The following is a 43,102-nucleotide window of genomic DNA, read 5'->3' on the forward strand; positions in this document are numbered from 1 at the left end:
GCCGGATGTGCCGGACGAGTTCGACCCGAATGCTTGTGGCGCGCCCGGACGCATCCCGACGGCGCCGGTGAACGTCCGGGCGGAGCCGGTGGTGTCGGGCGGGCCGGTGGTTCGTAGTCGCCCAATGGCGCGACGGCCGGGCGATGAGGCAGGCAGGGGTCGGCAGGCACGGCAACTCTCCAAGTTCGGTCCGGGCGGCGGGCCTGCTGGAGAGTGGCAGGGCGTGTGCGCCCGATCATCGCACAACGGCGGCACGCGCGTATTCGCGTGCGCCGCCTCAGGCGGGCGGGCTACCGTGAGCGGCAGTGTATTTCTCCGATCAGGGGGCTGGTCCAGTGCCCGGCCGGATCGATTCAGCAGGGAGGGCGGGCCGCGATGGTGAACCGGCTGTCGGCGTCGGAGGCCTCTTTCTACCGGCTGGAGAACACCACCACGCCGATGTACGTGCAGTCGCTGTTCATTCTGCGCAACCCGCGTGGCGGGCTGGGCTATGACAAGCTGCTGGAGACCATCGAGCAGCGGTTGCCGCAGATCCCGCGTTACCGGCAGACCATCCACGAAGTCACCCTGGGCTTGGCCCGCCCGGTGTGGGTTGACGACCACGAGTTCGACATCACCTATCACGTAAGGCATCTGGCGGTGCCTTCTCCCGGCAGCGATCGGCAGCTGCATGAGCTGATCGCGCGGCTGGGTCAACAACCGCTGGATCGGGCCCGGCCGCTGTGGGCTGTCTATCTGATCGAAGGGCTGGCCGACAACCGGATCGCTGTCTACCTCAAGTCGCACCAGGCGTTGGTCAACGGCATGGCGGCTCCGGCGATGGGGCACGTGCTGGTGGACCGCACCCAACGTCCGGCGCCGTTCGACGAAGACATCTGGGTGCCGCGCGCCGAGCCCGGCGCCGTAGAGCTGGTGCTCGGTGCGCTCGGGGACTGGGTGGCCGCTCCGCGCACCCAGCTGCAGGCGGTGGGGGCCACGGTGGGCGGACCGCTGGCCTGGGCGGGCCGCAAGACCGTCGATGCGCTGCGGGCCATCGTCCGCGGTGCCGCTCCGCAGAGCCCGCTCAACACGCAGGTTTCGCAGAACCGCCTGTTCACCGTGGCACGCGGGTCGCTGGAGGACTACCGAAAGGTCCGGGCCCGCTATGAATGCGCCATCAACGACGTCGTGCTCGCCGTGATCACCGGCGCGCTGCGTAACTGGTTGCTGGCCCGCGGGGAGCCGGTCGGGCCCACGCGCACGGTTCGGGCCCTGGCGCCGCTGTCGGTGTACCCCGACCACGAAATCGACTCCGCCGGGCAGCCCATCGGTGCGGTGACGCCTTTCCTGGTGGATCTCCCTGTGGGAGAACCGAATCCGGTGGTGCGGCTCTCCCAGATCGCTTATGCCACCGAATCGCATCCCACCTCGACCGGGTTGGTGGATGCCCGCACCATCTTGACGGTGGCGGGTTTCGCCCCACCGACCCTGCACGCGATGGGTGTGCGCGTCGCGACCGCCTATGCCGGGTTCTCCGGGCGGGTGTTCAACCTGCTGATCACCAACGCGCCGGGTTCTCAGCGACAGCTCTACGTCTGCGGCGCCAAGTTGCTCGAGACGTACAGCGTGCCGCCGCTGCTGCCCAACAAGGCCCTGGCGATCGGGGTGACGTCCTACAACGGCACGTTGTACTTCGGTGTCAATGCCGACCGCAAGGCGATGAGCGACGTCGGCATGGTCTCGGCACTGCTGGATGAGTCTTTGGCCGAACTGTTGGAGGCAGCGCAGTGAGCGACGACGAATTCGCATCCGCCTCAAGGCGGCTCGCCGACGATGTGTACCAGAAGGAGCTGCTGCGTCTGCAGAGCGAGTTCGTCAAGCTCCAGGAGTGGGTTCGCGCGACCGGCACCCGGGTGGTGGTGATCTTCGAGGGCCGTGATGCCGCCGGAAAGGGCGGTGTCATCAAGCGCATCACCGAATACCTGAGCCCACGCACGGTTCGCATCGCTGCCCTTCCGGTCCCCACCGAGCGGGAACGGGGGGAGTGGTACTTCCAGCGCTACGTCGCACACTTGCCGGCCAGCGGTGAGATCACCCTCTTCGACCGGTCCTGGTACAACCGGGCCGGGGTGGAGAAGGTGATGGGCTTTTGTACCGCCGATGAGCATGCACGTTTCCTCAAGCAGGTGCCGGTGTTCGAGCAGCTTCTGATCGACGACGGAATCCTGTTGCGCAAGTATTGGTTTTCGGTCTCCCAGGCCGAGCAGCTGCGCCGCTTCCGGAAGCGCCGCAATGACCCGCTGCGGCAGTGGAAGCTCTCGCCGATGGACCTGGAGGCATTGCGCCGCTGGGAGGACTATTCGCGGGCCCGGGACGAGATGATGTCCCACACCGATACGGCGTCAAGCCCCTGGTACGTGGTCGAGTCCGAGGTGAAAGCCCATGCACGGCTGAACATGATGGCGCACCTGTTGCGGTCGATTCCCTATCGGGAGGTGGAGCGCGAGCGCGTGGACTTGCCGAAAAAGCCGGTCGTCACCGGCTTTTACCAGCGCCCCGACCGCAGCCACTATCGGTACGTCGAGGACTACGCCGCCACCCTGCTCGGCGACAGTTGACAAGACGCCCAGCGCACCGCCTTTCCATCGCGGCGATTCGCCGGCTCGATCAGAGACGGACGAGGGTGAATGGATAGGTGGCGCTACCCGCCGGCGCCCCGTCGCAGCCGCCGGCAAACGACGACGTCAGTGTTCCCTGCAACGTGTTCGCATCCCAGGAATACACATCGTGGGTCGGGATGAGCTGACCGTAGTAAATGTTTCCGCACCGCAGCCCGTCCGGAACGTCGACGGCTAAGGTATAGCGGCCGTCGGAGATGTGGGCGTTGCCGGTGTACTCGAATGCCCTGGCCACCGGCATCGGAATTGCGCTGATGTGGACGCAGTTGGCCGGACCGTCGATACATCGCGACACCGCCCACGTCCACGTGTGGAAGTCGTTGCGTTCCGGAATGATCAGTTGGTAATTGGCAAAGAACGGCTCGGCATGGCTCAGCGGCGACACGACCAGCACTGTCGTCACCAGCGCTGAAAGCGCACTGAGCAGTCGCGCTGTCTTCATGCGAATCCTCCATCGAGGTCGAACGCAGCGGGAGAACTCAGGCGGGGGCTCGGGGGCAATGGCACCGGGGAACCCCTATCTCTGTGGTCGACGCCTGGACAGCCGATACGTTCCCGTCCGACCCGCCTCGACGCCGCGACGCTTCCCGGTAGGTGGGACATCGTGTGCCGGCGGACACCGTGGGCTGCCAACGTGTCCTGTGGCCGCCGCCGAGCCGGGCGGGACGGTGACAGGTCGAACAGCGAAGGGTTTGCGGTACATGGTGAACAGTGCCCAGGACCGCTGGTCGTCCGGCTTGCGGGTGCTCGGTACCGGCGGAGCCGGAACCATGCAGGCAGTGGGCGGCCTGCTGGCCATGTCGGCCGACGCGGTCAAGTTCCTGTTCCGCCGTCCCTTCCAAGGCCGAGAACTGCTGGAACAGTCTTGGTTTGTGGCCCGGGTGTCACTGATGCCCACCGTTCTGGTCGCCATCCCGTTCACCGTCCTGGTCAGCTTCACCCTGAACATCCTGCTGCGCGAGTTGGGGGCCGCGGACCTGTCCGGAGCCGGGGCGGCGTTCGGCGCGGTCACGCAGGTCGGACCGATGGTCACCGTGTTGATCGTGGCCGGTGCCGGGGCAACGGCGATGTGCGCTGACCTGGGATCGCGCACCATCCGCGAAGAGATCGATGCCATGGAGGTGCTCGGGATCAACCCGGTTCAGCGCCTCGTGGCGCCCAGGATGCTGGCCGCGGGCATCGTCGCACTGCTGCTCAACAGCCTGGTGGTGATCATCGGGATCCTCGGCGGCTACACCTTCTCGGTCTTCATTCAGGGCGTCAACCCCGGGGCGTTCGCGGCCGGGATCACCCTGCTCACCGGGGTTCCCGAAGTGATCATCTCGTGTGTGAAGGCGGCACTGTTCGGCCTGATCGCCGGAGTGGTGGCCTGCTATCGGGGGCTGACCATCAGCGGAGGAGGGGCCAAGGCGGTGGGCAACGCCGTCAACGAGACAGTGGTGTATGCCTTCATGGCACTGTTCGTGGTGAACGTGGTGGTGACCGCCATCGGCATCCAGATGACGTCGGACTAGCCGGGTTATCGCGATGGCCGCCATACGCGTACTTCACCCGCAGCTGGCGCGGGAGCTGAACAGACCGATCGAGGTCATTGGCCGGATCGGCGATCACACCGCGTTCTACGGGCGCGCTCTGGCCGGTGTGCCACGCGCGGCATCGACCTACCGTCATGAAGTTATCCGCCTCATTGCCGAGATCAGCATGGGGGCGGGTACTTTGGCGATGATCGGCGGGACCGTCGTCATCGTCGGGTTTCTCACGCTGGCCGCGGGCGGAACGTTGGCGGTACAGGGCTACAGCTCGCTGGGCGACATCGGCATCGAAGCCCTGACCGGATTTCTGGCCGCATTCATCAACGTTCGGATATCGGCCCCGGTGGTTGCCGGAATCGGCCTGGCGGCGACGTTCGGTGCCGGCGTAACGGCGCAGTTGGGTGCCATGCGGATCAACGAGGAGATCGACGCACTGGAGACCATGGGCATCCGGGCCGTCGAATATCTGGTGAGCACCCGCATTGCGGCCGGAATGGTCGCGATCGCACCGCTGTACTCGATCGCCGTGATTCTGTCGTTCACCGCCAGCAAGCTGACCACCGTGGTGATGTTCGGACAGTCGGCAGGCCTGTACAACCACTACTTCGCCACGTTCCTCAATCCGCAGGACCTGTTGTGGTCGTTTCTGCAGGCGATCCTGATGGCGATTGCGGTACTGCTGGTCCACACCTATTTCGGCTACTTCGCCGCGGGGGGCCCCTCGGGAGTGGGGGTGGCCGTGGGCGCAGCGGTGCGGACCTCACTGGTCGTCGTGATCTCGGTGACACTGCTGGTGTCGCTGGCGGTCTACGGATCCAACGGCAACTTCAACCTGTCGGGTTAAGGGCGGCACAGCACTGATGGCGACGACTTCGAAGGCACGGCGAATTCTGTTGGGATTGACCACCGTGGCGGTGGCTGTGGCCACCGTCGCGGTAGCCCTGGGATTCTTCCGCGGCAGCTTCACCAGGACCGTTCCCGTCACGGTGCTGTCGCAGCGCGCCGGGCTGGTGATGGACACCGGCGCAAAGGTGAAACTGCACGGCGCTCAAGTCGGCTCGGTGAAGTCAATAGAATCGCTACCCGATGGGCGCGCCGCGTTGCACCTCGCGATGAACCCCTCCTACCTCGACGTCATCCCCGCAAACGTGCGCGTCGGTATCGCCTCGTCCACCGTGTTCGGTGCGAAGTTCGTCGATTTGGTTCCGCCGGAAGAACCCTCGGCTGACTCTCTGCGGACGGGGCAGGTGCTGGATGCCGAACATGTCACGGTCGAGATCAACTCGGTCTTCGAACGCCTGTCCTCGGTGCTGCAGAAGATCGAACCCACCAAACTCAACGAGACCCTGGGTGCGCTGGCCACCGCATTGGACGGCCGTGGCGATCGGATCGGTCAGATGATGAGCGACCTCGATGAGTTTTTGGCGCGAACCGATTCGAGCTTGCCGGCAATGGAGCGCGAGCTCACTGTCGCACCTGCCGTGGCCGATGCCTATGCCGACGCGGCACCTGACCTGACCGCCGCCGCCGCGGCAGCGACCCGGATGAGCCAGACGATTGTCAGCGAACAGCACAACCTGGACACGTTGCTGCTCAGCGCGATCGGTCTGGCCGACACGGGCAATGACGTCGTGGGAACCAACCGTCAGGCGATCACCGATGTCATGCACCTGTTCGGCCCGACCACAGACCTGACCAATCAGTACCACGAGGCGCTGAACTGCGGGTTGGGCGGTGCGGTGGAGCTCGCCAAAGCGCCGGGTACGCCGGTACCCGGCGGCCTGCTCCTGCAGACCGTGGTTTTCGGTCAAGAGCGTTACCGGTATCCGCAGAACCTGCCGAAGGTCGCCGCCACGGGCGGCCCACAGTGCACCGACCTCCCCAAGGTCGGCTTCCAGAAGAGCCCACCGTTCGTGATCGCCGACGTCAACGCCAACCCCGCGCAATACGGCAACGAGGGGATTCTGCTGAACTCCGACGGACTCAAGCAGCTGCTGTACGGGCCTATCGACGGACCACCACGAAACAGCGCACAGATCGGTCAGCCAGGATGAGCGGCCTCGGCAAGACGGCGCTCAAGTTCGGTGCGTTCGGTCTGACGATGGTGATGTTGACCGCTGTCATTCTCGCGATCTTCAGCCAATACCGGTCCGGCGCCACCAACGCCTACTCGGCGGTCTTCCAGGATGCCTCCAGCCTCAAGGCGGGAAATTCGGTGCGCGTCGCCGGCATTCGTGTCGGCACCGTCCGCAAGATCGCATTGCAGCGCGACAACACCGTCCTGGTGTCCTTCGACGCCGACGACAATGTGCGGCTGACCGAGAGCACCAAAGTCGCTGTTCGCTACCTGAATCTGGTCGGCGATCGCTACCTGGAGCTCATCGACGAGCCGGGGTCGACCAGGATCCGGCCGCCGGGATCTCGCTTCGGTGTCGAACAGACTGAGCCGGCCCTGAACCTCGACCTGCTGCTCGGCGGTCTCAAGCCCGTCATTCAGGGTCTGAATCCCGACGACGTCAACTCGCTGACCAGTTCGTTGATTCAGATCCTGCAGGGACAGGGCGGTGACCTGGAGTCGTTGTTCACCAGAACGTCGTCGTTCACCAATGCATTGGCCGACAACGGACAAGTCGTGGAACAGCTCATCGCGAATCTGAACGACACGTTGGCGGTGCTCTCGGAGGACGGGAAGAAGTTCTCCGGAGCGGTCGATGGCCTCGAGCGCCTGGTGAGCGGTCTGGCCGCCGAACGCGATCCGATCGGCAAAGCGATCACCGCTCTCGACAACGGGACGGCCTCGTTGGCCGGCCTGTTGACTCAGGGCCGCGCGCCGCTGTCGGGAACGGTGGATCAGTTGACCCGGCTGGCCCCGCTGGTGGCCAACGAAACCGACCTGGCCAGGCTCGACCTGCTGATGCAGAAGACTCCCCAGAACTATCGCAAGCTGGTTCGACTCGGCTCATACGGCAGTTGGCTGAACCTCTACATCTGCGGCGTCTCGGTTCGGGTCACCGATCTGCAGGGTCGTACGGCTCACTTCCCGTGGGTGATCCAGAACACCGGAAGATGCGGGGAGCCCTGATGCTGAAATACCGGGAATCATCGCTTGTTCGTCTGGGACTCGTTGGTCTGGTGCTGATAGTGCTGATCATCATGGTCGGGCTGCAACCCAAGCAGCTCCTGGCGATGGCGACGTCGATCCGATACCAGGCGTTGTTCGCCGAGGCCGGCGGCCTGGCGGCCGGCAACAATGTGAAGGTGTCGGGCGTCAACGTCGGCACGGTGTCCAAGGTTTCCCTCGATCACGGCAAAGCGCGGGTGAGCTTCGCCGTCGACAGTCGGGTGCGACTGGGCGTCGACACCACCGCGCACATCGGAATCGCAACGCTGCTCGGCGAGCGGGTCCTGGTCATCGAGCCGCGCGGTCCCGGCAGTATCGGCGCCCTCGGCGTCATCCCGCTGACCCGTACCGCCTCGCCGTATTCGCTGACCGACGCGCTCGGGGAGTTCACCTCGAACACCGCGGCGACCGACACCGCGACCATCAACCAGTCTCTGGACACGTTGTCGGCGACCATCGAGCGACTGGCGCCTGCGCTGGCCCCCACGTTCGAAGGGGTGAGTCGGTTGTCCAAGTCGCTGAACAACCGCAATCAATCGTTGAGCGCCCTGCTTTCCTCGGCCGCCGATGTCACCGGGGTCCTGGCCGAACGCAGTGAGCAGGTGAATCGGCTGATCCTCAATGCCGACGACCTCCTGGCGGTGCTGCAGGATCGTCGCCACGCGATTGTCGACCTGCTGGCCAACACCTCCGCCGTGGCACAGCAATTGTCCGGGCTCGTCGATGACAACGAGCAGGAACTGGCTCCTACGCTCACGCAGCTCAACAAGGTCGCAGAGATGCTGGAACGCAACCGCGACAATCTGGAGAAGTCCCTCAAGGGCCTGGCCAAATACCAGCTGACGCAAGGTGAGGCCGTCAACAACGGGTTCTACTACTACGGGTTTGCGTCCAACCTGCTTCCCGGGCCGGCGATCCAGCCGTTCCTCGACTACGCACTCGGATTCCGTCGCGGAGTCAACGCCGGCCAGCCGCCCGACAACGCCGGTCCGCGGGCGGAATTCCCGTTCCCCAACAACGGGATTCCCGGGGGTTCGCGATGAGTGTCAGGACAGTGCTCGGCAGCCGGGGAAAGAAGCTGGCCGCCCTCGGTATCGCGTTGGCGATGGCCGCTGCCGTCGTGTTCGTCGGCTATCAGAAGCTGATGGGGCCCAAGACGATCGTCGCGTACTTCACTTCGGCAACGGCTGTCTATCCCGGTGACGAGGTCCGCGTGGTGGGCGTGCGGGTGGGCACGATCAAATCGATCGAGCCGTTGGGAACTCGCACCCGGATCGTGCTCGCGGTGGACCGTGCGGTGCCCGTTCCCGCAGACGCGAAGGCGATCATCGTGGCGCCCAACCTGGTGTCGGCTCGCTATGTGCAGCTGACCCCGGCCTATGAATCGAGTCCTGCGGCCAGTGGTGCCACCATGCCCGACGGTGCCGAGATCGGCGAGGACCGGACCGCCGTACCGGTCGAGGGGGACGAGATCAAAGAGCAGTTCACCAGGCTCGCCGCCGACCTGGGCCCGTCCAGCGGCGTGTCGAGCACTGCGTTGGGACATTTCATCGATACCACCGCCGACGCCATGGCAGGAAATGGTGACAGGCTGCGCCAGACTATAACTCAGCTGGCCGATGTCGGCAGGGTTCTGGGAAAGGGGAGCGGCGACATCGTCGGGGTGATCACCAATCTCCAGACCTTCGTCGCCGCGCTCCGTGACAGCAATACGCAGATCGTGGAGTTCCAGGGTCGACTCGCCGATGTGACGAGCGTTATCGACGGCAGCCGCTCGGACCTGGACTCGGCCATCACCGAGCTGTCGGCCGTCGTCGGCAAGATTCAGCGGTTCATCGCGGGTTCGCGTGATCAGACCGTCGAACAGGTCGAGCGACTGGCGAATGTGACGCAGGTGCTCGCCGACAACAGCATGGTGGTCAAGAACGTGCTGCACGCGGCGCCCAATGCATTGGTCAACGGCTACAACATCTACAACCCCGACACCGGTGGCCCCCGAGGATCGTTCGCGATGAACAATTTCGCGAATCCCGTCGCGACGATCTGCTCGGCGATCGCCGCCGTCGAGAATGTCACGGCCGAGGCGTCGGGCAAGGCGTGCGCGCAGTATCTGGGACCGGCGCTGCGCCTGATGAACTTCAACTATCTGCCGCTGCCCTTCAACGCCTACCTGGGTCCCTCTCCGAAGAACGTGATCTATACCGATCCCGCGCTGGCGCCCGGGGGCGGGGGAACCGACCGCGGGCCGCAGGAGATCCCGCCGGCGGTCTCGGCCTATACCGGTGTCGGCGACGTGCCCCCGCCGCCGGGGTGGACCGATCCGGCGCATCCGCCGGGGGCGTACGCGCCCGACGGCATGCCCGCGCATCGGCACCCGGCCCTGTATCCGGGTGCGCCCATTCCGCCCGGGGTGGCGCCGGCACCGGCGCCGGCCGCATCTGATGTGACCGAGCTGCTGTTACCGCCAGGAGCCGGCCTGTCGGCCCCGGGGGGTGCGCCGTGATGAGGAAGATGTCGATCCGGAGGCTGGCCACCGTCGCCTGCTGCGCGGCCCTGATCACGTCGGGCTGTTCCTTCGACGGGCTCAACTCGCTGCCGCTTCCGGGCACGGTCGGAACCGGCTCCGACGCGGTGACCTACCACGTGCAGATTGCGAACATCGGCACGCTGGAATCGAATTCACCGGTGATGGTCAGCGACGTGGTTGTCGGAGCCATTCGCCGGATGAAGGTCGAGGACTGGCGGGCCGACGTCGAGATCTCGGTCCGTCCTGATGTGGTGATTCCGGAAAACGCGGTGGCAGCGGTGGGGCAGACCAGTTTGTTGGGGTCGATGCACCTGGCCTTGGACCCGCCTCTGGGCGAGGCCCCCACGGGTCGGTTGGCCCCGGGGGCGACCATCGCCTTGTCCAAGTCCTCGACATACCCCTCGACCGAGCAGACTCTGTCGTCGCTGTCTGTGGTGGTCAACGGAGGTGGCCTCACTCGCATCGGCGACATCGTCCATAACTTCAACGCGGCGCTCGACGGCCGGCAGGTTCAGATCCGGGATCTGCTGACTCGGATGAACACGGTGGTGACGCTGCTGGACAGTCAGCACGACAACATCATCGCCACGATCTCGTCGCTGAACCGGATGGCGGCGACGTTCGCCGGACAACGCGACGTACTGACCGGCGCACTGAACCGGATTCCTCCGGCCCTCGAGGTGCTGAACAAACAGCGCCCGCGACTGGTCACTGCGTTGGACAAGCTGGGCGACTTCAGTGCTACCGCGAACCGACTCATCAACGACTCACAGGACGACATCGTTCGCAACCTGAAGAATCTCGAGCCGACGGTGCGCGCACTCGCCGATATCGGGCCGGACCTGACCACCGCGATTTCTTACCTGCCCACCTACCCCTACACGCAGGAATTCATCGACCGCGGCATCCGCGGCGACTATATGAATCAATTCATCGTGTTCGACTTCACCATTCCCCGTATGAAGAGGGGCATATTGCTCGGAACCCGGTGGGGTGACGCGAGCACCTCACTGGTACCGGCGCCCGGCGACCCGTGGTACTCGACCTACACGCGGGACCCGCTGCACGCACCGCTGGGTCCGCCGCCGACCGAGGTGGCAAGCCTGCCGCCGCTGACGGCCGCCGACACCGACGGTTACGCGGCAACCGACGGGCCCGTCAGCTCACCCCAACAAGACGGCGACGTGTCGTCCCCACCGGCCCAGGGCGGAAGCTGATGCTGACCCGATTCGTTCGTAGCCAACTGATCATCTTTTCCATCGCCTCGGTGATCGGCCTCAGCTCGATGGTCTTGGTCTACATGCAGGCGCCGGTCCTGCTGGGTATCGGGCGCATCTCGGTGACGCTGCAACTGCCGACCACCGGCGGCTTGTACAAGTTCTCCAACGTGACCTACCGAGGTGTCGAGGTGGGCAAGGTCACCGACATCCGGCCAACCCGCCTCGGCGTCCACGTGTCGATGTCGTTGAAGTCCTCGCCGAGGATTCCCGCCGACCTGCAGGCCAACGTGCGCAGCGTATCGGCGGTGGGCGAGCAATACGTGGATCTGGTACCGCGCACCGATGCCGGTCCCTACCTCGAAAACGGTTCCACCATAACCGCTGACAACGTGTCGCTGCCGAAGCCGGTGGGCCCGATGCTGGATCAGATGAGCGAGTTGGTGACCAGCATCCCCACCGGCAAGCTGGGGGCCCTACTCGACGAATCGTTCAAGGCGCTCAATGGAACGGGTAACGATCTCGGCTCGCTGTTCGAGTCGTCGAGCGAGCTGGCCGCCCGGCTCAACGGAGCCGCCGACAGCACGCGCGGGCTGATCGACGACAGTCGGCCGCTGTTGGAGGGTCAAGCAGAAAGCGGTGACGCGATCCGAACCTGGGCGCGCAGCCTGGCCGGGATCACCCAACAGGTGGATGCGCGTGATGCGGAAGTCCGGACCATCCTGCGCGCCGGATCTGGCGCAGCGGACGAGGCGTCCCGGCTGTTGTCCGAGGTCAAGCCGACACTGCCGCTGCTGTTGGCCAATCTCACCACGGTCGGCCAGATCGGCCTTGTTTACCATCGATCCATCGAGCAGCTGCTGGTGTTGTTGCCGCCGTATTTGGCCGCCACCCAGTCCTACGGGTCCTCCCTGAACAATCCGACGGGGATGGCGCTTTCGGAGTTCAGCCTTACTCTCGGCGACCCGCCCGCATGCACGGTGGGGTTCTTGCCGCCGTCGTCATGGCGTTCGCCGGCGGACCTTAGCGACGTGGATACGCCGGACGGCTTGTACTGCAAACTACCGCAGGACTCTGCCATCGGGGTTCGCGGTGCGAGGAACTTTCCGTGCATGGCTCAGCCCGGGAAGCGCGCGCCGACGGTCGAGATCTGTGAGAGCGACCAGCCTTTCGAGCCGCTGGCCATGCGCCAGCATGTTACCGGCCCCTACCCGATCGACCCCGCGCTGATCGCTCAGGGTGTTCCGCCGGATGATCGGATCACCTTCGGGGACCACATCTTCGGCCCTTCCGAGAACCCGGCCATGCCGGCTCCCGGCGCCGCCGAGGGTGATCCGGCGCCGCCGGAGGTAAAGGCGGCGCCTCCCGAAGGGGCCGCTTCGGCTGCGCCGAGTGGCTATGCCGCGGACACCGCCGGCCCCTCGGTGGCATTTGCCACCTACAACCCGCGGACCGGTCAGTACGCGGCACCCGACGGCAAGGTGTACAGCCAGTCGGACCTGGTCCGTCCGGCGCCGCGGAGTTGGGAAGACATGCTCCCGAAATGAGGATGATGCCCGTCGGGAACGGGCAGCGGATCATCCGATCCGCCGATTCATCCGATCTTGGTGAGTTTGAACGGCATGTTGATGTACACCGGCTTGTTCGACCCGCACGCGCCGCTGGGGCCGGTGGTGATCTCTTCGCCGACCAGCGTGGTCGACGTCGGGTCCGCGTTGGCGCCCTCGGGTGTCATCGCCTTGAAACGAAAGGTCTGCAGTCCAGGCGCGGTGCTGCCATCCGGACACGGGATCCAGTTGTCGATGGGCCGCTTGACGTACCACACGGAACTTCTCTGGTAGATGGGCGCTGTCCAGGCCTCGTCGCTGCGCACCGTCCCGGTGCACTCGCCCGGGTAGCTGCATTCGGTGCTGATGGTCCAGGTGCTGCGCCGGCTGGGCTGATCGTAGAAAACCTCGTTCTTGCGGGCCCATTCGCCGTTGGAGGTGGCGGTATAGGTGCCGTTGAGGCCCCAGTCGGGGTGATCGGCCCGCGCGATGGTGACCGAAGCTGTGCCGGTGAGCGCCACCAAAGCGACGGTGACCGCGATGGCGGGCCCACGGGGCATAGCATGCTCCTCGGATCGGTCTTAGACAGCGAGACTTCGGCGTCCGCAGTAAACCTCGCTCCGAGACAGCAGCAGCTCCAGATGTCCGCTGAGTGGACCGTCAACATCTCGGAGCCGCGCCACCCTGACAAAGTTGCCAAGTATGCGGCGAAGAGCGCTATTGGCTGCGGCGGCCTTGGTCGCGGCGTTGACGACGACGGTCCCCGCCGGGGCGGATCCCGTCTCGTGTGATGACCCGTCGTGCGTACCGGGCCTGACCAGGGGAGTCGTCCTGGGGCAGGCGTGTCCCGACACCGCTTACTACGTCTTCGGGACTGCTGTCGCAGGACCCTCCATTCAGCCGGACAGGCTGGTGTTCTGCGGATCGCCGCGACGCTACGAGCCGCGATACTTCCGCTCCCCGCCGATGGTGGGCATCAAAGAACTGGGTTCCAGCTGTGCCGGATACGAGAACTGGGTGGCTCAGGCCCCCGATGGACTGTTTCTCAGCTGTCAGTCGAAGAACGGCGCCCCGCGGTGGAGTCGCGGTGATGGCTAAGAAGCCCTTGGCGGCGGTGCTGGCCGCATTGGTCTTTCCGAGTGCGCCCGCACACGCGGACCCGCCCGGTCCGCACGAGGTCGTCTACACCGTGACCACGCAGTCCCCGGTGGCCGCGGACATCTACTACCGGGATACGGATCCGCCGACGTGGGCCGCCTACAGCCACAATCCCTACGAGTTCAGCCCCAAAGTACGGGCAGAAGTCGGCCCCGGCAGACCGTGGGTGCTGCATGCCACCTTGGTCGATCCGCAGCGGTGGGCGATGGTGACGGCCACCAGCGGCCCTTCGCCGGCCGAGCCCGGGTTTCGGTGTGAGTTGAAGGTGGACGGAGCCGTGGTCGCCACCGCAGACGGCCCGAAGGGCGCACTGTGCGCGTTACGCCACTGGTGATCGATCAGCGGTTGACGGTCCCGATGCGGGTCAACCCGCCCACTGGGTGGGAGAGCGTCACCGCGGCGGCGGTGGCCGGGCTTAGTGTGCCGATGTCGGCCGTGATCGGCCCGACCCGGCGATGAAGGGAAACCGGTGGGCGCTATGTCGAAAACCGAGACCATGCCGGACGCGGTGATGCCCGCCGCGCAACCCTCGGCCGTCGACTCCGGTGAAGCGACGGCCGAAGATGTCCGCGTACGGGTGAAACGCGCCGAGGCCGAGGCCGCTGCGGCAGAAGCCGTGGCAGCCCAAGCGCGGGCCCGCGTCATCCGATTGCAGCAGCAGGCGCAGGATTCCGCCTCGGTCTCCGAGGCCGAACACCGTGGCGAGCCCGCGGCCGCCGACCGCGATTCATCTTGGCGTAGGCGGACTCGCGCTCTCCTTGCCGGGTTCCGGTGGCGACAGCTGGCCGCTGCCGGCAGTGTGCTGTGTGCGTGTGTCCTGCTCGTGGCGAGCGCGTTGATGCTTCGATCTCAGCAGACGGCGCAGGCACAGGAGCGTAACCGTGCTGAGTTCGTCGCCGCGGCGCGCCAAGCCGTGGTGACCTTGATGTCGATTGATTTCAACGATCCCCAGGGCAGTGTGCAGCGAATCGTCGACAATTCGACTGGTCCTTTCCGGGATGAATTCCTCGGCGCTGCAGACGACTTCAGCAGAGTCGCCAAGGACGCCAAGGTGACCACCAAAGCTACGGCGACGGCCGCCTCGGTCGAATCGATGACCTCGGACTCCGCTGTCGTCCTGGTGTCGGCCTCGTCCACGGTGACCAATGCCGCCGGCGCCGACGAATCCCCGCGCAGGTGGCGTCTGACCGTTGACCTGCGGCGGGAAGGAGACCAGATCAAGATGTCGAAAGTGGAGTTCGTGCCGTGACGGTTGAGCAAGCCGCCGTCGCCGAGTTCGTCGAGGAAGCCGACGAGCAGCTCGGTGTGGACGATCACGTCGACGCCGTCCTGCCGACTCCCGGAGTGGCCGGCCGAGCCGGGGTAGTGCTCGGCGCACGCCGCACGGCGCTTTTCCCCGGTCTCATCCTGGCGATTACGGCGCTGTTGGCGACGGTGCTCTATGCGACCGTCTACCGTCCCGTTCAGCAGTCCGGTGATGCGGCGGGCGACGCGGCCGTCCGCGCCGCGTCATCGGCGACGGTGGCATTGCTGACGTATGCGCCCGAGACTCTCGATCGCGACATCGAACGGTCCCGGACTCTGATGTCCGGCGATTTTCTGACCTACTACAGCAAGTTCACCACTGATGTCGTCGCACCGGCCGTGCGCACCAAGGGAATCAAGGCGACAGCCCAGGTGGTGAATGCCGGCCTGATGGAGATCCAGCCGAACGAGGCGAAGGTGCTGGTGTTTCTCAACCAGGAAACGGTCAGCCGGGAACGGCCCGAACCTGCGCTCACCGCCAGCAGTGTGGTGGTGACTCTGGCCAAAGTCGATGCCCAATGGCGGATTTCGGCGCTCGACCCGGTGTGATTCGGTAGTCAGGTTCTGGCGACCGGCCTGATGAAGATCCCCGTGGCGTGGACGGTGACGCGACCCTGGGAATCGAGAAGATGCCCTTCGGCGAACGTTTTCCCGCCGTCTTCGCGCGCCACCCAGGATTCCGCCCGCAATCTGCCCAGCGGAGTCGGCGCCACGTAGCGAAGCGTCAGGGTCCCTGTGAAGGCGGGACGGTCACGCCGGTGTGCGGTGGCGCCCAGCAGGTGATCGAGGATCAACGCGCACACACCGCCGTGGACGAGTCCCGGAGGGCCCTCGTAGGCGGCGCCCAGTACAAGGTCGGCCACCGCGCGCTGCCCCGCTTCGTCACGGTCAACGCGCAGCGGCGGTGCTATGGCGTTGCGCATGCCGATCGCCACGTTGCCCCAGGGCAGGCTCCGCCCATCCGTGGCAGTGCGGACCCCGAAGGGCGCGGGGTCCAGTCGCGATCCCAGTATCTCGCCGGCCTGTTGGATCAGTGCGTGCGCCCTGCGCACGTCGGACTCGTCCGCGCGGCTGCGAATCGTGACGTCGATGAGTTCACGCAGGGACTGGGTCAACGGTTCGTAGACGGCCTGGGCGCGCTGCACGTCTTCCGGCGTGATCGGCTCGCTCAGCACCGGTCCTCCTGTGCTGCCATGTCCAGCGCCGCGAGATGACTGAACAGCATTGAGGCGCCGATCGGGTTACCGCCGCCGGGATAGGTGGTTCCGCTGACAGCAGCCATGGTGTTCCCGGCGGCGTAAAGCCCCGGAATGACCGAATCATCGGCGGTCAAGACCCGAGCGCGTGCGTCGGTTCGCAACCCGCCCTTGGTACCGAGATCCGAGACGCCGAACGCGGCGGCGTGGTACGGCGGGGTGTCGATGGGGACCAGCGGCGAGGCGCCCTCGGTGAACACCCGGTCATAGGCTTCGTCTCCTCGGCCGAAGTCCTCATCCGCGCCGGCTGCTGCCTGTTTGTTGAATCGCTCGACGGTTGCCGTCAGCTGGGCGCTCGGAACGCCGATGGCCTCGGCGAGGTCGTGCAGAGTGTCCGCCGTATGCCACAGGCCGGCTCGGTGGTAGTCGGCGGCGTCGACCATCGACACATTCGTCGCGCCGACCGGGGGAATACCGTCGGTCCGATTGTCAAAGATCATCCAAAACGGCAACGACGCTTTGCCGGAGGCGATCTGCGCCAGCACGTCGCGCCCGAGCCGGTCGTAGGGGGCCGATTCGTTGACGAACCGGCTGCCATCGTGGTTGACGAAGATCCCACCGGTGAACCACAGCGCGAAGGCTGCCTTTCCGCCGGGGTGAATCATCCCCGGCGACCACCATGCCTGATCCATCAGATCGATGTCGGCCCCGACCGCGATGGCCGCCAGGTGGGCGGTTCCGACATTGCCCGGTGCGCCCATGGTGTCCCGTGCGCTGCCGGGCACGCGGTACCGCGCGCGCATGGCCGCGTTCTGTTCGAAGCCGCCTGAGGCAAGCAGCACTCCGCGCGTGGCCCCAACCCGCACCGGTTGGTGGTCGTGTTCGATCACCGCGCCCACCACGGTGCCGTCCTCAACGATCAGCTCGGTGAGAGGGGCGTTTCGCCAGCACAGAGCGTTCGGAAGCTTGTCGAGTGCGGCCAGGAATCGTCCGACCAGTGCGCGGCCGCCGGTCAGCAGCTCCGGGGCCGGGCTGCCGAGGCGTTCGGCATCCAGCGGCCCGCGCACCGACCCGCGGTAGCTGCCGAGCTCCTGATCGGACACCGGCACCGGGACGGTATGACGGTAGCCGTCGGCGCGGGCGCCGGGAACAGACCCGTAGTAGTCCGGCCAGGGGAAGGCCACAAACTCGAACCCCGGGTCTTGTTCCAGGTATTCGATCAATCCCGCACCACCGCGAACGTAGGTGTCCTGGAGGTCGTGCGGAGTGCGGTCGCCGACGACGGCGTGGAAGTAGCGCAGGGCGTCATCGATCGTGTCGTCGGCGCCGGCACGTTTCAGCGCGGGATTGCACGGGTACCAGACCCCGCCGCCGCCGGAATACGCGGTGGTGCCGCCGAACTGGTCGGTAGCCTCCACCAGCAGTACCGAAAGGCCTTCGCGTGCTGCGGTGTAGGCGCCCGCCAAGCCGCCCCCGGAACCCGCGACGACCACATCGACGACCGAATCGAAGTCAGCCATGGCGGCCGCCGTCGAAGCCGCTGTAACCGCCGAAGCCGCCCCGGTAGAACAGCAGGGGACCGCTTTCCTGCTGGGCCCGCAGACCGGTCACCCGTGCGATCACGATCGTATGGTCGCCGGCCTCATGTTCGGATTCGACGTCTGCCTCGATCGACGCGAGCGTGCCGTCCAATGTGGGCGCCCCGTTGGCACCCGGGTACCAGCTGATCCCACTGAACTTGTCGCGGCCACGAACGGCGAATTGTGTGCCCACGCCCACCTGGTGTTCGGCGAGGATATTGACGCAGAGCCGGCCGACGTCGCGGATCGCCGGCCAGCTGCTGGAGGTCTTGGCCGGACAGAACGAGACATATGGCGGGTCCAGTGATACCGATGTCACCGATTGGCAGGTGAATCCGAGCGGCTTGCTGCCATCATGTGCGGTGATGACGGCGACACCGGTACAGAAGTGGCCCAGTACGTGACGCATCGCCGGAGCCTGCGGCATCAGCAGGTCGCCGGGTGGGGTTCGGGTGGTGTCGGCGGGCATGCCTCTCCTCGCGTGGGCGAATTCGTCTGCTTGTCACTGTCGGTCCTGGGGCCCACCGGTGCAACGCGGAATCCCGGTCAGCGGTAGCCGCCGCTGCGGCAAGTGCTGTCGTTGTTAGCCTTGTTCGGTGACCGAATCAGCCGACAATGCGCGCGACGCGTGGAGCGTGTCGCCCACGGGTTGCGCGCTGTTGGGGATGCTTTCGGGCGGAGACGAGCTCTCCGGGTACGACATCAAGAAGTGGTTCAACTGGACCATCCGGTTCTTCTACTCCAGCCCGGCATACAGTCAGATCTATTCGGAGTTGAAGCGGCTTGAGCAGCAGGGGCTGGTCACATCCCGCGTTGATGCCGGGGTTCGCAGTCGACGGATGTACCGGATCACCGACGCCGGACTGGCCGCGGTCACAAAGTGGGCCAACGAGGAACCCGTCGAACCTCCCACGCTCAAGCACAACCCGTTGCTGCGGGTCATTTTCGGTCACCTCATGAAGCCCGGCCGGCTCCGGGAGATTCTCACCGAGCATGTCGCCCACGTCGAGCAGATGCATCGTGCGGCGGCAACCGAGGCCCGTTGGACCGGTGAGGAGCCGGCCTGGTCCTACGCCCGGCTGGCGCTGCGCTGGTCGGAGGAGTACTACGCGGCCGAACGGGAACTGGCGCTGCAGATGATCAAGGACTTGGACGAGGTCGATGAGATCTTCGCCAAGGGCGGTGAAGAGGGTACGAAGTTCCCGGTGCGCGACTACTGGTATGAAGTCGAGCGGCGTATCGCCGCCGAAGACGATCAGACCTAGCGGCCGGGTCGCCCGCTCACTCGAGCTTGCCGGCCGCGTGCTGCGCCGCGATGTATCCGAACACCAGGCCCTGACCGATCGTCGCCCCCGCCCCGGGATAGCTTGCGCCGAAGGCGTTGGCCGCGGTGTTGCCGATCGCGTAGAGCCCGTCGATGGCCGACCCGTCCTCGCGCAGCACCCGCCCGCGGACGTCGGTGCGAAGTCCGCCGCAGGTTCCCAGATCGCTGAGAACCACCTTTACGGCGTAGAACGGTCCGCTGCCGAGGGGACGCAGATTCGGATTCGGGGCGATCGTCGGGTCGCCGTAGTAGCGGTCGTACGCACTCGCGCCCCGACCGAAATCGGTGTCATCACCTGCGGCGGCCAACCGGTTGAAGCGGTCGAGCGTGGCGCCGAACGTCGACGGATCGACACCGATCGCACGCGCCAGGGCCGTTATATCGTCGGCCCGGTGCGCGATACCGGCGTCATACCACGTGGTGGGGATCGGCATCCGCGGGAACAGTTCTGCGGCCATGAGATAGCTGTTGCGGTACCTCTGATCGAAGATCATCCACATCGCCTCGACCGGGTTGCCCGCGCGTTCGCGTTCGAGCAGCTGCTGTCCGAACGACATGTAGTCGACGGCTTCGTTGACGAATCGTTGCCCGTTCTGGTCGACCAGCAGGCAACCGGGAAGGGATCGTTCGGCAAGCATCACCGTCGGCTCGCCGCCGGGCAGCGGCGCGAAAGCCGGAAACCACCATGCCTGGTCCATCAGCGCAGTGCCGGCGCCGCAGGAATCCTGAGCCAGGCGAATGCCGTCGCCGACGTTCCCTTCGGCACCGAGGCTGGCATGCTCGCCGAGCCGCTCGGATTGAAACTTGTGGCGCCAGTCCATCCGATGGTCGAAGCCGCCCGCAGCCAGCACGACACCACGACGGGCGGTGACGGCCACCGGGGTGCCACTGCGGTTCACAACGGCACCGACAACGCGGTTGCCGTCGACAAGCAGCTCGGAGACCGGGGAGTCGGTCCATACCGGGATACCGGCGCGCAGGACGCCGGCGAACATGCCTGCCGCCAACGCCTGTCCGCCCGCGGCGTATCGCCTTCGCAAAGCGAGCCCCCCGATGCCCTGGAAGGCGCGAAGGAGGATCCGGGGCCACGACTTTCGTGGAACCCGGACCATCAGGTTGAGCCAGCGATAGTCAGCGCCGGTCACCGGCATGGGAAACGACGACTTCATCACGCCGGGACGCAACCGGGCCAGTTCCGGGCCGAGCACAGCGGTGTTGAACGGCCGGCATTCGCAGGTGCGCCCGATCGCGCTGCCCCCGGACCTTTCGGGATGATAGTCCGAATAGCCCTTTGCCCATTGAAATTTCATCGGGGTGGTGCGTTGCAGCATCTGAACCGTGGGCCCACCGTAGTAGAGGAAGGCGTGTGCCCGGTCGTGAGCTGACGCCGCGCCGACGACCGAGTCGAGGTAGGTGCGTCCAGCTGCCAGCGTGTCGTCAGACCCGGACCGGGCGAGAATCGGGTTGGCCGGCATCCAGAACGCACCGCCCGAACGCGCCGTCGACCCTCCGACGTACGAGGTCTTCTCCACGATCAGTGTCGACAAGCCCGCCTCATGTGCGGCCAGCGCCGCCGCCATTCCGGTACCAGAACCGACTACGAGCAGATCGACAGTGATGTTGTGTGGATCGGTCACCGACTGATTGTCCGACGGGCAACGACGAGATATCGCCACCCTGCCCGGTCAGTGGAACACCGCCCCGTTCATCACCTCGCGCGGTGCTAGAACCAAAGCAGCTCCTACAGGCGATGAACAGCGAGGATGGCCGGAATGACACCGTCAGAGCACAACGGCTCCGAAGAGGTCCGTGAGATCGAGGCGCAGGCCGCCCCGGCGCGCTACGCGCGAGGCTGGCACTGCCTCGGACTGACCCGTGATCTGGGCGACGGAAAACCGCACTCGATCAATGCCTTCGGCGGCAAGTTGGTGGTCTTCCGCGGCGAGGACGGCAAGATCAATGTCCTGGACGCCTACTGCCGGCACATGGGCGGCGATCTGTCCGACGGTGAGGTCAAGGGCAACGAGATCGCCTGTCCGTTCCACGACTGGCGTTGGGGCGGCGATGGCCGCTGCAAGAAGATTCCCTACAGTCGACGGGTCCCCAAGCTGGCCCGTACCGCAACCTGGCCGACCATGGAGCAGGACGGCATGCTGTTCGCCTGGAACGACCCGGAGAAGAAGGCGCCGCCGCCCGACGTCACGATTCCGCGCATCGAAGGTGTCGGTGGCGACCAGTGGACCGATTGGCATTGGTACAGCACGATCGTCAACACGAATTGTCGCGAGATCATCGACAACATCGTCGACATGGCGCACTTCTTCTACATTCACGGCGGTCTGCCGACCGCCTTCAAGAACGTGTTCGAGGGGCACATCGCCACCCAGTACTACAAGAGTGAAGCGCGACCGGATCTCGGCTCCGGCGAGGGTGCCGCGATTCTCGGAACGACATCGGTGGCGTCCTACTACGGCCCCTCGTTCATGATCGACGACCTCACCTACCATTACGAGCACGGCGATCAACGGACCGTGTTGCTCAACTGCCACTACCCGATTGACGCGAATTCGTTTGTCCTGCAGTACGGCATCACCGTGGAGAAGTCGGAGGGTCTGCCGGAGGATGCTGCGATGCAGATGGCCGTCGCGCTCGGCGACTTCGTGAAGATGGGCTTCGAGCAGGACGTGGCCATCTGGCGGCGCAAGGCCCGCATCGACAATCCGCTGCTGTGCGAGGAGGACGGACCCGTCTACCAGGTGCGCCGGTGGTACGAGCAGTTCTATGTCGACGTCGACGACGTCACCAACGACATGGTTGATCGATTCGAGTTCGAGATCGACACCACCCGTCCCCGTGAGGCCTGGATGAGCGAAGTGCAGGACAACATCGCCGCCAATCGGCTGCCTCGGCTGGTAGGACTGACGACCTCGGAACATGCTTCCTGACAACCGGTTGAGCGACGCGCCGATGACGCCGGTGCGCTGCGGATCGTGCGGCGCCCGGGTACTGGCCCGTAAGAGCAGCTGGGAACAGACCAGTGTGCAATGGAACGGCGCTGCCATGGCCCGGTGCCGGGAACGGCAGAGTGTGGGCGAGCGTCCCTCGGTCTGCGGCGCGGACCTGAGGCCGGGCACCTTCCTGGTGTGCGCACGCCTGCGCGCTTCGATCGAGGAGGCTGTCGGCGCGGGTTCGTTACCCGTGCTTGATGGGCTCTGATCGCCGCCGATGAAAAGGTCCGGTATCACCGCGGGGACAGTGTTGCGACAACCATCGTGGCACCCGCACGCACCGCGCGCTCCAATTCAGCGAAGTCGCCGCTGGCCACCCAATACAGGTAGGCCTGCCGACAGATTTGCACCATCAGGTGGGCGGGCAGCTCGCGGATGAACGGATCATCGCCGAGGTCGTAGCGCGCGCTGAGGAACTCAGAGATCGGCTGCACCAAGCCTTCTCCCCAGTCCAACCACCGGAGGCGATACTGGGGATCGGAGATGATCAACGCCAGAAATTGACGGTCAACCTCAACGTGACCGCGGCGGGGCACCTCGGTACAGAACGCTTCAACCAGTGTGGCGATGCTGTTGCTGGAGGCGGGCGCGTTACGGAGGACCTCTACGCTTAGGTCGCCGAAACTCCGCAATAACGGCATGACGACGTCTTCTTTGACCGGAAAATGCCGGTGAAACGTGCGTGGCGCCACTCCGGCCGCATCGCAGATCCGCTCCACCGTCGCCGATGTGTCGCCATCGGCGAGGAAGATATCGCGTGTGGCCAATGCGATGGACATGCGGAGTTCCTCGCCCCGTCGCTCGGTGAGCGTCAGCTTCCTCACGCACTGCTCCTCTGCTCTGGCGAGTCGCGCATATTCCCAGGTCATCGTAATCGCAGCGGCTCGCATTCTCCCGTGCGGCCGGTACGCACCCGCCCTCCCACTGAGTGGAATTCGTGCCATCAGCCTGGGTTGCCACACCTACATTTGCGGGTGGCAGAAACTGCCACGTATGCAGGATATGCCATCCGCATGCGGGGCGTTCACGGCGCTTGACACCCGGTGGCGGTGCGAGCGGTGTTTGCCGGCTCGGCAATCTCGACGAAAGGAATGAGCTCGATGAGCGAAGCGGTTGAAGAGTTGAACTACAACGACTACACGCACGACTTCACGGGCGAAGTCGGCAACATCCAGGACTTCTCCAGGGATTTCCTCCTTGGGCTGGCCCGCGTCTTCGAAGACACCCTGAACTTCACGACGTACGCGCACGTCACCACCTACGCGGAGAAGGTCGGCATCAACGCCGCCATGGACGTCGCCGCCCGTGTATCGCGCGCCGGCTTGCGTCAGGTGATGCCCATGGGCAGATATATCGCGCCGCCAGGTTGGGACTGGAAAGACGCCCAGTACCAGGCTATTCCGTTCGACGTTCAAACTGAGGACCTCACCAAGCCGGCGTTGCTCCGGCTGATAAGGACTTATTGGGACCAGTACCTCAAGGGGCACAACTACTTCATTGATCAATGGACGAAAATCATTCCCGAAGAGGACGTTTGGCTCGCTCTCCCGGGCATGTACCAGATGATCATCGACTACCAGTACCCCAAGCTGTCGAAGGTCCTCAACATCGAACCGGTGCATGTCGTCGACTACCTCAAGATGGCCTGTATGAGTATCGACGGAACCATGGGTTACGGCGGCGAGTACATCGTCATCAACCCGGACTACGTCGTCCTGAACATGCGCCGCTGCGAGGTGATGCAAAGATACATGGACGAAGGGTTGTACCCGCCGGCTCGAGCCTTTATGAACTGCACATTTGAACAGCGGATCTCGGCGCCGTTCTTTCCCGGTTGTAAGCTCGACATCAATATTCCGCCGCCAGACCTCAAATTCAAAGAGGGCGAGCCATTTTGCGTGTGGACCTATACGCGTGGTGAAGAGAACCACCGACTTGCCGCAGGGGCGCCCGACCCGCGTGAAGCCGCTATCAAGATCGCCAAAGGCCAGGAGGCGAGAAGGGCGCTGAAGTTGGCGAAGGCGCCGGCCGCTCCTGCTTAACCATTGGTGATTTACCGTGGTGTGGTCCTGCCGATGAGGCAGGACCACACCGGAAAGTGGGGCAGCTCAGGCGAGCTGGAAGGCGCTCAACGGCGCTTCTTGCGGATACACCGCAGGGCCGCCGAGGTCGTAGCCCGCGTTCAGTGCGCCGATGAACGCGGCGTCGTGCAGCGGCTCGCTCGGGATGTCGAGTTTGTAGCCCCTTTTGCTCAAGTCATCGACCATCATGTCGATGGCCTTGTCGATCGTCAGATCGTCGGAGTGATCCATGTTCTTCTTGAGCTCGTCGTAGTCCTGGTAGACCTCAGATGACCAGTGCACCAGGAATCGGAGCTCGTCTGTGTGATGGCGTGCGATGACGTCGTCGCCGTTCTTGAGCACCCAGTGGTCGCGGGACTCCGCGTCGCCGGCGAACACCGTGTCGAATGCCAGCCCGGCGGGAACCTGTTGTTCGAGCGGACCGTTCGCCTCGCCCCGGTGCACGAGCATCTCGTTCTGCACCACCACGCCACGGTTGTAGACCGGCGGGAGAATGCGCTCGGGTGCACGCAGCGGGCCGTTGGGCCAGTAGGTGAACCCGCTGCCCTCGTCCAAGGAGAACCACGTGATGACCTGCGCCATCTTGATCATGTAGTCGGCGAACAGGCCGGACTTGCCCATGACGCTGACCAGCCAGGTCGGGGCGTTTTCGTAACGCACACCGCGAAAACTCGGCGAATCGAGATGTCCCGGGTCACGGTTGGCGCACGGGCCGTTGATGTTGAACAACATCATCTGAGGCTTGGCGTACTCGGCGTTCCAATACGACTTGGCCATGTCCAAGAACCCGGCGTTGTAGAAGCAGTCGTGTAGCTCGGGGTAGAGCACTGTGCCGTGATTGGCCAGAAAGCCGCGAAAGGTGGGTGTCAGGAACAGATCCAAGGTCGGAGTGAAGCCCTCCGGAAACTTGCCGCTCATGGTGGCGATGAGTTCTTCGGGGGAGGCGAAGTGCTGCGCGATGATCAGCCGCCACGGCCCGTCCCTGCGGACCACGTCCAGGAGGCGCTCGCGCTGGTCTTCGGTGTAGACATCGGCGATCTCGCGGGGCGGCGAAGCGGGGCGCAGGATGTCGGACAGCTCCATCCGCCGCTCTTCGGTGAGCATCACAGGGACTCCTTTTCTGTAGTTCCGGCGCTGAACCGCACGCCCGTTGCTGGTCTCGATTGTGTGCTGCGCCACCGCCATCCCGAACCCCTTGTGTCCGATCATCGGGACGTCAGTCGGGTGTCAGCCGCGCAACGCAGCTGCCTAGAACGGCATGGGGTGTGCGAATTTGGCGCGTAGCAGCGCGCCTATCTCTGCCATCGCCAACCGTCCTCGTGCGGTCGCCTCCGACCGCATGAGAAAGCCGTGGTAGATGCCCGGGTAGCGGGTGATCGTGGTCTGTACCCCCGCATCGCGCAGCCGGCCGGCATAGCGCTCACCCCAGTCGGTGATCGGGTCGAGCTCCGCGGTGACGACGATGGCCTGGGGTAGGCCGCGCAGGTCGGTGGCGTAGGCCGGGACGCGGCGGACGTCGTGCGGGGATCCCGCACCGAGGTCGGCGAGTTCGTGTAGGTAGACGATGTCGTCGTGGGTCAGCATCGGGGCATCCGCACGGCGAAGAACCGAGTATGCGGCCATGTCGCGGTCCACTCCCGGGTACATCAGCAGCTGGGCGAAGATCGGGGGGCCGCCGTGGTCCCGGATCGCCAGGGCGACCGCCGCGGCCACACCGCCGCCGGCGCTGTCGCCGGAGACGACCAGCTTGCGCGGATCCAGTTTCAGGTCATCCGCATGGGCAGCGGTCCACTCGGTGGCTGCCATCGCGTCCTCGAACTGTGCAGGCGGAGGATTCTCCGGTGCCAGTCGATAGTCGACGGCCACCACCACCGCACCGCTCGCTGCTGCCATCGCCCGGGCCATCGGCTCGAATGAGTGATTGGAGCCCATGACCAGTCCGCCGCCATGGAGGTGGACGATCACCGGCGAGCGCTGCTCAGCGGAGTGCGGCCGGTAGATCCGCAGCGGAATCGGGCCGCCCGGACCTTCGGCCTCGGCGTCGATGATCTCGGCCATCTCGGCCATATCGGGGGGCAGTGGCGCGGATTCCAGGGCTGCGCGCACCACGGCGAGGCCGCGCTGCCGAATCGGCGTCGGCTCGCCGAATGACGCAACCCGGGCGGCGGCATCGGGGTCTAACGCGGGGACGTACGGCCCGTTCACAGCTGGGCTCCTAGTGTTTGGCGGGATCGAAACGGCGTTTGTCGCGCAACGACGGCGGGACCAGGGTGCGCAGCGCTTCGGCCCGCTCGGCCATCGCCGAACGCACATACTCGGGCTGCGTCAACACATAGAACGCGCCTTGAGCGGACTGCTCGAAAATCACTGCGGCGGCGTCGAGAGGATCCATCGCCCCCGCTTTGATCGCCAACATCGCGTCGCGTTGTGAGTCGGCCGCATCGACGTCCGCGCCGTCGACGTCGGCACTTACGCCGCCCGCCGCTTCGAAGATGTTGGACTTCACCGCACCGGGCAGCACCGCCTGGACATGGATGTGGTCGTCATGACCGGCCAACTGGACCTCCAGGCGCAGACACTCGGTCAGCGCCAGGACTGCGTGCTTGCTGACGATGTAGGGGGTCTGCAGGGGAACGGCTGCCACGCCCCCGATCGACGACAGGTTCCAGATCCAGGCCGGTTCGCCGGCGGCGATCATCGTGGGCAGAAAGGCTCGGACGCCGTGGAACACACCGCTGACGTTGATGTCCATCACGCGGTTCCAATTGGCCACCGGCGTATCCCACAGATACCCGAACTGCTCCACGCCGGCATTGTTGACCAGCAGCCGTACCGGTCCGATCTCGCGCTGGGTGCGCTCGGCGAGGGCCGCCAACGCCTCGGGGTCGCGGACGTCGCAGACCACGTCGAGGGCCGCACCGCCGTCGGCGACGATCTCGTCGCGCATCGCCGCAATGGCGGCGCCGTCGACATCGGCTAAGACCACCGACATCCCCAGGCGGTGAGCGTGACGGGCCAGGCCGGCGCCGATACCGGCGCCGGCCCCGGTGATGACGGCGACACCACCGCCGAAGATCTCGGCTGGGCTCGTCTCAGCGGTACGCACCGGTCAGCTGTTCGCCGAGGCATCCGCGGCGCCCTGCAGCCCGGCGCCGGAGAGCGGTTCGGAGTTGGTCGCATCCAGGATGACCGACATCTTGGTGAACTCCAGCTCGCCGGAGCCGCTGGCTTTGCGGCGCACATCGACCTCGGCGATCCCGCTGGACACGGCGAACGGCACGAAGTTCGTCACCTGATTGACGAAGATGTAGAAGCGGGCTGAGGTGATGTCGCCGTCCGTGCCGGTGATGTGCAGGTTGGTGGTGTGATGCCGCAGCGGGTACGGGCTGGCCTGACGGTGCTCGGTCAGCCAGGGAACGATCTCCGCTGCGGTGCTCAGCTCCGCGGCGAGGGATTCTTCGAACGGGCAGGAGCCGGAGTCGCTGCGGCTGAGGTAGACGGCATCGCCGGCGAACGCTGCACCCATCTGCGCGTAGTCGGCCTGATCGTAGTGGTACCAGAACCGGCCGATGAAGTTTTGCAGCTCGGCCAGCGAGATGGCAGCGTCAGTACTCACGAAAGTCGTCTCCCGGTGTCGATCGTGCGGAACCCGAAGGTGGGCTCTTGGGAGTCAACCGGGAATCCGGGGCCGATGGCACGCGGGTAACCGATCAGTGGAACATCGGGTCAGTCGGTTATCAGGCTCCACAGACCGGACGCCCCGGCGGCCAGTGCGGCACGCGTGACCTCCTCGTCCCAGTACCGGACGGATCCGTACTCCGATCGCCAGGCCAGGGCGGCACGGGTGTACTCGTGCAGTCGATGTTCGATGGTGGTACCGATGGCGCCGAAGATCTGGTGGCCGTTTCGGACTGCGACCGAGGTGGCGTGCCCGGCGCAGGAGCGCGCCACGGCGACGAGGAATCCCAAGTTGGATGCCGACCAGTCGCTGGCGACAGCCGCTGCCAGGGCAGCTTCGGTGGCCGCGCGCGCCAGTGCTGCTTCTGCGGCCATATCGGAGATCAGATGCTGGATCGCCTGGAACTTCGACAGCGGCCGGCCGAATTGATGCCGTGCCGCCGCGAATTCGACGGACAACTCGAGGATGCTGTCCAATGCCGCGCAGACCTGGATCGCTCGCACCAAGGCACACTTGCGCCGCAGCTGCGTGACCAGGTCCGTGGTGACCACCTTCCCGCTCAGCGCAGCGATATCGGCGGTGACGGTGTCGCGGGGCTCTCCGATAAGGTTGGCGCCCGCCGTGATTCGCAGGTCTGTGCGATCCACGTCAGCCATGAGGTAGTGCGGTCCGTCCGGCCAGACGGCCACGATCCGGTCAGCCGTCGAGGCCCACGGCACTGCCGTTGCGGTGCCGGCCACATCGAGGATGCAGACGGTGCGTGCGCCCCCGTCGACCGGGGCGCCGACGGCTTCGAGCAGCCAGCAGGCCAACACGTCATGTTCGGCCAACGGGGTGCGTACACCGTGGCGGACCGCCGCGGCGATCAGCTCGGCCGCTTCGTGCCAACCCGCACCGCTTCCCCCGGACCGTTCCGAACCCGACAGTCGGACCAGGCCCAATTGATCCAGACGCGACCATAATTCGATGTCGCGAGTGATCGGTGCGCGGTGCGGCCGGTTTGCGCGGTGCTCCGCCAGCACCGCATCGATCATCTTGACCAGGTCGAGGTCGACGGTGGCGTCCGTGGCTCCAGTGTTGGTCATCGCAGTCCCAATCCGCGCGCGATCACGCCGCGCAGCACCTCGTTCGTGCCGCCACGCAGCGTGAAGCCGGGGCGTTGATCCACCGCGGAACCGACCAGCTCGCGGTACCGGGATCCGATGGTCGAGTCGTCGCCGGCGTACAGGTCGGCGAAATCGGCGATGTCGCCTTCGGTAGTCGTGCCGAGCACCTTGACCACAGCGGCCGCGACGTCGGCGGGCTCACGCCGTTCCAGAGCGCCGGCCACAGCGGTGGACATCCGGTGCAGCCCCGCAACCCTGGCCACCAGACGACCCAGGTCGGCATCGCGGCCGATCGCCTGGCCGGCCATCACTTCCGCGGAAGCGGCCAGCAGCGGGAAAGTGGAGAGCAGTCGCTCGGGTCCGCTGCGCTCGAAGGCGAGTTCGGACGTGACCTGGTGCCACCCATCGCCGATCGCACCGAAAACCATGGTGTCGGGTACGAATGCGTCATCGAGGATGACTTCGTTGAAGTGGTGCCCGCCGTTCATCGAGATGATGGGCCGTACTTCGACGCCGGGGTCGGCGAACCGCACGATGAACTGGCTGAGTCCGGCGTGCCGGTGAGCGGGATCGACCGGCGCGGTGCGAGCGAGCACGATGAACGCGTGGGCGCGGTGTGCTCCCGACGTCCAGACCTTGGTGCCCGTCAAGCTCCAACCGCCGTCGGTCGCAACCGCACGGGTCCGCACGCTGGCGAGATCCGAACCGGAGTCCGGCTCGCTCATGCCGATACCGAAGAAGCACTCACCGGCGGTGATCTTCGGCAGGAACTCTCGCTTGTGTGCTTCGGTGCCGTACTTCAGCAGTGCGGGGACGATCTGTCGATCGGCGATCCAGTGCGCCGCCACCGGCGCGCCGGCCGCCAGCAGCTCCTCGGTGACGACGAATCGCTCCAGAAACGAACGTCCATGTCCGCCGTATTCTTTCGGCACGGTCATGCCCAACCAGCCCCGGGCGGCCAGCGCCCGGGTGAAGTCTTCGTCCCAACCGCACAGCCAGGCATCCACCGACGGGGTGAAACGGCCCGCCGCGAGCTGTTCGGCGACAAATGCCCGGACTTCGGCTCGCAGTGCAGCGGTGTCCGCCGACTCCGCGGTCGCCGCGGGGACCAGGCGGGGGAGGGCCATCAGACGCTCCGCCACTGGGCGATGCGCCGCTCATGCTCGGCGTCGCGGTGCGCCAGGGGCTGCATCGCTGCGGCCATGGCCAGCGTGGATTCCAGCAGACCGGTTCGTGATTCCTGCAGCAGACGCTTGGCCATCCGCAGGGCATGCGGGGGATTCTTGACGATCCGCTCCGCGAGCCCCATCGCTGCGCTCATGAGATCTTCGTGGGGGACCACTCGGCTGACCAGCCCCCACGCGTGGGCGGTGGCCGCATCGATGCGGTCGCCGGTCAGGGTCATCTCGGCGGCCCGCTCGTAGCCGATGGCCCGTTGCAGAAACCAGGTGCCGCCGTCGCCGGGGACAAGCCCGATCTGTACGAAACTCTCGGCGAAAGAAGCACGTTCGGAGGCGATCCTGATGTCGCACATCGTGGCCAGATCGCAGCCGGCGCCGACCGCCGCGCCGTTGACCGCCGCGATGATCGGAACCTCGAGACGCGCCAGCGCTCGTGGTAGGCGCTGTATTCCGTCGACGTAGGCGTAACGCTGCTCGATTGCTTCCAGCCCGAACATGCCCTCGTGGTTGGCCATGTCTTTGACGTTGCCGCCGGCTGAGAAGATCTTTCCGGCGCCGGTGAGGATCACCGCCCGCACGCCGGTATCGGAATTGGCGGCATCGACTGCGCCCTCGAACGCGGTGATGAAGTCCTGGTCGGTGATGGCATTGCCCAGGTGCGGCAGGTTGATGGTCCACACCTGCACGGCGCCTTCGGGCGCGATGACCAGCGGACCGGTTGTTGTGCTCATGATGGGAATACCTCGATTCTGGCTTGCGGAGCTGGGTCGTCGCGGTCGGGCGCTGATCAGGGCAACTGCAGTGACTTGATCTGCAGGTACTCCTCGAACCCGATTCGCCCCAGCTCCCGTCCGATCCCGGATTTCTTGTAGCCGCCGAAGGGTGCCGCGGGGTTGTACTTGCCGCCGTTGACATCGATCTGACCGGACTCTACCTGGCGGGCGAAGGCGATCGCGGTGTCGTCGTCGGCCGCCCATACCGCACCCGATAGGCCGTAGGGCGTGCCGTTGGCGATGCTCAGCGCCTCGTCGGTGTCGCGGAACGGAATGACGGCCAGCACCGGCCCGAACACCTCTTCCTGGCCCAGTTCGGAGTCCGGGTGGACGTCGGCGAAGACGGTGGGGGCGATGTAGTAGCCCACGTCGGGCAGCTTGTGGCCGCCCCCGGTCAGGAGGCGGGCGCCATCGCGCGGCGCCCGCTCGATGAAGCCGAGCACCGATTGATACTGAGCTTCCGAGGCCGACGGACCGAGCCGGGTGCCCGGATCCCAAGGGGCCCCGACCGAGTACTTCGAAACCGCGGCCTGCACCAGATCCAAGGCTTCACTGTATCGGGACAGCGGCACCAGCATCCGGGTCCAGGCCATGCAGGTTTGGCCACCGTTGAGGAAGGCATTTCCGACGCCGACCTTGATCGCGGTGGCCAGGTCGGCGCCGTCAAGGATCACGTTGGCCGATTTGCCGCCGAGCTCCAGCGCAACCTTCTTGATGGACTTGCCGGCCAGTTCCCCGACTCGGCTTCCCACCGCGGTGGATCCGGTGAACGAGACGAAGTCCACATCGGGATGACTCGACATCCGCTCGCCGATGATCCGGCCGGGTCCCGATACCAGGTTGACCACCCCCGGCGGCAGACCCGCATCCGCGATCGCGTCGACGAACTCGAATACCGACAGGGGAGCCTCGTTGCTGGGTTTGAGCACGACGGTACAACCGGCTGCTATGGCGGGCAGGACTTTGGCGACCACTTGGTACAGCGGGTAGTTCCACGGTGTGATCGCCGCGACTACGCCGTAGGGCTCCCGCACCACCAGTGAATTGCCGATCCGCTCCTCGAATTCGAATGTGGCCAGGGCCTCGGCGAATCCGCGAGCGACGGCAAGCGGTACCTGCGTCTGCACGCCCTGTGCGATGCGGATCGGGGCGCCCATTTCACGCGTGATGGTCTCGGCGATGTCGGGCAGTCGCCGTTGCATTGCGGTGATCACCGCATCGAGACGCTCTCGCCGTTCCGTGACGCTGATCAGCGGATCGAACGCGGCGCGTGCCGCGGTGACCGCGGCGTCGACGTCGGCTTCGGTACCGCTGGGGACATGGCCGCAGACCTCCTCCGTCGCCGGGTCGATCACCTCGACGATGCCCGTGCCGTCGGGTTGCACCCATTGCCCGTCGATGAAGAGCTTGGTGCGCGTGTAGTCGTGGTTGTTGCTCATGGTTGCTCTCCGCTCATCTGCGTTTCTACGGGACGATGCTGGCGCGGACATCGCGTTTGCCTTCGGCGGCGGCGAAGGCTTCGTTGATGTCGTCGAGCGAGTAGCAGGCGGAGGCGAGCCGTTCGAAGGGCAATCTGTGCTGATGCTCCGCCAGGAAGTCCAGGGCCCGAGACAGCACGGCCGGGTCATAGAGCGAGACCCCGACCATGGTCTTGTTGCCGAAGACGAAACGAGACGGGTCGAACTCGAAAGACTTGCCGATGTTGATGTTGCCGATCTCGACATAGCGGCCGAACTGGCCGAGCAGCTTGAGGCCCTCGTCGATCGCCGAGGGATGACCGACCACTTCGACCACCACGTCGGCGCCCTGCCCGTCGGTGAGTTTGCGGACGAGCTTGGCGCGTTCCTTCTCAGTGGTGACTTCGGTGATGTCGATGACGACGTCAGCGCCGAACGTCTTGGCCAGTTCGAGTCGCTCCGGGATGCCGTCGATGGCGATTACCTTGGCGGCGCCGCGGGCCTTGGCCACTGCGACGGCATACAGGCCGAGCGCGCCTGCGCCCTGGACGACCACGTACTCGCCGAGCTGCTGATCAACCCGTTCCAGCCCGTACATCACCTGCGACAGAGCGCAGTTGGCGCCGGCCGCGATCTCGTCGGAGACGGAGTCCGGGACGGTGTAGACCACCGCGCCGGCCGGTAGCAGGAAATAGTCGCCGTAGCCGCCGACGAAGTACGGCGGTTCATCGGCGCGGCCCAGCATCGCCATCTTGAGGTTCAGGCAGGCGTTGCGGCGCCCGGCCAGACAGTTGCGGCAGGTGTGGCAGCAGAAGAAGTACGGGAAGACCACTCGGGTGCCGACGCTCAGCTGCCTGCCGTTGGAATCAGCGGTGACGCCCTCGCCGAGTTCGGACACCGATCCGACCATTTCGTGACCGAGAACCGTGGGAAGCTGGCCGCCCAGGCCGCGGGTGGCGAAGGTTCCGTGCCAGGCGTGCACATCGGAGCCGCAGATGTTGGCCCGGGTCACTTTGATCAGGATCTGGCCCGGGCCGACTTCGGGCAACGGGACCGTGTCGATCTCGAACGGCTTTCCGGGTTCGTCGAACCGGGCGATGCGACCCGTGTTTTGGCGTGGACTCACGGCTGAGTTCCTTTCATGCGAAATCAGATTCGATGTCAGGCGCCCGCTGCGGTGGTGCCGTCGCAGCCAGAACCGGCGCAGTGCCCGTGCCGGAGGCTATCCGTGGCCCGGTCGCCGGGCCCAGGGTGTTTCCCGCCCAGCGGTCAGTGCAGGCACGAACCAGATCACAGTGACTGGTGGGCGCGCCCGCGAGCAATCACTGATTGAATCAGTGATTGAAGTCTGATCTAATGCTGCTATGACCGGCACCGAGACCTCCACTCGCGAGAAGCTGCTGAACGTGACCGAACGACTGTTGCTCGAATCCGGCTATGAGGCGGTGTCGGTCCGTGCCGTTTGCGTCGCGGCCGGGGTGAATCCGGCCGCGGTGCACTACCATTTCGGATCGAAAGTGGGGTTGGTGACGGCGCTGTTAGAGGCCCGTTTGGGCCCACTGTGGGCAGAAGCGCTGCCTGAGGTCACGGCCGACTATGTGATGCCGATCGGTACCGCGGTCCAGATCGTGGTGGATCCGATTGCGACGCTGGCCGCCGATCCGGCAGGGCGGCTGTATCTGCACCTGTTGGCGCGTCTGCTGTTGGCCCGCAATGAAATCGAGTGGACCAGAAAATGGTTCACGGTGACACCCTGGGCGCGCATACTGTCCGCCCAGGTGGCTGGATTGAGTGAGCGAGATGCCGCACGCCGGTGGATGATGGCGTTCGAGCTGATCTTCGTGCAGTTCGGTGACCCGCTCGCCGGCGACCGTCGACTCACCGATGAGCAGGTGATGGCCCTGCGAGATTTCGTCACGGCGGGGCTCTCAGCGCCGGTGGCCCGCCCGTGAATACCGTGGCCGCCGACGTCCTCGGTAAGGCGACGCTTGGGCCAGTCACGCTGCGGAACCGCGTCATCAAAGCGGCGACTTTCGAGGCGCGCACGCCCGGCGGCGCCGTCACCGGCGACCTGATCGACTTCCATCGTGCTCTCGCCGCAGGCGGCGTCGGGATGACGACCGTGGCTTACTGTGCTGTGTCGCCGGAGGGGCGAACTGAACGGGACCAGATCCTCATGGCGCCGGAGGCAGTCGACGGGCTGCAGCGCTTGACCGATGCCGTCCGTGCCGAGGGTGCCGCTGTGTGTGCACAGTTGGGGCATGCCGGTCCCGTTGCGAACGCCCGGTCCAACGGGCTGCCTGCGGTCTCCCCGAGCAGACTGTTCAGTCCACTCGGGATGGCATCCAGCCGCCGTCCGGATGCCGACGACCTGAGCCGGATCGTCGCCGACCACGCCAGAGCGGCGGCCTTGGCGGCTGCGTCCGGCTTTGATGCGGTGGAGCTGCATTTCGGACACAACTATCTCGTCAGCTCATTCTTCAGTCCGCTGCTGAACCGTCGCCGCGACGGTTACGGCGGCAGCCTCATGAATCGAGCCCGGTTAGCCCGCGAGATTGCCTTAGCGGTCAGAGAGCGTGTCGGACACCGCATAGCGATCACCGCGAAACTCAATATGGCAGACGGTATTCGAGGTGGCCTGCGCCTGGAAGAGGCCTTGCAGATCGGTCGATGGCTGCAAGATGACGGTGCGCTGGACGCGCTTCAGCTCACGGCGGGCAGTTCGCTGCTCAATCCGATGTACTACTTCCGAGGCCGAGCGCCCCGCACCGAATTCGCGGCAGCTTTTCCGCGCCCGCTGAGCTGGCTCCTGGCTACCGCTGGCCGGCGCTTCCTACGTCAGTACCCGTTCGAAGAACTCTATCTACTCGACATGGCTCGTCAGTTCCGGCATGAACTGAGCATGCCGTTGATTCTGCTCGGCGGCATCACCGACCGTCGCAGCATGGATCGGGCGATGAGCGAAGGATTTGATTTCGTAGCGATGGCCCGAAGCCTGCTGCGAAACCCGTATCTGGTCAAAAGTATCGAGGCGGACGCAGATACGAGCTCGCTGTGCACGCATTGCAACAGTTGCATGGTGACGATCTTCGAGCGGACTCGTTGCGTTCTGCGCCCTACCGGGATGGACCGGGATCCCCTGCCCCTGCCGCAACCTCCTCAGCGCTGAACCGTTCGCGTAACAGGCGTTTGAGCAGTTTCCCACTCGGATTCTTGGGCAACGAGTCGACGAAGAACAGCTGCTTGGGCGTTTTGAATCCGGCCAGATGCGCACGGCAGTGGCCGAGGAGTTCGTCTTCGGTGATCAGGATTCCGTCGCGGACCACCACGGCGGCGACCACCGCTTCCACCCAACGCGGGTGAGGCAGCCCGAATACGGCGACTTCCTGAACGCCGGGATGCCGGTAGATGACCTCTTCGACTTCGCGGCTGGCGACATTCTCGCCGCCGGTCTTGATCATGTCCTTCTTGCGGTCCACGACATGCAGCAGTCCGTGCGCGTCGTAGTAGCCGAGATCGCCGGAGTGGAACCAGCTGCCGCGGAACGCATCCGCCGTCTTCTCTTCGTCGTCGAGGTAGCCGAGCATCAGATGCGGACTTCGATGAACGATCTCGCCGACGACGCCGGGGTCGACGGGGATGTTGTCCTCGTCGACGATCGCCGTTTCCACATTGATCACCGGTCTCCCCGCAGAGCCGGCGTGGGTGTCCTGCTCCTCAGGTCCCAGAGCCGATGCCAAGGGGGCCATCTCGGTCTGGCCGTAGAAGTTCCACAACCGCAGTTCGGGCAGCCGTTCGCGCATCTCGGCAAGGATCTCGGCGGGCATCGCCGAGGCGCCGTAGTAGCCCTTACGCAGACTGGACAGGTCCACCTGTTTGAGGAGCGGGGATCGCAGCAGCGAGATCCACACTGTTGGTGGCGCAAAATAGCTGGTGGCGCTGTATGTTTCGATCGACCGCAGCACCAGTTCGGGTTCCGGTCGCGGCAGAATGACGCTGGTGGCGCCGAGGTAGACGGCGGGGATCAAGAAGTTGTCCAGCTGCGCGCAGTGATACAGCGGCAGGGAGTGGACCACGATGTCGGTGCCTGTCATCGAGCCGGCGATGATCGAACTGATGTAGTTGCCCATCAGACTTCGGGTGGAATGCATCGCGCCTTTGGGGTGCGACTCCGTACCGCTGGTGTACATCAGCCGAATGAGCTGATCGTCGGCGACGTGCGGTCGGGGCGCGGTGGACGTGGTCTGCAACCATCGGCTGAAGTCGTCCCAGCCCGATGGCAGGGTTTGTCCGGGGAGGGCAAAGGCGGCCGTCGTTCGCACGTGGCCGCCGAGCCGCATCGCGGTGGCGGCGGTGGACGCCAGGTCGGCTTCGGCGATCAGGCCCACCGCTCGGCTGTGCTCGAGGATGAACGAGATCTCCTCGGCGGTCAGCATGAAGTTGATCGGTATCAACACCACACCCGCTCGTGCGGTGGCGAAAGCCAGCACCGCGTACTGCCAACAGTTGTGCGACAGCACCGCGACACGGTCACCGCAGCGCAACCCGTTGTCCTGCAACGCCGCCGAGGTGCGATCGACCAGGCGCTCGAACTCGGCGAAAGTCAGGCGGACATCGCCGTCGATCACAGCGATCTTGCCCGGCTGTTTGCGCGCCGAGCGTCGCGGGATGTCACCGAGTGCGTGACTGCGTGCCGCGGCGAGCATGTCATCCAGCTCGTTCATGGCCTGGACTGTAGGGCCGGCGGGCGGGCCCCCGCCAAGCCACGTCCCGCTGAGTAGACAGGACGCGGGCGGACAGCAGCGGGCGGACACATACTCAGGCCTCGAGCAAGGAGGTTCGATGACGACCGACGCGACCGTGTCAGCCGACCATAGGGGTTCGGATCCCGGCGAACTGCGGCATTATCTGGGCCAGGCCGACGCCGGAGTGCTGGTTGCGGTGCTGGCGCAACTGTCCGGAGACCCCGCCGTGGTCGACCGGTTCGCCGGCAAGATCTCGTTCGAGCCCGACCCCCCGGAGCAGGTCGGTGTCACCGACCCCGAGACTCGCGAGGCGCTGGTGGAGTCGGTGATCGAAGCGCTCGGTCGTCCGCGTCCGGCAAGCGCGCTGCCCAGCGACGATCCCGGACTTTTTGCCCGGATCGCGCCACTGGCACTGGGCACCGAAGTGGGTGACGAGTATGTGGGGCTGTTGTTGGAGCAGGGCGGGTTTCACCCGTCACAGCCGGTGCTGCCGCGTACCGCCGAGCTCCCGAAGGAGTTCAAAGTCGTCATTGTCGGCGCCGGAATTGCCGGTATGGCCGCTGCCCTGGAATGCGCTGCCGCCGGAATCGAATACGAGATCATCGACCGCAACGACGAGGTGGGCGGCACCTGGTACACCACCGTCTACCCGGGCATCGGTGTCGACACCCCGTCGGCTTACTATTCGCTGTCGCGCGACATCAACGCCGCGTGGTCGAGCTACTATCCGCAAGGCGCTGAGTATCAGAAGTATCTGGAGTCGGTTGCCACGGAAAACGATCTGCGCAGCCATACCAGGTTCAGCACCGAGGTCGAGGCGCTTTGGTGGGACGAGCAGCTCAACAAGTGGCAGGTGCACACCGCTGGTCCCGACGGCGCTCGCGAGGTCGGCTACGCCAACGTGGTGATCCCGGCAGCCGGTTACCTCAACCGTCCGCGACTGCCCGACATCGACGGCGCAGCCTCCTTTGGCGGCGTGAGCATCCATTCCGCGCAATGGGACCCGAACCTTGACCTGCGCGGCAAGAAGGTGGCGATCATCGGGGCCGGCTGTACCGCGGTACAGATCGTCGATGCCTGCGTCGGCGACGTCAAGCATCTGACGGTGTTCCAGCGGCAGCCGCATTGGGTGGCGCCCCGCAAGCGCCTGACCGATGACGTGCCCGAACACCGCAGGTGGCTCAACACGAATATCCCGTTCTACGCCAACTGGACTCGCCTCAAGTCGTTCTGGGGAACCGCCGACAACAACTATCCCGTTATCGTGCGAGACCCCGAGTGGGCGGCAGACCACCTGTCGATCTCACCGGCCAACGACCGGCTGCTGCAGATGTGCCTGGACTACATCGATCGGGTCTTCGGCGCCGATTCAGAGCTGGCGAAGAAGGTCACCCCCGACTTTGCGCCGTACGGCAAACGCATCATCCGCGACCCCGGTGGCTACTACCAAGCCTTGACCGAGTCCCATGTCGATGTCGAGGCCAGCGAGCCGGCTCGGGTCAACGAGCGTGGAATCGTCACTCAAGACGGTCGGCAGATAGACCTGGACGTCATCGTCTACGCCACCGGCTACCACCTGGATTTCTTGTCGACAGTGGATATCCGCGGTCGCGACGGCATCAGGCTCAATGAGGTCTGGGGCGCCAGCCCGAGCGCATACCGGGGCGGCATGGTGCCCGGTTTCCCCAACCTGTTCATCTCGTCGGCACCGAACTACAGCCCGGGTCATGGCGCCGGGCATAACTTCGGCGTGGAGGTGATGGTCCACTTCGTGATGGAATGCCTGCAGCTCATGGCGTTGCGCGGCGTCGCGACCATTGAGGTGACGCCGGAGGCGTTCACCGGCTACGTCGGACAGATCGACCAGGCGATGGCAGACACCGTCTGGTGCCACACACCCACCGCGCACACCTACTATCGCTCCGGCGGTGGGCGGATCGTGACCGCGTTCCCGTTCCGGCTGATCGATGTGTGGCAGAGTCACCGTGCGCCGATCGAGGAAGACCTCATCCTTCGATGACACGACTGCTCAGTGGAAGAACAGCATTGGTGACGGGCAGCAGTCGCGGGATCGGACGGGCGATCGCGCAGCGGCTGGCAGCGGAAGGGGCGACGGTCGCGGTGACCGCGCGCTCCCATCAGGCTTCGCCGTCGACACGCGCGGGGCAGACCGAGGCCTTGCCGGGCACGATCGACGAGACCGTCGCGCTTATCGAGGCGGCCGGTGGTAAGGCCTTCGGCATCGCCGCAGACTTGGAGGATCGACAGCAGCGAGCCGGGTTGGTCGACAACGTGGTCGAGCGAACCGGTCGCATCGACATCTTGGTCAACAACGCCGGATATGCCGACTACGACGTGGTCGAGAACATGTCGATGGCGACCTTCGACCGCACCGTCGAACACTACCTGCGCACGCCGTTCGCGCTGACCCAGGCGGCGATCCCGCACATGCGGCGACAGGGGGCGGGTTGGATCGTCAACATCGGCTCTGTCACCGGGCTTGCCCCGGTCCGGCCCTACCGCGAATACAACAAGTCGGCCGGTGACGTCGTGTACGCGTCGATGAAGTCCGCCTTGCACCGATTCACCCAGGGGGTGGCGGCCGAACTGCTGGACTCCAACATCGCCGTGAACGCCGTCGGACCGTCAAGCGCCGTGCGCACCCCCGGTGCGGCCGCCCTGATACCGGATTCGTTTCCCACCGAGCCGGTGGAGTACCTGGCCGAGACGGTCTTGGCGATGTGCCACCTTCCGGCGGCGGAGCGCACCGGACTGGTGGCCTTCAGCCTGCACTACCCGTGGTCGCAGAAGCTGGCAGTGCACAGTCTCGACGGGGCAACGGTGCTTCCGCCCCTGGAACCTCCGCAGACCGCCAATCCGAACATCCTGCCCGCCGGGCTGTGACGGCGTCAGGGCCCTAGAACGCCACGGTCCGTTGTGCAGAAGCTATGGCAGACGCGCTCGCGAACGATCACGTCGGTGGTCTCAGGATCGAACCAACGGTCCACCACTGCCCAGTGGATCGGGTGCATCAGATACGGGCTCACCAGCCCGGCCACATCGGTGAACTCCTGCTCGAACACATGCGTCCAGGCGGTGGTGCCCGTCGCCTCGCCCACTGTGCTCAGCTGCCATGCGCAGATGGTGCTGACATAGTCGGCCATCGACTTCAGCTCAGCCTCGAATCGGGCCACGGTCTGCGGTGGTGTCTCCGGCTCTACTCGCAGCAGGAGCGTCCGATAGACCGTACCGGTCCGGCCCGTGCTGGTCGGGCGGCCTCGGTACGTGGCGCCGTTGACCCGCGTGATCGCAGCATCGTCCAGCGCTGCGGCAAACCGTGACTCGACACTGCGCCAGACCGGCTCTTCGGAGAAGCGCAGGTGCACCACGATGTCGCCACCATTTCGCGAGCCGGGCTCGGTTGGTTCGATGACCCAACTCAAGGCGCCGCTGTGTTCGGCCAACGCTCGCAGGCCGGCCAGCACCCGGTCGAGTTCGCCCGGCTCGACGTCGAGGAGTCTGGTTACGTTAAACATCGGCTTCGCCCTCGAGCGCACACAGCATGTCGACATCTGTTGCCGCGGCCGCAACCGAGCGGGTGCGCGCGGCCACCAACTCATCGATCTCCGACCACCATTGACCCAGCCGGGGATCACTGCGGCCCTGCCAGGTCATCTGCCACCAGGCCAGCGGGCCGGGCAACGCCCACGTGATCGTGACGGTGTTCGACTCGTCGTCGAACCAGATGGGCGGACTGACCAGCACACTTCGCAGGGTCATCCCGCGATGCGTGGCCCCGGGCGCATACTCGGCGAGGTAGCGATCGACGAACCGTCGCGCTTGCCCCGGTTTGGTCAGCACACGGTCGATGACGAAGACCTCACCGTCAGCCATGCGACCAGGCTAGGGGCGGGCCGGTCGTGAGACCGACTGTAGTCCCGGACATCGGGAGACAGGCGTTGACGGACGCCGTCGACAGCGAGGACGGTTAGGCGATGAACGATCTCAGCCCGAATCCGTTCGCGCCGGCTCAGCTCGGTCCGGTCCGACTGCGCAATCGCGTCATCAAGGCCGCGACATCCGAAGGCCGTTCACCCGAGGGGCGGGTCACCGACGATCTGATCGATTTTCACCTGAGCTTTGCCAGGGGCGGGGTCGGCATGACCACGGTCGCATACTGCTGCGTGTCCAAGCAGGGGGCCAGCGCGCCGGGGCAGATCGTGATGGACGCCAAGGCTCTGCCGGGCCTCAAGAAGCTCACCGACGCGGTGCATGAGGCGGGCGCCGCCATCTCCGCTCAACTCGGCCATGCCGGTGTGGTCGCCCAGAAGAAGCTGACCGGCGTCACCGCGATCGCGCCGAGCCGCTTTGTCAATCCCACCTCTTTCGCCTATTGCCGGGAGATACGGCGCGATGAGATCGTCGACGTCATAGATCAGTTCGGCGCTGCGGCGCAGGTGGCAGTCGACGCGGGTTTTGACGCCGTCGAACTGCATTTCGGCCACCTGTATCTGCCCAGCTCGTTTCTTTCGCCCCTGATCAACCGGCGCAAGGACGAGTACGGGGGCGATATCGACAACCGGTCGCGGTTCGTGCGGGAGATCGCGCGTCGCGTCCGCGAGGTCGTCGGCGAGCGGATCGCCGTCATCGCGAAGTTGGACATGGACGACGGGTTGCCCGGCAGCATCTGGATCGACGAGGCGCTGCGCACCGCACAGCTTCTGGACGCCGACCGGACACTGGATGCCATCGAATTGACCCAGGGCTCATCGGTGTTCAAACCGATGTACCTTTTTCGCGGTGATGTGCCGGTGCGCGAGTTCGCCCGAGTGATGCCACCTGCGCTGCGCCCCGGCGTACGTGTGATGGGTAAGTGGGCGATGGGCAACTATCCGTATGAGGACCTGTACATGCTGCCCGCAGCACGTCAGTTCGTGCCGATCATGGTTAACACCAAGCTGATTCTTCTCGGTGGCATCACCAACCGTGACCATCTGGTGACCGGCATGCGTGAGGGCTTCGACTTCATGGCGATGGGCAGGGCACTGCTGCGGGAACCGGATCTGGTCAACAAGATGATCGGCGATCCCGAGGTGCGCAGCCGCTGCAACCACAACAACAAGTGCATGGTGACCGTTTTCACGCGCACGCACTGCGTCCTGGACCCACAACAGCGCTATGGCCAAGCCGCGCCCATGAGCGTGCCGTCCGAAGACCCGTCGGCTACCTCGTGACGGACGGGCCCAGGAGCCCGATCAGTGATGCGCACGCCTGGGCCCGGGCCCGGTGGCAGATGTCGAGGCTGGGCATGGTCATGAAGCCGTGCACACCGCCTTCGAAGTAGCGCACCACCGTGGGAACACCCGCGCCGCGCAGCGCCTCGGAGTAGGCGCGTCCCTCGTCGCGCAGCGGGTCATGGCCCGCTATCACCACCACCGCCGGCGCCAGCCCGGACAGGTCCGTGGACTTTAGGGGAGACGCATAGGGGTTGGACCGATCGGCGACGCTGGGCACGTATTGATCCCAGTACCACTGCAATGCGGGCTTCGGGTTGTAGTAGCCGCGGCCGAACTGACGGTAGGACGGCGTGTCGAAGTCGGCAGCGATGACCGGGTACAGCAGCAGTTGACCGTTCAGCTGCAGCTGGCCGCGGTCGCGTGCCATCAAAGCGGTGACGGCCGCAAGGTTGCCTCCGGCGCTGTCGCCGCCGACCAGCAGCCTGTTCGGGTCGCCGCCGAGTTCGGTGATGTGCTCTGCCGCCCAAACGGTGGCCGCATAGACGTCCTCGGCCGCGGCGGGCCACCGTCCTTCTTCGGGTGCACGCCGGTAGTGCACGGAAACCACCACGGCAGGAATCTGATTCGCAAAGTCACGGCACAGGTCGTCGTGGCTGTCCAGGTCGCAGAAC

Annotated in this window: 43 protein-coding genes; 23 read left to right on the plus strand and 20 right to left on the minus strand. The window is 65.5% G+C overall.

Going from position 1 to position 43,102, the window contains the following annotated elements; translation table 11 throughout:
- Positions 1-375 precede the first annotated feature (375 nt).
- Both LI92_RS05460 and ppk2 read left to right on the plus strand, forming a co-directional pair.
- The gene (locus LI92_RS05460) at positions 376-1,770 is read left to right on the plus strand and encodes a WS/DGAT/MGAT family O-acyltransferase (protein ID WP_046316818.1); all 1,395 of its coding nucleotides are present in this window, start codon (positions 376-378) and stop codon (positions 1,768-1,770) included.
- Entirely contained in the window at positions 1,767-2,597 is an 831-nt protein-coding gene (gene ppk2, locus LI92_RS05465; RefSeq protein ID WP_046316820.1) for a polyphosphate kinase 2, read from the plus strand. The genes LI92_RS05460 and ppk2 overlap by 4 nt, the downstream gene beginning before the upstream one ends.
- Before the next feature lie 49 nt (positions 2,598-2,646).
- Here the strand turns inward: ppk2 and LI92_RS05470 are convergent, their stop codons facing one another.
- A complete protein-coding gene (locus LI92_RS05470; RefSeq protein ID WP_046316822.1) occupies positions 2,647-3,099 on the minus strand; it encodes a hypothetical protein in 453 nt (150 codons plus the stop codon).
- Positions 3,100-3,358: 259 nt separating this feature from the next.
- On the opposite strand from LI92_RS05470, the gene LI92_RS05475 reads away from it, so the two are divergent.
- From LI92_RS05475 to LI92_RS05510, 8 genes are read left to right on the plus strand one after another with little or no spacing between them, the layout of a single operon-like run.
- Positions 3,359-4,171, plus strand: a complete 813-nt coding sequence (locus LI92_RS05475; protein ID WP_046316824.1) for an MlaE family ABC transporter permease — start codon at positions 3,359-3,361, stop codon at positions 4,169-4,171.
- Positions 4,172-4,184: 13 nt separating this feature from the next.
- Positions 4,185-5,033: an MlaE family ABC transporter permease gene (locus LI92_RS05480; RefSeq protein ID WP_046316826.1), complete on the plus strand. Its 849-nt coding sequence runs from the start codon at positions 4,185-4,187 to the stop codon at positions 5,031-5,033.
- Between the two features lie 16 nt (positions 5,034-5,049).
- A complete protein-coding gene (locus LI92_RS05485) occupies positions 5,050-6,243 on the plus strand; it encodes an MCE family protein (RefSeq protein ID WP_046316828.1) in 1,194 nt (397 codons plus the stop codon).
- Entirely contained in the window at positions 6,240-7,271 is a 1,032-nt protein-coding gene (locus LI92_RS05490; RefSeq protein WP_046316829.1) for an MCE family protein, read from the plus strand. Before LI92_RS05485 ends, LI92_RS05490 begins: the two co-directional genes overlap by 4 nt.
- Positions 7,271-8,353 carry an MCE family protein gene (locus LI92_RS05495; RefSeq protein ID WP_046316886.1) on the plus strand — a complete coding sequence of 361 codons (1,083 nt, stop codon included), beginning with the start codon at positions 7,271-7,273 and terminating at the stop codon, positions 8,351-8,353. Before LI92_RS05490 ends, LI92_RS05495 begins: the two co-directional genes overlap by 1 nt.
- Complete coding sequence (locus LI92_RS05500; protein ID WP_082109568.1) at positions 8,350-9,813, plus strand: MCE family protein; 1,464 nt, start codon at positions 8,350-8,352, stop codon at positions 9,811-9,813. Before LI92_RS05495 ends, LI92_RS05500 begins: the two co-directional genes overlap by 4 nt.
- Positions 9,813-11,054, plus strand: a complete 1,242-nt coding sequence (locus tag LI92_RS05505) for an MCE family protein (RefSeq protein ID WP_046316831.1) — start codon at positions 9,813-9,815, stop codon at positions 11,052-11,054. The genes LI92_RS05500 and LI92_RS05505 overlap by 1 nt, the downstream gene beginning before the upstream one ends.
- Positions 11,054-12,601 carry an MCE family protein gene (locus tag LI92_RS05510; RefSeq protein WP_046316834.1) on the plus strand — a complete coding sequence of 516 codons (1,548 nt, stop codon included), beginning with the start codon at positions 11,054-11,056 and terminating at the stop codon, positions 12,599-12,601. Before LI92_RS05505 ends, LI92_RS05510 begins: the two co-directional genes overlap by 1 nt.
- Before the next feature lie 47 nt (positions 12,602-12,648).
- On the opposite strand, the gene LI92_RS05515 is transcribed toward LI92_RS05510, so the two are convergent.
- Complete coding sequence (locus LI92_RS05515; RefSeq protein ID WP_046316838.1) at positions 12,649-13,161, minus strand: Rv2253/PknI dimerization domain-containing protein; 513 nt, start codon at positions 13,159-13,161, stop codon at positions 12,649-12,651.
- Between the two features lie 142 nt (positions 13,162-13,303).
- Here LI92_RS05515 and LI92_RS22180 point away from each other — a divergent pair, with 142 nt between their 5' ends.
- The 4 genes from LI92_RS22180 (at position 13,304) to LI92_RS05530 (ending at position 15,613) form a co-directional block, all read left to right on the plus strand.
- Entirely contained in the window at positions 13,304-13,699 is a 396-nt protein-coding gene (locus LI92_RS22180) for a hypothetical protein (RefSeq protein WP_082109569.1), read from the plus strand.
- Positions 13,692-14,093, plus strand: coding sequence for an Rv2576c family protein (locus LI92_RS05520; protein ID WP_046316840.1), 402 nt, complete (start codon positions 13,692-13,694; stop codon positions 14,091-14,093). Before LI92_RS22180 ends, LI92_RS05520 begins: the two co-directional genes overlap by 8 nt.
- 144 nt (positions 14,094-14,237) lie before the next feature.
- Positions 14,238-15,008: an Rv1363c family protein gene (locus LI92_RS05525; RefSeq protein WP_286134873.1), complete on the plus strand. Its 771-nt coding sequence runs from the start codon at positions 14,238-14,240 to the stop codon at positions 15,006-15,008.
- Positions 15,005-15,613 (plus strand): hypothetical protein, encoded by a 609-nt coding sequence (locus tag LI92_RS05530; protein ID WP_353585442.1) that lies wholly within the window; start codon positions 15,005-15,007, stop codon positions 15,611-15,613. The genes LI92_RS05525 and LI92_RS05530 overlap by 4 nt, the downstream gene beginning before the upstream one ends.
- A gap of 8 nt (positions 15,614-15,621) precedes the next feature.
- Here the strand turns inward: LI92_RS05530 and LI92_RS05535 are convergent, their stop codons facing one another.
- From LI92_RS05535 to LI92_RS05545, 3 genes are read right to left on the minus strand one after another with little or no spacing between them, the layout of a single operon-like run.
- Positions 15,622-16,236 carry a PaaI family thioesterase gene (locus LI92_RS05535; RefSeq protein WP_046316894.1) on the minus strand — a complete coding sequence of 205 codons (615 nt, stop codon included), beginning with the start codon at positions 16,234-16,236 and terminating at the stop codon, positions 15,622-15,624.
- Positions 16,233-17,780: an FAD-binding protein gene (locus tag LI92_RS05540; RefSeq protein ID WP_046316842.1), complete on the minus strand. Its 1,548-nt coding sequence runs from the start codon at positions 17,778-17,780 to the stop codon at positions 16,233-16,235. The genes LI92_RS05535 and LI92_RS05540 overlap by 4 nt, the downstream gene beginning before the upstream one ends.
- Positions 17,773-18,309 (minus strand): flavin reductase family protein, encoded by a 537-nt coding sequence (locus LI92_RS05545; RefSeq protein WP_046316845.1) that lies wholly within the window; start codon positions 18,307-18,309, stop codon positions 17,773-17,775. Before LI92_RS05545 ends, LI92_RS05540 begins: the two co-directional genes overlap by 8 nt.
- Positions 18,310-18,505: 196 nt before the next feature.
- Between LI92_RS05545 and LI92_RS05550 the strand changes: the two genes are divergently transcribed.
- Positions 18,506-19,105 carry a PadR family transcriptional regulator gene (locus LI92_RS05550; RefSeq protein ID WP_502691401.1) on the plus strand — a complete coding sequence of 200 codons (600 nt, stop codon included), beginning with the start codon at positions 18,506-18,508 and terminating at the stop codon, positions 19,103-19,105.
- A gap of 16 nt (positions 19,106-19,121) precedes the next feature.
- On the opposite strand, the gene LI92_RS05555 is transcribed toward LI92_RS05550, so the two are convergent.
- Positions 19,122-20,801, minus strand: a complete 1,680-nt coding sequence (locus tag LI92_RS05555; RefSeq protein ID WP_046316850.1) for a 3-ketosteroid-delta-1-dehydrogenase — start codon at positions 20,799-20,801, stop codon at positions 19,122-19,124.
- Positions 20,802-20,927: 126 nt separating this feature from the next.
- Between LI92_RS05555 and LI92_RS05560 the strand changes: the two genes are divergently transcribed.
- The gene (locus LI92_RS05560) at positions 20,928-22,109 is read left to right on the plus strand and encodes a 3-ketosteroid-9-alpha-hydroxylase subunit A (protein ID WP_082109570.1); all 1,182 of its coding nucleotides are present in this window, start codon (positions 20,928-20,930) and stop codon (positions 22,107-22,109) included.
- Entirely contained in the window at positions 22,099-22,380 is a 282-nt protein-coding gene (locus LI92_RS05565) for a hypothetical protein (RefSeq protein ID WP_046316854.1), read from the plus strand. The genes LI92_RS05560 and LI92_RS05565 overlap by 11 nt, the downstream gene beginning before the upstream one ends.
- A gap of 25 nt (positions 22,381-22,405) precedes the next feature.
- On the opposite strand, the gene LI92_RS05570 is transcribed toward LI92_RS05565, so the two are convergent.
- Positions 22,406-22,996, minus strand: coding sequence for a TetR/AcrR family transcriptional regulator (locus tag LI92_RS05570; protein ID WP_286134875.1), 591 nt, complete (start codon positions 22,994-22,996; stop codon positions 22,406-22,408).
- A gap of 276 nt (positions 22,997-23,272) precedes the next feature.
- On the opposite strand from LI92_RS05570, the gene LI92_RS05575 reads away from it, so the two are divergent.
- Entirely contained in the window at positions 23,273-24,214 is a 942-nt protein-coding gene (locus tag LI92_RS05575; RefSeq protein ID WP_286134876.1) for a hypothetical protein, read from the plus strand.
- A 66-nt stretch (positions 24,215-24,280) separates the two neighbouring features.
- On the opposite strand, the gene LI92_RS05580 is transcribed toward LI92_RS05575, so the two are convergent.
- From LI92_RS05580 to LI92_RS05620, 9 genes are all read right to left on the minus strand, one after another.
- Positions 24,281-25,357, minus strand: a complete 1,077-nt coding sequence (locus LI92_RS05580) for a hypothetical protein (RefSeq protein WP_046316900.1) — start codon at positions 25,355-25,357, stop codon at positions 24,281-24,283.
- A gap of 144 nt (positions 25,358-25,501) precedes the next feature.
- The gene (locus LI92_RS05585; RefSeq protein ID WP_286134877.1) at positions 25,502-26,458 is read right to left on the minus strand and encodes an alpha/beta hydrolase; all 957 of its coding nucleotides are present in this window, start codon (positions 26,456-26,458) and stop codon (positions 25,502-25,504) included.
- A gap of 10 nt (positions 26,459-26,468) precedes the next feature.
- Entirely contained in the window at positions 26,469-27,359 is an 891-nt protein-coding gene (locus LI92_RS05590; protein WP_046316856.1) for an SDR family NAD(P)-dependent oxidoreductase, read from the minus strand.
- A 3-nt stretch (positions 27,360-27,362) separates the two neighbouring features.
- Positions 27,363-27,869: a nuclear transport factor 2 family protein gene (locus tag LI92_RS05595; protein WP_046316858.1), complete on the minus strand. Its 507-nt coding sequence runs from the start codon at positions 27,867-27,869 to the stop codon at positions 27,363-27,365.
- A 110-nt stretch (positions 27,870-27,979) separates the two neighbouring features.
- On the minus strand, positions 27,980-29,017 hold the full coding sequence (locus LI92_RS05600) for an acyl-CoA dehydrogenase family protein (RefSeq protein ID WP_046316861.1): 1,038 nt from the start codon (positions 29,015-29,017) through the stop codon (positions 27,980-27,982).
- Entirely contained in the window at positions 29,014-30,165 is a 1,152-nt protein-coding gene (locus tag LI92_RS05605; protein WP_046316904.1) for an acyl-CoA dehydrogenase family protein, read from the minus strand. The genes LI92_RS05600 and LI92_RS05605 overlap by 4 nt, the downstream gene beginning before the upstream one ends.
- Complete coding sequence (locus LI92_RS05610) at positions 30,165-30,950, minus strand: crotonase/enoyl-CoA hydratase family protein (protein WP_046316863.1); 786 nt, start codon at positions 30,948-30,950, stop codon at positions 30,165-30,167. Before LI92_RS05610 ends, LI92_RS05605 begins: the two co-directional genes overlap by 1 nt.
- Before the next feature lie 56 nt (positions 30,951-31,006).
- Positions 31,007-32,431 (minus strand): aldehyde dehydrogenase family protein, encoded by a 1,425-nt coding sequence (locus LI92_RS05615; RefSeq protein ID WP_046316865.1) that lies wholly within the window; start codon positions 32,429-32,431, stop codon positions 31,007-31,009.
- A gap of 25 nt (positions 32,432-32,456) precedes the next feature.
- A complete protein-coding gene (locus LI92_RS05620; RefSeq protein WP_046316867.1) occupies positions 32,457-33,575 on the minus strand; it encodes a zinc-binding dehydrogenase in 1,119 nt (372 codons plus the stop codon).
- A 238-nt stretch (positions 33,576-33,813) separates the two neighbouring features.
- On the opposite strand from LI92_RS05620, the gene LI92_RS05625 reads away from it, so the two are divergent.
- Both LI92_RS05625 and LI92_RS05630 read left to right on the plus strand, forming a co-directional pair.
- The gene (locus LI92_RS05625) at positions 33,814-34,401 is read left to right on the plus strand and encodes a TetR/AcrR family transcriptional regulator (protein WP_046316869.1); all 588 of its coding nucleotides are present in this window, start codon (positions 33,814-33,816) and stop codon (positions 34,399-34,401) included.
- A complete protein-coding gene (locus LI92_RS05630) occupies positions 34,398-35,618 on the plus strand; it encodes an NADH:flavin oxidoreductase (protein ID WP_152665344.1) in 1,221 nt (406 codons plus the stop codon). Before LI92_RS05625 ends, LI92_RS05630 begins: the two co-directional genes overlap by 4 nt.
- Here the strand turns inward: LI92_RS05630 and LI92_RS05635 are convergent.
- Positions 35,566-37,173 (minus strand): acyl-CoA synthetase, encoded by a 1,608-nt coding sequence (locus tag LI92_RS05635; RefSeq protein WP_046316871.1) that lies wholly within the window; start codon positions 37,171-37,173, stop codon positions 35,566-35,568. The genes LI92_RS05630 and LI92_RS05635 overlap by 53 nt on opposite strands.
- Before the next feature lie 118 nt (positions 37,174-37,291).
- Between LI92_RS05635 and LI92_RS05640 the strand changes: the two genes are divergently transcribed.
- Positions 37,292-39,214, plus strand: a complete 1,923-nt coding sequence (locus tag LI92_RS05640) for a flavin-containing monooxygenase (RefSeq protein WP_046316873.1) — start codon at positions 37,292-37,294, stop codon at positions 39,212-39,214.
- Positions 39,211-40,098: an SDR family NAD(P)-dependent oxidoreductase gene (locus tag LI92_RS05645; protein WP_046316876.1), complete on the plus strand. Its 888-nt coding sequence runs from the start codon at positions 39,211-39,213 to the stop codon at positions 40,096-40,098. The genes LI92_RS05640 and LI92_RS05645 overlap by 4 nt, the downstream gene beginning before the upstream one ends.
- Before the next feature lie 5 nt (positions 40,099-40,103).
- On the opposite strand, the gene LI92_RS05650 is transcribed toward LI92_RS05645, so the two are convergent.
- Positions 40,104-40,730 carry a Dabb family protein gene (locus tag LI92_RS05650; RefSeq protein WP_046316878.1) on the minus strand — a complete coding sequence of 209 codons (627 nt, stop codon included), beginning with the start codon at positions 40,728-40,730 and terminating at the stop codon, positions 40,104-40,106.
- Positions 40,723-41,088, minus strand: a complete 366-nt coding sequence (locus tag LI92_RS05655; protein WP_046316880.1) for a hypothetical protein — start codon at positions 41,086-41,088, stop codon at positions 40,723-40,725. Before LI92_RS05655 ends, LI92_RS05650 begins: the two co-directional genes overlap by 8 nt.
- Before the next feature lie 101 nt (positions 41,089-41,189).
- Between LI92_RS05655 and LI92_RS05660 the strand changes: the two genes are divergently transcribed.
- Positions 41,190-42,428 (plus strand): NADH:flavin oxidoreductase, encoded by a 1,239-nt coding sequence (locus tag LI92_RS05660; RefSeq protein ID WP_046316882.1) that lies wholly within the window; start codon positions 41,190-41,192, stop codon positions 42,426-42,428.
- Here LI92_RS05660 and LI92_RS05665 read toward each other — a convergent pair.
- On the minus strand, positions 42,418-43,102 hold a 685-nt coding region (locus LI92_RS05665), incomplete at its 5' end, for an alpha/beta hydrolase (protein WP_046316884.1). The genes LI92_RS05660 and LI92_RS05665 overlap by 11 nt on opposite strands.

This window comes from Mycobacterium sp. UM_Kg1 (assembly GCF_000972925.1).
Taxonomy (GTDB): domain Bacteria; phylum Actinomycetota; class Actinomycetes; order Mycobacteriales; family Mycobacteriaceae; genus Mycobacterium; species Mycobacterium hiberniae.

Bases quoted from the DNA above. Each gene is read 5' to 3' on its own strand.
- LI92_RS05485 (WP_046316828.1), top strand. From the start codon at position 5,050: ATGGCGACGACTTCGAAGGCACGGCGAATTCTGTTGGGATTGACCACC.
- LI92_RS05460 (WP_046316818.1), top strand. From the start codon at position 376: ATGGTGAACCGGCTGTCGGCGTCGGAGGCCTCTTTCTACCGGCTGGAG.
- LI92_RS05610 (WP_046316863.1), bottom strand. From the start codon at position 30,950: ATGAGCACAACAACCGGTCCGCTGGTCATCGCGCCCGAAGGCGCCGTG.
- LI92_RS05550 (WP_502691401.1), top strand. From the start codon at position 18,506: ATGCTTTCGGGCGGAGACGAGCTCTCCGGGTACGACATCAAGAAGTGG.
- LI92_RS05625 (WP_046316869.1), top strand. From the start codon at position 33,814: ATGACCGGCACCGAGACCTCCACTCGCGAGAAGCTGCTGAACGTGACC.
- LI92_RS05650 (WP_046316878.1), bottom strand. From the start codon at position 40,730: ATGTTTAACGTAACCAGACTCCTCGACGTCGAGCCGGGCGAACTCGAC.
- LI92_RS05510 (WP_046316834.1), top strand. From the start codon at position 11,054: ATGCTGACCCGATTCGTTCGTAGCCAACTGATCATCTTTTCCATCGCC.
- LI92_RS05525 (WP_286134873.1), top strand. From the start codon at position 14,238: ATGTCGAAAACCGAGACCATGCCGGACGCGGTGATGCCCGCCGCGCAA.
- LI92_RS05560 (WP_082109570.1), top strand. From the start codon at position 20,928: ATGGCCGGAATGACACCGTCAGAGCACAACGGCTCCGAAGAGGTCCGT.
- LI92_RS05640 (WP_046316873.1), top strand. From the start codon at position 37,292: ATGACGACCGACGCGACCGTGTCAGCCGACCATAGGGGTTCGGATCCC.
- LI92_RS05480 (WP_046316826.1), top strand. From the start codon at position 4,185: ATGGCCGCCATACGCGTACTTCACCCGCAGCTGGCGCGGGAGCTGAAC.
- LI92_RS05540 (WP_046316842.1), bottom strand. From the start codon at position 17,780: ATGGCTGACTTCGATTCGGTCGTCGATGTGGTCGTCGCGGGTTCCGGG.
- LI92_RS05645 (WP_046316876.1), top strand. From the start codon at position 39,211: ATGACACGACTGCTCAGTGGAAGAACAGCATTGGTGACGGGCAGCAGT.
- LI92_RS05505 (WP_046316831.1), top strand. From the start codon at position 9,813: ATGAGGAAGATGTCGATCCGGAGGCTGGCCACCGTCGCCTGCTGCGCG.
- LI92_RS05515 (WP_046316838.1), bottom strand. From the start codon at position 13,161: ATGCCCCGTGGGCCCGCCATCGCGGTCACCGTCGCTTTGGTGGCGCTC.
- LI92_RS05500 (WP_082109568.1), top strand. From the start codon at position 8,350: ATGAGTGTCAGGACAGTGCTCGGCAGCCGGGGAAAGAAGCTGGCCGCC.
- LI92_RS22180 (WP_082109569.1), top strand. From the start codon at position 13,304: ATGCGGCGAAGAGCGCTATTGGCTGCGGCGGCCTTGGTCGCGGCGTTG.
- LI92_RS05615 (WP_046316865.1), bottom strand. From the start codon at position 32,431: ATGAGCAACAACCACGACTACACGCGCACCAAGCTCTTCATCGACGGG.
- LI92_RS05605 (WP_046316904.1), bottom strand. From the start codon at position 30,165: ATGGCCCTCCCCCGCCTGGTCCCCGCGGCGACCGCGGAGTCGGCGGAC.
- LI92_RS05545 (WP_046316845.1), bottom strand. From the start codon at position 18,309: ATGCCCGCCGACACCACCCGAACCCCACCCGGCGACCTGCTGATGCCG.
- LI92_RS05580 (WP_046316900.1), bottom strand. From the start codon at position 25,357: ATGCTCACCGAAGAGCGGCGGATGGAGCTGTCCGACATCCTGCGCCCC.
- LI92_RS05565 (WP_046316854.1), top strand. From the start codon at position 22,099: ATGCTTCCTGACAACCGGTTGAGCGACGCGCCGATGACGCCGGTGCGC.
- LI92_RS05660 (WP_046316882.1), top strand. From the start codon at position 41,190: ATGAACGATCTCAGCCCGAATCCGTTCGCGCCGGCTCAGCTCGGTCCG.
- LI92_RS05495 (WP_046316886.1), top strand. From the start codon at position 7,271: ATGCTGAAATACCGGGAATCATCGCTTGTTCGTCTGGGACTCGTTGGT.
- LI92_RS05520 (WP_046316840.1), top strand. From the start codon at position 13,692: ATGGCTAAGAAGCCCTTGGCGGCGGTGCTGGCCGCATTGGTCTTTCCG.
- LI92_RS05655 (WP_046316880.1), bottom strand. From the start codon at position 41,088: ATGGCTGACGGTGAGGTCTTCGTCATCGACCGTGTGCTGACCAAACCG.
- LI92_RS05600 (WP_046316861.1), bottom strand. From the start codon at position 29,017: ATGACCAACACTGGAGCCACGGACGCCACCGTCGACCTCGACCTGGTC.
- LI92_RS05470 (WP_046316822.1), bottom strand. From the start codon at position 3,099: ATGAAGACAGCGCGACTGCTCAGTGCGCTTTCAGCGCTGGTGACGACA.
- LI92_RS05635 (WP_046316871.1), bottom strand. From the start codon at position 37,173: ATGAACGAGCTGGATGACATGCTCGCCGCGGCACGCAGTCACGCACTC.
- LI92_RS05490 (WP_046316829.1), top strand. From the start codon at position 6,240: ATGAGCGGCCTCGGCAAGACGGCGCTCAAGTTCGGTGCGTTCGGTCTG.
- LI92_RS05475 (WP_046316824.1), top strand. From the start codon at position 3,359: ATGGTGAACAGTGCCCAGGACCGCTGGTCGTCCGGCTTGCGGGTGCTC.
- LI92_RS05575 (WP_286134876.1), top strand. From the start codon at position 23,273: ATGAGCGAAGCGGTTGAAGAGTTGAACTACAACGACTACACGCACGAC.